The following is a 54,360-nucleotide window of genomic DNA, read 5'->3' as shown; positions in this document are numbered from 1 at the left end:
CATGGCGCCGACGATCGGCACATCGCCTTCGGCAAGCAGGATCGGCAGCGTGCCGGCCGGGTTGAGCGCCAGAAACTCCTTGCGCCGCGTCCAGGGCTTTTCCTCGATCAGCGCCAGCTCCTCGCCATACTCGCCGAAGGCGAGGCGCACGAACCGGCAGGTGGCGAACATCGGATGGTGGAAAAGCGTCAGCATGGTTCCGCGATGATAGGGCGCACTGGCGAATCGCCCCCTGCGCCGGTAAGTCTTGGCGGCCCGTCATGCGGCCGTCACGGTGTTGCGACCTATAGGGGGACTTCCGCGCCGTGACAAGCAAGCCGTTGTCTTCAGCTATCCCGAAATCTGAGGTTGCCATGGAAAGTCAGACCATCGTCGAAGCGCTGCTGCTTGGGCTGCTGGAGGGCCTGACCGAATTCATCCCCGTCTCCTCGACCGGCCATATCCTGCTCGCCGGCCATTTTCTCGGTTTCCATTCGACCGGCAAGGCGTTCGAAATCCTGATCCAGCTCGGCGCGATTCTTGCCATCCTCAGCGTTTATTTCAGCAAGCTCTGGCAGATGCTGATCAAACTGCCCAGCGACCCGCAGACCCGGCATTTCGTCATCGGCATCCTGATCGCCTTCCTGCCGGCGGCGGTCATCGGCGCGCTGGCGCACGACTTCATCAAGACCTTCCTGTTCGAATCGCCACGGCTGATCTGCATCATGCTGATCATCGGCGGCGTGGTGCTGCTTGCCGTCGACCGCATGAACCTAAAGCCTGTCCATCACGACGTCGAGCGTTTCCCGTTGAGCCTTTATCTCAAGATCGGCCTGTTCCAGTGCCTGTCGCTCATCCCCGGCACCTCGCGCTCGGGCTCGACGATCGTCGGCGCGCTGCTGATGGGCGTCGACAAGCGCGCGGCGGCAGAGTTCTCCTTCTTCCTCGCCATGCCGACGATGGTCGGGGCTTTCGCCTTCGACCTCTTCAAGAACCGCAACGTGCTGACCTCGGCCGACCTGCCGATCATCGCTATCGGCTTCGTCGCCGCCTTCGTCAGCGCCCTGATCGTGGTCCGCTTCCTGCTCGATTACGTCTCGCGCAAAGGCTACGCGCTGTTCGGCTGGTGGCGCCTGGTGGTCGGCGGGTTTGGGCTGGTGGCGCTGATGATCTGGGGGTGAGAGCGCAGACCTTCTACTGCTCAGTCGAGTTCCTTCGCTGTCCCGCCGACGCTTCGCAGGAAGCAGCCTGACAAAGCCACTCAATTCCTTCCATAAAACGCATTTTCGACATGTACCGGCCAGCGCCAGGGCAGCACCGCCACCATGTCGAAGCGCACCGAAAGCTGGCCGTAATCCGGCTGGCGCGACAGCCACAGGTCGGCGGCGCCCTCGATGCGCCGTTCCGACGCGTGGGCGATCGCCTCCATGGCTTCCATCAGCGTGCGTCGCGCCTTGACCTCGACGAACAGCACCAGGTCGCCGCGCCGGGCGATCAGGTCGATCTCGCCGAGCTTTGTGCGATGGCGGCGGGCGAGAATGCGATAGCCCTTCAGCATCAGCGCCAGCGCCGCCAGCCACTCGCCGCGATGGCCGCGCCGATAGGCCTTGCGGCGATGACCGACAGTGCGTTCAGCCATCTTTTGCTTGACCATGATCTTATCCAAAAACCGGCTTCCACTTTTTGGGATCATGGTCTGTCCTTCAGCTCGAGCAGCCGCCGGTAAAGCGCCTGCTTCTGCCCGCCGGTCATCTTCGCCGCTTCCGCCGCCGCCTTGGAGGCCGGCATTTCGGCAACCAGCGACAACAGCAGCCGGTCGATATCGGCTGGCTGGTCTTCCCCCGCCTCCGGCGGGCCGACGCAGATGACGATTTCGCCCTTCGGCGTGTCGGCCGCCGCATAGTGGTCGGCAAGCTCGCCGAGCGCGCCCGTCCGCATTTCCTCGAATGCCTTGGTCAGCTCGCGGCCGATCGCGCCTCGCCGCGTGCCGCCGAGCGCCTCGACCATCGCGCCAAGCGTCTCCGCCAGCCGCCGCGCCGACTCGTAGAAGATCAACGTTGCCGGCACCTGCCTGAGGCTTTCGAGCTTGGTCAGCCGCTGGCCTGCCTTGGTGGGCAGGAAACCGGCGAACAGGAAGGCATCGGACGGCAGGCCGGAGGCCGTCAGCGCGGCAAGCGCTGCCGACGGCCCCGGTACCGGGACGACGCGGATGCCGCGCTCCAGCGCCTCGCCGACCAGCCGGTAGCCGGGATCGGAGACCAGCGGCGTGCCGGCATCCGAGATCAGCGCCACGCTTTGCCCCGCGGTCAGTGCCTCGATCAGCTTCGGCCCGGCCTCGGCGGCATTGTGCTCGTGATAGGCCGTGGTGCGGCGGCGGATGCCGTAGCGTTCGAGCAGCACGCGCGAGACGCGGGTGTCCTCGCAGGCGACCATATCGGCGGCGGCCAGCGTCTCCAGCGCCCGCAGCGTGATGTCGGCGAGATTGCCGATCGGCGTGGCCACCAGATAGAGCGCCGGCGCCAGTGGCCGCGCCGGCATCTCGGTCTGCCCGATCAGGTAGCTGCGTTTGTCACCGGTCAAGGATCGCCCTCCATCCGAGCGTTTTCCGGAAAGCTGGGTAGCGGTTTTTTCGCCCGGAATTGCGCAAGAACAAGTCTGTTTGGCACGGCTCACGCGCGGTTGCAAAACGTGAAGTCGAGGAAAGGAAATCGCCATGCCTTCGCCACAGTGAGGAACGAAACCGGCAGCGGCCGATTTAATCCCTGATTCCCGGGAGGAGGCAGGACCGGACGATGCCCAATCGCTTCGACATTTTCATAAGCCGACTTGAAAGCAAAACCGCCCGCGAGGGCATCCCCCCACATCCGATCGCCGCCCAGCCCGGCGCCCGCCGCGACAAGACTGACACGAAGCCGGTCCGTTCAGACGAGGCGCATGCGGAAAAGACCCGCGGCAAGCACCGCCAGAAGCACGACGCGTGATTGGATAGTAGGACGCTCTCCCTCTGATGTAGCGTTCCTTCGCGCCCCCCTCTGTCCTGCCGGACATCTCCCCCACGAGGGGGGAGATTGGCAGCTCCGCCGCCCCGCTTGTCCTTCCGACGTTGGCGATTGGCGAAAGCCGATATGACATCTGATCTCCCCCCTTGTGGGGGAGATGGCCGGCAGGCCAGAGGGGGGCGCTGTCCCGCCGACGCCATGAGTGTCGTCCCTACAGCAAAAGCCTACCGCGCCAAGTCCGCCACCACCGCATCGAGCACGATCATGCCGGCGGTCGTGGCGCGCAGGCGTGCATTGCCGACCGGCGCAACCAGACCTTCTTCCTGCAGCACCGACAACCTGTCGCTCGACAGGCCGCGCCCGGCAAACGTCTCGTAGCGCTGCAGATCGATGCCTTCGGCAAGCCGCAGTCCCATCAGCAGGAACTCGTCGGCCTCTTCCGCGCGCGTCAGCACCTCGCCGCCGGTGACGCCGTGGCTCCTGGCCTCGACCAGATTGAGCCAGGTCTCCGGCATTCTTTCCGCGATCGTCACGGTGCGGCGGCCGTTCTCGACGAAACGGCCATGCGCGCCCGGTCCGACGCCGACATATTCGCCGTAGCGCCAGTAGGTCAGATTGTGGCGGCTCTCGGCGCCCGGCCGCGCGTGGTTGGAGATCTCATAGGCCGGCAGGCCATGCGCCGCGGTCACTTCCTGCGTCAGCGCATAAAGGTCGGCGGCATGGTCGTTGTCGGGCAGGACGAACTTGCGCGCCGCATGCAGCGCATGGAAGGGCGTGCCCTCCTCGATGGTCAGCTGGTAGAGCGAGAGGTGGTCGGCGGCGTGGCCGATCGCTTCCTCGAGCTCCGCCCGCCAGGCGTCGGGCGTCTGGCCCGGCCGCGCATAGATCAGGTCGAAGGAAAGCCGCGGAAAGATTTCCCGGGCGAGTCCAATCGCATGCAGCGCCTCCTCGACATTGTGCAGCCGGCCGAGGAAGCGCAGGTCCTTGTCGTTCAGCGCCTGCACGCCGAGCGACACGCGGTTGACCCCGGCCGCGCGATAGCCGCGGAAACGCTCGGCCTCGACCGAGGAAGGGTTGGCCTCCAGCGTCACCTCGATGCCGGCGGGCACCGTCCAGTTCTTCGCCACCGCCTCCAGCACCGCGCCGACCGTTTCCGGCTGCATCAGCGACGGCGTGCCGCCGCCAAGAAAGATGCTGGTCACCTCGCGCGCGCCGGTGCGCTCGCGCATCGTCGCCAACTCCGTCTCGAAGGCGCGGGCAAATCGCTCCTGGTCGACCGGCTGGTGGCGGACATGGCTGTTGAAGTCGCAGTAAGGGCACTTGGCCGCGCAAAACGGCCAATGGATATAGACCCCGAAGCCGGGGCTGCGATCGAGCGGCATGCTCTGGCCGGTTCCGATCATTCCGAACCTTGCCTTGTCAAATCCAATCGGGCCAAATCCAAGCGAGCTTGCGCGAATTTCTGGAAGGCGCGGGCGCGATGCGACAGCGCCGTCGCCTGGCCCGGCTTCCAGCCATGCTTTTGCTCGGCACTCATCTCGCCGAACGTCTTGTCGAAGCCGTTGGGCAGAAACACCGGATCGTAGCCGAAGCCGAGCGTGCCGCGCGGCGGCCACACCAGCGTGCCTTCGGCCTCGCCGCGGTAATATTCGGCGTCGCCATCCGGGAAGGCGAGGCAGATGACCGCGACGAAGCGGCCGCTGCGCTGCGCCGGCTCGGTCGCGCCGACCTCCTGCAATGCCGTTTCGGTCCTGCGCATGGCCATGCCGAAATCCCTGCTGCCGTCCGCAGTCTCGGCCCAGTTGGCGGTGTAGACGCCGGGCGCGCCGTCGAGCGCGTCCACGCATAGCCCTGAATCGTCCGACAGCGCCGGCAGGCCGGTTGCCTTGGCGGCCGCGTATGCCTTGATATAGGCGTTCTCCTCGAAGGTCGTCCCGGTCTCGTCCGGTTCCGGCAGGCCGTATTCCTTGGCCGATTTCGCCTCGAAGCCGAACGGCGCCATCAGGTCGGCGAATTCGCGCAGCTTGCCTTCATTGTGGCTGGCGACGACGATCTTTTGTCCGTTCAATGAATGCATCACAGGCCCCAGATCCTTGGCTCGGCGAACTCGATTGAATTGCCCGAAGGGTCGCGGATATAGATCGAGTGTCCGCCCTGCGGCCATTCGAAATCGCTTTCGATGGCGATGTTCTTCGCAGCCAGATGCTTGCGCCATTCCGCGATCTCTTCGGCGCTCGCGGTGAAGCAGAGATGGCCCTCGCCGACCGTGCCGTGCGGCGGCACCTTCAGCCTGGCATCCGGCGCCGGCGGGATCTTGGTCGCCTCGGCGTTGAAAAGAAGCAGCACGCCGTTGCCGCATCGGAAGAACACATGGCGGCCTTCGACCTTGCCCACCGGCTCGAGGCCGAGGATGTCGCGGTAAAAGGATTCGGCGGCATTGAGATCAGTAGCGTAGAGCGCGGATTCCAAAATCGCAGAGGGCTTCACGAGGCACCCCCCTCTGGCCCGCCGGCCATCTCCCCCACAAGGCGGGAGATTGGCAGCTCCGCCGGCGGCATCTCAACGTTGATGGTTGGCGAAACCCAAGGTGACATCCAATCTCCCCCCTTGCGGGGGAGATGGCCGGCAGGCCAGAGGGGGGTGTGAAGGATCGCCAACCTCATTCGTTCTTCTCTGCGGCGCCCTACGCCACCGCCATCTGCTGCAAACTCACCAGCCGCGAAATGCCCTTCTTGGCGAGCGCCATCAGCGCGGCAAACTGCTCCTCGGAAAAAGGCTCGCCTTCGGCGGTGCCCTGGATCTCGACGATGCCGCCCTTGCCGGTCATGACGAAATTGGCGTCGGTGCCGGCCGAGGAATCCTCGAGATAGTCGAGATCGATGACCGGCTGGCCGTCATGGATGCCGCAGGAGATCGCGGCGACATGGTCCTTCAAAACCTTGGAGACGCTCACCATCTGGCGCGCCTCCATCCAGCGCAGGCAATCGTAGAGCGCTACCCAGCCGCCGGTGATCGAGGCCGTGCGGGTGCCGCCGTCGGCCTGGATGACGTCGCAGTCGACGGTGATCTGCTGTTCGCCCAGCGCCTGCAGGTCGACCACCGCCCGCAGGCTCCGGCCGATCAGTCGCTGGATCTCCAGCGTGCGGCCGCCCTGCTTGCCGGCGGAGGCCTCGCGCCGCATGCGCTCGCCGGTCGAACGCGGCAGCATGCCGTATTCGGCCGTCACCCAGCCCTTGCCGGAATTGCGCATCCAGGCCGGCACTTTTTCCTCGAGGCTGGCCGTGCACAGCACATGCGTGTCGCCGAACTTCACCAGGCATGAGCCTTCGGCATGCTTGGAGACGCCGCGCTCGAAGGAGATGGCGCGCATTTCATCGGCTTGGCGTTTGGAGGGGCGCATAGAGGCTCTTTCCGTTCTTCTTTTGGATTCGTCGGCGGCTTGTAGACGCATGCGGCCTTACGCGCAAAGGAAAAGGGGGCGCAAAGGAAAACGGGGCCGGGTTGCCATCGAGACGGGAGTCTATATCTTTTAACAGGAGGTTCTGGCTGGAATGAACAAGGCAGTCGATCCGGCTTCGCAGCCGCCCGTGCTTCAGTCGCTCGACATGCGGTCGCGCGACATCTTCAGGCGCATTGTCGATTCCTATCTGCGCGACGGCGAGCCGGTCGGCTCGCGCAGCCTGTCGCGCATCCTGCCGTCGTCGCTGTCGCCGGCCACCATCCGCAACGTGATGAGCGACCTCGAGCATCTGGGCTTGATCTACGCACCGCACGTCTCGGCCGGCCGTCTGCCGACCCAGACCGGCCTGCGTTTCTTCGTCGACGCCTTCATGGAGCTCGGCGATCTGTCCGACGAGGAGCGCCGCGTCATCGAAGCGCAGGTGCGCGCCTCGGGCGCGGGCGCCACGCTGGAGCACATGCTGACCGAGGCCAGCCAGATGCTGTCCGGCATGTCGCGCGGCGCCGGCCTGGTGCTTGCCGCCAAGAACGAGGTGGCGCTCAAGCACATCGAGTTCATTCAGCTTGAACCCACCAAGGCGCTTGCCGTCCTGGTGTCGCAGAGCGGCGACGTCGAGAACCGCGTCGTCGACCTGCCCGCCGGCATCACCGTCTCGCAGCTGCACGAGGCCTCGAACTTCCTCAACGCGCATATCCGCGGCCGCACCTTGGCCGAAGCGCGCGTCGAGATCGCCCGCATCAAGGACGAGACGAGGGCGGCCCTCGACACGCTGTCGCAGGATCTGGTCGAGAAGGGCCTCGCGGTCTGGGCCGGCGCCGAGAGCGGCCTGCCGGCGCGCCTCATCGTGCGCGGCCGCGCCAATCTTCTGGAGAACGTCACCGCCCAGGCCGACCTCGAACTGCTGCGTCATCTGTTCGAGGATCTGGAAACGCAGGACGGCCTGCTGCAGCTTCTCGACCTTGCTGAGGAAGGTCCGGGCGTGCGCATCTTCATCGGCTCGGAGAACAAGCTGTTCTCGCTGTCCGGCTCGTCGCTCGTGGTCGCGCCCTATCGCGACAAGGACGCACGCGTCGTCGGCGCGCTTGGCGTCATTGGCCCGACCCGGCTCAACTACGCCCGCATCGTACCTATGGTCGACTATACTGCCCAATTGATTTCGCGCATGCTGAGGTAGGCGAGCGGGATCGCCGCAAGGAGGGTGGAATGGCGCTGGAATCGTTCAAGGCCCAGATCAGCCTGCTGCTCGAGGAAATGGTGAACCAGCCGCAGGACGAGCACGAGGTGCAGGAACAGCTGCGCGAGAAGCTCAGGGAAATGCGCGCCATGGGCCTGCCGCTGCCGGCCGATCTGGTCGCGCTGGAAAAGCGGCTCGACGAGGATCTGGACGTCGAAGAGAGCTGACCGGGCCTGGAACCGCTAAGAAATCGGGCCGCCCCTCTTTTCGGAATGCCTGTCGATCCTAGTTTCCTGGCACGGAAATTTGATGGGTCGGCTGGTGCTTGCGTTGCCAGCTTGCCTTGGAGATTGGCTGGGGCGCCTTTAGCTTCGTCATCCTGGGGCGGAGCAAGGAGCGAAGCGACGCAGCGCAGACCCCAGGATCCATGCCGTGACTGGGAAGTGTTGCGACGGTGCAGAATTCTGCTCCGCTGCACTCCTCGGCCGACGTCACGGCATGGATCCCAGGGTCTCCGCGACGGAGCTTCGCTCCTGCTTCGCCCTGGGATGACGACGTCGAGGCGGCCTCAGCCAATTGCGACACGCCGGCGCAAACCACGGAGAACAGCATGGTACGGGTCGCCGGCCTTGCAGGCATTGTCTGGCTCCTGGCGTCCGGAGCCCTCGCGCAGCAGGCCGACCAGCCGTTGCTCACAGGCGAAAAGGCTTTCGGCGACTGGAAAGCCGACCGGCCCGGCGTGCGCCGCCTGATCAGGCCGCGCGACCTGCCGTCTCCCCGCATCGGCAGGCTGGCATCGAATGCCCCCGGCCTGGCCGACCGCCCCGAAGGCGCGAAGCCGATAGTGCCGCCCGGCTTTTCCGCGGAACTGGTTGCCTCCGGCATAGACAATCCGCGTGTCGTGCGCGTCGCGCCGAACGGCGACCTCTTCGTCGCCGACAGCGAAGCCAACCAGATCCGCGTCTACCGCCTGGCCGCGGGCAGCGCGAAACCGGCGGAAAAATCCATCTTCGCCGAGGGCCTCAGCCAGCCCTACGGCATCGCCTTCTACCCGCCGGGCGACAAGCCGCAATGGGTCTATGTCGCCAATAGCGACGGCGTGGTTCGCTTTGCCTATCGCGACGGCGACCTCGAGGCTTCCGGCGAGCCGGAAACCATCGTCGAGAAGATTCCGGCCAGTCATCACTGGACCCGCGACATCGCCTTCTCGCCCGATGGCAAGACGCTCTATCTGTCGGTCGGCTCGGGCTCGAACGTCGGCGAGGACATGGGCGCCAAGCCGAAAGGCGGTCTTGAGGAATGGGCGAAATCGCAACCGCTCGGTGCCGCCTGGGGCTCGGAGGCGGGTCGCGCCGACGTGCTCGCCTTCGACCCCGACGGCAAGAACCGCAGGATGGTCGCCACCGGCCTGCGCAACTGCTCGGGCATGACCGTACAGCCGGCGACGGGCGCGCCCTGGTGCGTCGTCAACGAGCGCGACGAGCTCGGCGACAACGTGCCGTTCGAATACGCGACGTCCGTCAAGGACGGCGCCTTCTACGGCTGGCCCTGGTACTATATCGGCTCCAACGAGGATCCGCGCCACAAGGGCGCGCGCCCCGACCTCGCCGGCAAGGTCACGGTGCCCGATGTGCTAATGCAGGCGCATTCGGCACCCCTCAACATCGCCTTCTACGAAGGCGGCAACTTCCCGGCCGACTACAAGGGCGACGCCTTCGTCGCCCTGCACGGCTCGTGGAACCGCAACGTCCGCAGCGGCTACAAGGTGGTGCGACTGAAATTCAAGGACGGCAAGCCGACCGGCGAATATGAGGACTTCGCCACCGGCTTCGTCATTTCGGATGACGAGGTCTGGGGTCGGCCGGTCGGCGTGGCGGTGGCGAAGGACGGCGCGCTGATTCTCACCGAAGACGGCAACGGCACCATCTGGCGCGTCACTTATGGTGGCTAAAGCATATCTCCCGAAAGTGGGAACCGGTTTCGGGACAAAGACATGCGCAAAATCAAAAGCCTAAAGCGTACGGAGCGAATCCGAAGGATCGCGACGCGCTTTAGCTGTTCGACAGAAGGCTTTTAACAGGCTGCCGCTTGTCGATGGACAAGGCTTCCCATTCCCATGAAATCAGCGAAAACGCTGGAGATTGGGCGAAGCCTCCCCCAACCTCGTCAGGGCGGAGCGGGCGTCGCGGAGACCCTGGATCCTCGGGTCTGCGCGTCGCTCGCTCCTTGCTCCGCCCGTGGATGACGAGGTTGGGCCGTTTCGGCCTCCAACGCACCCCGCCGGCGCGACCGGCTAAAATGCCGATGTCCAGAACCAGCTCCTAGTCGAACTGGCGCAACGAATCCCGCCGTGAGGGAATTACCATCGACCCGTTATAATGATAGAAGCCCGGTTCTGCATCGGTCCCTACGGCCAGGTTCCAACCATGACACTCACCGGATTCCTCGCTTACAGCGCCGCCCTCGGCGTCGCCGCCGCCATTCCGGGCCCCGGCGTCACGGCGCTTGTCGCCCGCGCGCTCGGCGCCGGCTTCCGTTCCTCGCTGGCGATGTCGTTCGGCCTGATGCTCGGCGACATCACCTATCTCACCGCCGTCGTGCTCGGCCTCGCCTTCGTCGCGCAGACCTTCGGCATGGTCTTCCTCGCCATCAAATGGGCAGGTGTCGCCTATCTCGCTTTCCTCGCCTGGCGCTTTTGGACCAGCGGCATCTCGCCCGAGACTGTCGAGGCGCGCAAGGGCAAGGGCGGCTTCGTGGCGAGCTTCATTGCCGGGCTGACGGTCACGCTCGGCAATCCGAAGACGATGATCTTCTATCTCGCGATCACGCCGACCATCGTCGACCTGAAGACCATCACGCTGGCCGACTACGGCATCCTCGTCGCGCTCACCGTCGTCGTGCTCTTCGTCGTGTTGGTTCCCTATCTGGCGCTGGCCGCCAAGGCGCGCTGGTTCCTGAAGTCGCCGCGTGCGCTGAAAGTCCTGAACCGCACCGCCGCCGGCTTCATGATGGGGGCGGCAGCCGCAATCGCCGCCCGTCAATAGGCTGCAATCTCAACCGGCTTCCCTTTCGGGAAAAGCATTCCGAAAACGGGCACTCCGGAAAACGCTTTTCCGGAGTGGAGCGGTTTTCAGCAACCGCCCCACTCGGATATTTTCGCCGGCCGGCCTATCTTGCGCGGCTGAAAGCCTTATTCTGTTTGCCTATGCCTTTGCCTTGGGAGCGAAACCAATGAACAAGCCCGTCACCTCCGCGCGTGTCCCCGGCCGCGGCCGCATCTTCAACTCGATCACCGAGACGATTGGAGACACGCCGCTGGTTCGGCTGGATAAATTCGCCAAGGAGAAGGGCATCGTCGCCAATGTCCTCGCCAAGCTGGAATTCTTCAACCCGATCGCCTCGGTCAAGGACCGTATCGGCGTCGCCATGATCGAGGCGCTGGAGGAGGCCGGCAAGATCGCGCCCGGCAAGACCACGCTGATCGAGCCGACCTCCGGCAACACCGGCATCGCGCTGGCCTTCGCAGCGGCAGCCAAGGGCTACAAGCTGATCCTCACCATGCCGGAGACGATGTCGGTCGAGCGCCGCAAGATGCTGGCGCTGCTTGGCGCCGAGCTGGTGCTCACCGAAGGGCCGAAAGGCATGAAGGGCGCCATCGCCAAGGCCGACGAGCTCGCCGCGACGCTGCCCAACGCCATCATCCCGCAGCAGTTCGAGAACCCGGCCAATCCGGAGATCCACCGCCGCACCACGGCGGAGGAGATCTGGAACGACACCAACGGCGAGGTCGACATCTTCGTCGCCGGCATCGGCACCGGCGGCACCATCACCGGCGTCGGCCAGGTGCTGAAGAAGCGCAAGCCCTCGCTGCATGTCGTGGCGGTCGAGCCGGAAGCCTCGCCGGTACTGTCCGGCGGCCAGCCCGGCCCGCACAAGATCCAGGGCATCGGTGCCGGCTTCGCGCCCAAGATTCTCGACACCTCGATCTATGACGAGATCGTCAGGGTCTCGAACGAGGATTCGGTCGCCAATGCGCGCCTCGTCGCCCGCCTCGAAGGCGTCCCGGTCGGCATCTCGTCGGGCGCAGCACTGCAGGCGGCGATCGTCGTCGGCTCGCGGCCGGAAAACAAGGGCAAGAACCTCGTCGTCGTCATCCCGTCCTTCGCCGAGCGCTATCTGTCGACGATCCTGTTCGACGGTCTGGGGGCTTAGAGCAATTCCAGGAAAAGTGTGATCAGTTTTCCGCCCGGAATTGCGTAAAAACAAAGAGTTAGAGCGGTTCGGCGTTTCCGTGAAACGGTGAACTGCTCTAGGCTCGCCTCGTCTCAGTTTCGGACGAGCTTTGCCCGCTCCGCCTGCAGGAAGCGGCGCAAGGCCGGATCGCGCTCGAGGCCGATCGCCCGGTCATAGGCCTCCGCGGCTTCCGCTGTCTTGCCGAGCCTGGCCGACAGTCCGGCTCTTGCCGCCCAATAAGGCTGGTACTCGGCAAGGCGCCTGTCGTCCCCGATCGCATCGAGTGCGGCGAGACCTTCCGCCGCTCCCTCCGCTTCGGCGATCGCCACCGCGCGGTTGATCGCCACCACCGGCGAGCCGGCGATCGCCAGCAGCGCGTCGTAGAGCTGGCGGATCGCGGCCCAGTCTGTGCCGCCGCTCCGCCGCCGCGCCGCATGCGCCGATTGCACCGCGGCCTCCAATTGGTAGCGGCCGATGATCTTCTTGGCCGCGGCGCGCCTGAGCAGCGCTTCCGCCTCGTCGATCAGCGCGTCGTCCCAGAGGGCGACGTCCTGCTCGGCGAGTGGCACGAAGTCGCCTTCGGAGCTGCGCCGCGCCGCGCGCCGGGCTTCGGCGAAAAGCATCAGCGCCAGAAGTCCGAGCGTTTCCGGTTCGTCCGGGATCAGCGACGCGACCAGCCGGCCGAGCCAGATGCCTTCCGTGGCGAGGTTGCGCCGTCGCGTCTCGGTGCCGGCCGGGTCCGACCAGCCCTCGGCAAAAGTGGCGTAGATCGCTTCCAGTACCGTGTCGAGCCGCTCGCCGAGCTCGGCCCGTTCCGGCACGCGGAAGGGAATACCGGCCTCGCGGATGCGGCTCTTGGCGCGCACCAGGCGCTGGCCCATCGTCGTCGGCGAGACCAGAAAGGCCGAGGCTATCGTTGCAGCGTCGAAGCCCAACACGGTCTGCAGGATCAGCGGCGCGCGCACGCTCGCCTCGATCGCCGGATGGGCGCAGGCAAACATCAGCCTGAGCCGCTCGTCGGGCAGTTCCTCATTCGTCATCCGCGCCTCCGCCTCTTCGGCAATCAGCTGCAGGTGGTCGCGGGCCGCCTCGCCGGTCAGCCGCCGCCGCACGGCGTCGACATCGCGCCGCCGCGCCACGGCGAGCAGCCAGGCTTCCGGCTTTTCGGGCACGCCGCTTTTCGGCCAGCGCTCCAGCGCGGCGGCGAAGGCGTCGGCCAGCGCGTCCTCGGCGCCGGCGACGTCGCGCATGCGGGCCGCGAGATAGGCGACCAGCTTGCCGTAGCTCTGCCGGGCGGCCGCCTCGGCCGCCGCCCGCGCCATCGCCGAGCGAGGATCCATCACATGGACTTTTCTAGAGCAATTCCAGGAAAAGTGTATAACGGTTTTCCGCCCGGAATTGCGTAAAAACAAATAGTTAGGGCAGTTCAGCGTTTTCCGTGAAACGATGAACGGCTCTAGGACAGGTAGTCGGTCATTTCCCAGATCGGCCGCACCTCGACCGTGCCGGTGCTGGCCGCCGGGCAGCGCGCGCCCCATTCCATGGCCGTGTCGATGTCCGTCGCCTCGATCATGTAGAAGCCGGCAAGCTGCTCCTTGGTATCGGCATAGGGGCCGTCGAGCACGTTGGTCTTGCCGTCGGCCAGACGTATCGAGGTGGCCGCCTGGGTCGGGCGCAGCCTTTCGCCGGCCAGATACGCGCCGGATTTCTTCAAGGCCTCGGTATAGGCGCCGTAGGCCGCCAGGACTTGCTCGGTCTTGTCGCGCGGCGCGTTCGCCATTGCAGCTTCGTCATTATAGATCAAAAGCATGTATCGCATGGGTCTTCTCCCGTTCTTCTCGACGGCCGCGTCGTTGCGGACCGAGCTATGTCGTCTGGGGCTGGCCGATTTCGACAGGCGCCGAAAAATTTTCGCCGTTTGCGGCCAATCAGGCAAGGACGAGCTTAGCCAATCAGCCGTTGCCGCAGTTCGGCGGACGGGATCTCGCAGCTGTCCTTCCTGCCGAACAGCGCATAGCGGTTCTTGGCGACGCGATCGTAGAGCCAGTCGCGCAGCGGCCGCGGCAGGACAAGCAGCAGCCTTGCGGCGCGCCACGGCCATCCAAGTTCGGTCATGATGGCGACGAAGCTGTCGAGCTTGGTGAAGGCCTTGCCGTCTATGATGGCAAGGTTGGTTTCGTAGCTGTCGGTCGACAGGCCATGCTTGCAAAACAGCGCCTCGCCAAGTGGCGACTGCGCGGTGGCGAAGCGGAAGCGATTGTCGGTGTCGAGCCGGACGACCATCCGGGCGAAACCGCAGCAGAACACGCAGACGCCGTCGAAGACGATCAGCGGCTGATCGGCGCCGTGCGCTTGGCCTGGGAGAAGAGGACGATTCTGTTCGGGCAGGTCGGTCATGTCGGCCCCGGCTGCTTGTGTCCCTAGGCACTCGCTAAGGGAACACTGAGCCAGCCGGCGGCGTCAAAGTCGCGGCGTTGTCGCACGCCTGCCGTCGGCGACGGCGGGACGCTCGTCACGATAGGTCGTGGCGCGGTTGTCGGCGGCCGGCTTGCAGATCCGGCTGTTGTGGCGGCTGTCGGGCATGACGGTCAGTGCGTGCCGATGCCGAGCGAGTTGCCGCGGCGGGCGCAGGCCGGACCCGGGCCGCGCATGTAATAGCGCTCGGGCCGATAGGTCGGCGCGACGAATTCGCGAATGGCGGCGGCATAGCCGGCGATGTGGTTCCAGAAGTTCATTTTACCTGTCCCTGTCCCGTTTTCGGATGTCCCTTCCGAATTGTCCGGGAGCATAGCGTCGAGGCGTGAATAGTCGGTGAACGCGATGTTAATTTGTGGTCCGAAACTCGTTGCTTCGTGGCTGGAATGCGGCTGATTCGCGGTCTTTCGGTGCCTTTTGTCGCGTTTCCGGCTCGTGTGGCTTTTGCATCACATAGGTTTCGTCTCGATGTCGCTTGGACGCGCTTCTGTTTCACGTTCGATCCGGAAATTTCATTGCGCGTTACGCAAAAGGTCAGGAACCGGCCCGGAAGGGACACGTTGATTCCTTCGAGCCCGCGCGCCTCCGACGAAGGCGGCCGCGCCGCCGATTGAATCCCCAACCCGGAACAAGCAATGGAAGGCAACAGCCATGGGTTTCTTTTCGAAAGACATCAAGACGCTGGACGACCTCTTCATCCATATGCTGCGCGACATCTACTATGCCGAGAAAAAGATCGAGCGGTCGCTGCCGAAGATGATCGGCTTGGCGACCGATCCGCAGCTGAAGGCCGGCTTCGAAAAACACCTCGAGCAGACCAAGGGCCATATCGATCGCGTCGAGCAGGTGTTCGAGCTGCACGGCGTCAAGGCCAAGGCCGTCAGCTGCCCCGCCATCGACGGCATCCTCGAGGAAGCCGATGAGGTGAGCGCCGATATCGACGACCGGGAGGTTCTCGACGCCGCGCTGATCGCGTCCGCGCAGGCGGTCGAGCACTACGAGATGACGCGCTACGGCACGCTGATCGCCTGGGCCAAACAGCTCGGCCGCAGCGACTGCGCCAACGTGCTGGCCAAAAACCTCAAGGAAGAGCAGGCGACCGACCGCAAGCTCAGCGAAATGGCGGAAAACAGGATCAACCTACTTGCGGCCTGACGGACTATGCTGCGACGACGGGCACCGGCTTGCCGGAACCCAAGCGAGGCCTGCCCGTTGCCGTTGGGACCGCATCGCGCAGGCGTTCGCAGTAGGAGCAGGCAATGGCACCGCGCCCCGCCTGGAAGGGCTATCTGAAACTGTCGCTGGTCACTTGCGCCATCGAGCTGACCAACGTCGTCACCCATGCCGGGAAGGTTTCGTTCCGCATTCTCAACCGCAAGACCGGCAATACTGTCAGGCGCATCTATGTCGATGCAGGTACCGGCAAGCCATTGGAAGAGGGCGACGAGATCAAGGGCTACGAAGTGAGCGACGGTGAGTTCATCCATATCGAGGAAGACGAGATCGCGGCGGTTGAGATCGAGTCCTCGCATACGATGAACCTTGACGGCTTCGTCGAGAAATCCTCGATCGAGCAGATCTATCTCGACACGCCCTACTATGTTTCCCCGGCGGACGAGGTGTCGGAAGAGGCGTTCGCCGTCATCCGCGACGCGATGGCGGCAAAGAAGATGGCCGGCCTCGCGCGGGCCGTGCTCTACCAGCGCGAACGTCCTGTGGTGATCGAGCCGCTCGGCAAGGGCATGGTGCTGACGACGCTGCGCTATGACGACACGGTGCGCCAGCCCGAGACGGTCTTCGACGACATCGAGGCAACCAAGACCGATGGCGAGATGATCGATCTTGCCCAGCACATCATCGACCAGAAGAAGACGAAGTTCGACGCTTCGAAGTTCGACGACCGCTACGAGGACGCGCTGCTCGAGCTGATCCGCGCCAAGAAGGCCGGCAAGAAGGCGCCCAAAGCGAGGGCGCCGGCGAAGCCGTCCAATGTCGTCAACCTGTTCGATGCGCTGAAGAAGAGCCTCAACGCGGAAGGCGGTGGGAAAGCCGGCAAATCTTCATCGAAAGCGCGGTCGGCGCGGAGCAGGGCAAAGGCCCCCGCTGCCGCTCACAATCGGCATCGAAGCCACAAATCCGCATAGGAGCAGGACGTCATGGCCGGCCTCGAGCAATATCATGCCAAGCGCGACTTCCGCAAAACCGCCGAGCCGTCCGGCAAGGTGCCTCGGCACAAGAAAGGCGAGGCCGGCGGTATCTACGTCATCCAGAAGCACGCCGCCACTCGCCTCCACTACGATTTCCGGCTCGAGCATGACGGCGTGCTGTGGAGCTGGGCGGTGACGCGCGGCCCGAGCCTCGATCCGCACGAGAAGCGGCTGGCCGTGCATGTCGAGGACCATCCGATCGACTATGCCTCCTTCGAGGGCACCATTCCGAAGGGCGAGTATGGCGGCGGCTCGGTCATCGTCTGGGACGACGGTCGCTGGATCCCGGAAGGCGATCCCGCCGAAGGCATGAAGAAAGGCCATATCGGCTTCGAGCTCCAGGGCTACAAGCTGCATGGGCGCTGGCATCTGGTCCGCCTGAAACCCCGCCGCGGCGAAAAGCGCGACAACTGGCTGCTGATCAAGGCCGACGATGCCGCCGCCCGTCCCGGCGAGGATATTCTCGAGGACGAGCCGCAATCGGTGAAATCCGGTCTCACCGTCGAGGAGGTCGGCGAGGGCAAGGCAGCCAGGGGCGCGAAGCCGAAGGTCTGGCACTCCAACAAACCGGGCGCCGCCAAGGCAACGGCCGGGCGCGCCAAGCGCCTGGAGTTCATCGAGCCGCAGCTCGCCACGCTGGAAAAGGATGCGCCGTCCGGCGACGAATGGCTGCACGAGGTGAAATTCGACGGCTACCGCATCCAGGCGCAGATCGCCGGCAGCGACGTCAGGCTGCTGACGCGGGCCGGCCTCGACTGGACGAAGAAATTCGAAGGCCCGGTCACCGCGGCGCTTGCCGAACTGAAATGCCGCGACGCGGTGATCGACGGCGAGATCGTCGTGCTGGCCGACAACGGCATATCGTCCTTTCCGCTGCTGCAGGCGGGACTTTCGGCCGGCCGCGCCGACCGCTTCATCTACTATGTCTTCGACCTGATGCGGCTCGATGGCAAGGATTCGCGCCGTGAGCCGTTGGTCGAGCGCAAGCAGGCCCTGGCCGAACTGCTCGGCAACCAGCCGGAGAACTCGGCGCTGCGCTTCAGCGATCATTTTCACGAACCTGGCAAGGTCATGCTGCAGCATGTCTGCCGCATGGGTCTTGAAGGCGTGGTTTCGAAACGCGCCGACGCGCCTTACCGCAGCGGGCGTGGCCTCAGCTGGATCAAGTCGAAATGCACGCTGCGCCAGGAATTCGTCATCGGCGGCTACCTGCCCTCGGACAAGACCGGACGTGGATTGCGGTCGCTGCTCGTTGGGTACTATGAAGGCGGCAAGCTCAACTATGCCGGCCGCGTCGGCACCGGCTTTTCCGGCAAGGTGATGGCCGGTCTCAAGAAGAAGCTCGACGGCCTCGAGGCGAAGCAGTCGCCTTTCTCGACGGCCGTGCCGAAGGGCAAGGGGCTTACCTGGGTCAAGCCCGAGCTCGTCGGCGAAGTGGAGTTTCGCAGCTGGACGTCCGACCGTATAATCCGCCACGCCTCGTTCCAGGGGCTGCGCGAGGATAAGCCGGCGGAGGAAGTCGTGCAGGAAAAGCCGAAGCGAGCCGGCGGCAAGGCCGAGGCAAAATCGGGCGACGGCAGGACCGCGCCGAAGGCGTCGGCTGGAACGGCGATGACCTCGATAAAGCTCTCGCATCCCGACAAGCTGCTGTGGCCCGACGAAAAGGTCTCCAAGCAGGATCTGCTCGACCACTATGCGCTGGTCTGGCCGCGCATGCAGCAATTCGTCGTCAACCGGCCGCTGAGCCTGGTGCGGGCGCCCGACGGCATTCACGGCCAGCGCTTCTTCCAGAAACATGCCTCGCCCGGCATGAGCGACAAGATCGCCAGGATGAAGGATCCGACCGACGGCGAGGAGATCCTGTTCATCAGGGATTTCGACGGGCTTGCGGCGCTTGTCCAGTATGGCGTGGTCGAGGTCCATATCTGGGGCTCGACCATCGATGAGCTGGAAAAGCCCGACCAGATCATCTTCGACCTAGACCCCGACGAAGGCGTCGACGTGAAGGCGGTGCGCGCGGCGGCGCTCGACATCCATAAGCAGCTCGACGAATTGTCGCTGCCGAACCTGGTCAAGACCTCCGGCGGCAAGGGTTATCATGTGCTCGTGCCGCTGAAAGCGTCTGCGGACTGGGACGAGGTCAAGGACTTCGCCCATGATTTCGCCCGCGCCCTGGAGCAGGCAGCGCCTGATCGCTACACGGCGACGCTGTCGAAGAAGGCGCGCACGGGCAAGATCTTCGTCGACTATCTGCGTAACGGCAGAGGCTCGACCACGGTGGCGCCCTACTCCTCGCGCGCCAAGAAGGGCGCGACTGTGTCGATGCCGGTGACTTGGCCGGAGCTTGAAAACGGCCTGCCGCCCAATGCCTTCCCGCTCGGCGACGAGACGACGCTGAAGCAATTGAAGAAGGCCGACCCGTGGGCGGATTTCTTCAAGCTGGGGAAGGTGTTGAAGCGCGGCTAATTTTCAGCGCCGAGGGCCAGAGGGGAGGCCTCGCTCAGACGTTGCGGGCATATCGTTTGTGCGCAGCCCTAAGCCAGAAACACCCTCTCGAACTCCTGCTTGCCCTTTGGCGAGAACACCACGGCGCGGCTGTCCTTCTCGCGCCGCGCCCATTTCTCGGCGATAACCTTGTCGAGGATGGCGGCGCCCAGCGCGCCGGCCAGATGCGAGCGCCGCACACTCCAGTCAAGGCAGGCGCGGCAGACCGGCCGCCTGGCCTTGGTGTCGATCTCGATGCCGAGCGCGGCGAAATGCGAAATGGCTGACGGTGACAGCCTGATCTCGTTGTCGTCGCGCAGCAGCACTTTCCTGCTGACGAGGCGGTCGAGTATCGCCACGGCCTGCTCGCCGGCGAGATGGTCGTAGCACACACGCGCCACGCGCATCGCCGCATCTCGCGGTCCCGGCCGCACCCGCTTCGGGCCGACGGCTTCGGCAACGCCGATGATCGCCTCGATCATGCCTGCCACCTGCGGACCGGCGAGACCGTAGTAGCGATGGCGGCCCTGGCTGGCGAGCGTCAGCAGTCCGCCATCCATCAGCTTGGACAGATGCGAGGAAGCGGTGGGCAGCGACACGCCGCCCTCCAGCGCCAGTTCCGATGCGGTCAGCGCCGTACCGCCCATCAGCGCGGTCAGCATATTGGCGCGTGCCGGGTCGCCGACCAGGCTGGCTATGCGGGCGATATCGGGTCCTTCACGCATGGTTCGATCTTTATCGAAGCATCCCCGTGAGGGAAGCATTATTCTCGGGCGAGCTCAAGGAGCGCGGCGAACGCTCCTGACGGAAGAATGCCTAGCACACCGAGGGCAGTGATGTTTCGACCGTGGTCGAACTGTCGCCGCCACAAGCCAACCGACGAGGAGAGACCGACATGACCATCACGTGCTTCATCCGCTACGAGATCGATCCGTTCGGCAAGGCGGCCTTCGAGCAATATGCGCGCGCCTGGGGCCAGGCCATCCCGCGCTGCGGCGCCGACCTGATCGGCTATTTCGCGCCGCATGAGGGCTCTGCCACTATCGCTTATGCGGCCTACAACATCGAGAACCTCGCGGCCTACGAAGCCTATCGCGCCCGCCTTGCCGCCGACCCCGCCGGCAAGGCAAACTACGAGTTCGCGCGGCGCGAGAAATTCATCCTGAAGGAAGACCGTATCTTCCTGAAACTGGTGTCGGGCCCGCATGGGCCGAGCAAGGTTTTCGACACCAGCGTAACGGTGAAGGAAGGGATAGAGGCATGATCGCCGTCATCTTCGAGGTCGAGCCGGCCGAGGGAAAGCGCGATGCCTATCTCGGCATCGCCGCCGAGCTCAAACCTTTGCTCGAAAGTATCGACGGCTTCATCTCGGTCGAGCGCTTCCAGAGCCTGACCGATCCGAAACGTATCCTGTCGCTGTCCTTCTGGCGTGACGAGAAAGCGGTGAAGGCCTGGCGCAACACCGCGGAGCACCGGCAGGCGCAGAAGGCCGGTCGCGGCGGAATCTTTGCCGGCTATCGTCTCCGCATCGCCCATGTCGTGCGAGACTACGGGCTGAACGAGAGGGCCGAGGCGCCGCAGGATAGCCGAGCGGTGAACGGGTAAGGTTCCCCCTTCTCCCCCTGTGGGAGAAGGTGTCGCCGAAGGCGATGGATGAGGGGTGCTCCAGAGAACACCGACCTCTCACTCCGCTGGAACACCCCTCATCCGTCTCGGCGCTGACGCGCCGATCCACCTTCTCCCACAAGGGAGAAGGAGACGGCTCAAGCATTCCCGATCAGCACGCCTGCCCCGAACACCAGCGCGCCGCCCAGCACCACCTGGAAGGCGGCGCGCCAGAACGGTGTCTGCATGTAGCGGTTCTGGATGAAGGCGATCGCCCAGAGCTCGAAGAACACCACGATCGCGGCGACGATGGTTGCCGTCCAGAAATAGGGAATGAGGTAGGGCAGCGCGTGGCCGAGCCCGCCCAGCGTCGTCATGACGCCGACGGTGAGGCCGCGCTTGACGGGCGAGCCGCGCCCCGAAAGCTTGCCGTCGTCGGAGGCGACCTCCGTGAAGCCCATCGAGATGCCGGCGCCGATCGAGGCGGCGAGGCCGACGAGAAAGGTCTGAAAGGTCGCATGCGTGGCGAAGGCGGCGGCGAAGATAGGCGCCAGCGTCGACACCGACCCGTCCATCAGCCCGGCGAGCCCCGGCTGCACATAGGTGAGGATGAACTGCCGCTGCTCGGCGCTTGCCTCCTCCTCCTTCACCTCCCCCGGGACATGCGTCTGCTCGAGCTCATGCGCGGAATTCTCATGGCCGAGCTCGGCCGCGGCCAGGTCGTCGAGCAGTTTGCGCGTCGAGGCGTCGGTGGTGCGCTTGGCCGCCTCGACATAGAAGCGGTAGGCCTGCCGCTCCATGTCCTCGGCCTGGCGGCGTACATGCTCGATGCCGAGCGGCCGCACCAGCCAGTCCGGCTTGCGCTCGTAATAGCCTCTGACGTGCTCGCGGCGGATCAGCGGAATGCGCTCGCCGAAGCGCTTGCGGTGAAGCTCGATCAGGGAATCGCGATGGCCGTCCTCCTCCTCCGCCATCGCCTCGAACACCTTGGCCGATTGCGGAAAGTCTTCCGCCAGCCCGTCGGCATAGGCGCGGTAGATGCGCCCGTCATCCTCCTCGGAAGAGATCGCCAGCGCCAGGATCTCCTGCTCCGACAGCGAATCGAAGGAGCGGCGGCCGAAGCCGAAAACACGGGAAAGCATGAGAAAATTACCCCAGATTAGAATCATTCTAAACTAGGCACTCACAGGCCCAGGGTCAATCGCGGAGGTCGTGTGTGTGGCAGAATTCGCAGAACTGCGTTCCCGCCCTTCATTATTGCCGAATGTTCACCTATATGTCGTTCATCAGCCAAAATCGAAGGAACGAGGAATGACGGACAAGAAGCCCCCGCATGCATTCGACCCGAAGCCTGTTCTCGATCTCATCGCCAGCATCGAGGCCGACCTGCAGCGCCTCAAGGGTCTGGTCGAGCAGCAGGCCGAAAAATTCGACCCCGCCAATCCGCATAACAAGACGCCGGACGGCAAGCTGACCGACGAAGGCGTCGAGTGCTGCTACCGCATGTTCGACGAGGGCAAGTCGCGCTATACGGTCGCCCAGCAGATGAAGATCTCGTTTGCCGCCGCCACCCACCGCTTCAACAGCTGGCGCAAGCTGGGTGGCAAGAAGCGGACGCCGACATTGTTGGGGTGAGGAGGCCGCGCAACGGCCAGAGGGCGTCGGCGCTGAAGCCGGCCATCTCCCCCAAGGGGTCCGCAAGGGGGAAGATCAGCGCCTCGCCATCCGTCATCATCACCAACATTGTCTCCATCACATTTTTTCGTTGGCGCGTCGGCATAGTTTGCGTGCAGCATGGGCGGGTCCGATCCTCCGCGAGACCACACACGATGACCACCCTACCCGGCATTTCCGACATCCAGGCCGCCGCCGCGCGGCTTTCCGGCCTGGCCGTGGAAACACCGCTCATCGAATCGCCCGAGCTCAACGAGCGCTATGGCGGGCGCATCCTGTTCAAGCCGGAGACGCTGCAGCGCACCGGCTCCTTCAAGATCCGCGGCGCCTATAACAAATTGTCGTCGCTCACCGAGGAGGAGCGCAGTCGCGGCGTCGTCGCTTTCTCGTCGGGCAACCACGCGCAAGGGGTCGCGGCGTCCGCCGCGATGTTCGGCGTCAAGGCGGTCATCGCCATGCCGGCCGACGCTCCGGCGCTGAAAGTGGGCAATGTCCGCAAGATGGGCGCCGAGGTGGTGCCGTTCGACCGCTACAAGGACGACCGCATGACCATCGTCCGCCCCTATGTCGAGAAGGGCATGGTGCTGGTGCCGCCGTTCGACGATCCGGCCATCATTGCCGGCCAGGGCACGATCGGGCTGGAGTTGATGAAGCAGGCGAAGACGCTCGGCGTCAGCCTCGACGCGGTGGTCATCCCCTGCGGTGGCGGCGGGCTGTCGAGCGGCATCTCCGTCGCCGTCAAGGACGCCTCGCCGCGCACCGCCGTCTGGGCGGTCGAGCCCGAGAATTTCGACGACACGCGCCGTTCGCTGGCCAAAGGCGAAAGGGTCTCGAACCAACCCGGCCATACCTCGATCTGCGATGCGCTCCTCACCGCCGAGCCCGGGGCCATCACCTTCGAGATCAACCGCCGGAACCTCGCCGGCGCCATCGCCGTCTCCGACAAGGCCGCCGCGCAGGCGATGCGCGACGCCATGGCCTACCTGAAGCTGGTGGTCGAGCCTGGTGGCTGCGTCGCGCTCGCCGCGCTCTCATCCGGCGAAATCGACCTCGCCGGCAAATGCGTCGTCGTGGTGCTTTCCGGCGGCAATGTCGATTTCGGCACCTATGCGAAGATTATAGCGGCGGTGTAGGTTCTGCCGCGCGCGGGCCGGAAGCGCCGCTGTCCGCCAGCATAAAAAGGGCGTGCGCTGCAAAAACGCTTAATCCAGCGTCCTCCTGAACCGCGCCAATGCTACGCCTGCGAACACCGCCACGAACACCGCCAGCCAGCCGATCTCGGCGGCTACCGCGGTGAAGTCGGCGCCCTTCAGCATGACGGCGCGGGTGATGCGCAGGAAATGCGTCAGTGGGAAGATCTCGCCCAAAATCTGGGCCCAGCCCGGCATGCCGCGATAGGGGAACATGAAGCCGGAGAGCAGCAGCGACGGCAGGAAGAAGAAGAAGGTAAGCTGCATCGCCTGCATCTGCGAACGCGCCATGGTCGAGATCGTATAGCCGAGCAGCACCAGCGAAAGCACGAAGACCAGCACCGAGGAGAGCAGCAGCGTCAGGCTGCCGACGAACGGAACGCCGAACAGAAGCTTCGCCGCCACCAGCACAACCGTCATCTGCACGGCGCCGACGACGAGGAATGGCAGCACCTTGCCCAGCATGATCTCGGTCGGGCTGGACGGCATGGCGAGCAGGTTCTCCATGGTGCCGCGCTCGGTCTCCCGGGTCAGCGCCATCGCCGTCATCATTACCATCGTCATCTGCAGGATAACGCCGAGCAGGCCCGGAACGATGTTGTATTGCGAGATACCTTCGGGGTTGTAGCGTCGGTGCACCACCACCTGCAGCTGCTGCTTGGCCGACTCGGCGGCCGCTGCCTGCATGCCCTGGGCGCGCAGCAGCGCCTGGCTCGCCACCGTGCCCAGCGTCGAAATGGCCCCGCTAGCCGCCGCCGGATCCGTCGCGTCGGCCTCGATCAGGATCTGCGGACTGTCGCCGCGCTCGACGCGCCTGGCAAAGTCGGCCGGGATGGTGACGACAAAGGAGACGGCGCCCTTGGCTATCAGCATCTCGGCCTCGGCCGCGCTCTCGGTTACATGGTCGAAACGGTAGTAGCGGGTCATCTGCAGGGCGGAGACCATGGCACGCGTGTACTGATCATTGCTCATCGCCACCAGCGCCGTCGGCAGGCTCTTTGGATCATTGTTGATGGCGAAGCCGAACAGCACGAGCTGTAGCAAAGGCACGCCCAGCATCATGGCGAAGGTGATGCGGTCGCGCCGCATCTGGATGAATTCCTTGATCAAGAGCGCCCCGAGCCTCGCGAAGGAAAAGACCGCTCTCAAGCCATCTTTCATGCCATATTGTCCTTCGAGCCGGCCATGAACTGGATGAACACGTCTTCCAGGCTGGTCTCGCCCGGCGCCACCGTCACGCCCTTGTATTCCTTCTCGACGTCGGCAAGCGCCTTTTCGAGCGCCGCCTTGTCGGAACCGACGACATGCAGCGTGGCGCCGAACGGCGCCACCTGGTCGACGCCCGGCCGGCCCTCGAGCGCTTCGGCCACTCGGCCGAGCCGCGGTCCCTGCACGACGAAGGTTGTCAGGCCGGCATTCCTCACCACCTCGTCCACCGTGCCGCTGGCGAGCAGCTTGCCGTAGGAGATGTAGCTGATGCGGTGGCAGCGCTCGGCCTCGTCCATGTAGTGGGTGGAGACCAGCACCGTCAGCCCGCCGCTCGCCAGCCTGTGGATCTCGTCCCAGAACTCGCGCCGCGCCTTCGGGTCGACGCCCGCCGTCGGCTCGTCGAGCAGAAGCAGCTTCGGCTTGTGCATGATGCAGGCGGCCAGAGCCAGCCGCTGCTTCCAGCCGCCGGAAAGCGTTCCGGCCAGCTGATTGCGGCGCGTGCTCAAGCCAAGCTCCTGCAGCGTCCGCGATACATATTCCTCGACCGGCTTCAGCTGGTAGAGCCGCGCCACGAATTCCAGATTTTCGCCGATTGTCAGATCCTCGTAGTACGAGAATTTCTGCGTCATGTAGCCGACTTCGCGCTTGATCTTGAGCGAGTCGGCGAGGATGTCGAAGCCCAGTACCGTGCCCTCGCCCTCGTCGGGCGTCAGAAGCCCGCACATGATGCGGATGGTCGTCGTCTTGCCGGAGCCGTTCGGCCCGAGGAAGCCGACGATCTCGCCCTCGGCCACCGCCATCGTCACATGGTCGACGACGGTCTTGTTGCCGAAGCGCTTGACCAGTCCGCGGACGTCGATGACGTTCATTTGCCCAAATCCGCTAGGTCGACGTCGACGATCTGGCCGGGCTGCAGCGGCCCGGTATCGCCCTCCGGCCGCGCCTCGACGAGATAGACCAGCTTCTGCCGGTTCTCCAGCGAGTAGATCACCGGCGGGGTGAATTCCGGATCGGGCGACACATAGCTGACGCGCGCCTTGAGGTCCGGCCCGCAGCCGTCGCAGCGCACGCTGAGCCGCGTGCCGACCCTCACCGAGGAGAAGGCCGTCTCCGGCACATAGACGCTGAGTTTTACGGCGCCGTCGGGCAGCATCGAAAGCACCGGCGCGGTCGGTCCGGCCGTGTCGCCGGGATTGCGGATCACGTCGTCGATGCGGCCGGACGACGGCGCCGCCAGCACGCGCTTGGACAGGCGCCACTTGGCCTGCCCCAATTCCGACTGCGCCTGCTTGACCTGGTTTTCGGCCGCCTTGATCGTCTCGGCGCGCCCCGGCAGGCCGCCGACGGCGAGGTTGGCTTCGGCCTGGCCGACCTGCGCATTAGCGGTTTCCAGCGAAGCCGAAGCGGTGTCGTAATCGGCCTGCGTGCCGGTGCCGCGTTTGTAGAGGTCGCTGGCGCGGTCATATTTGCGTTTGGCGTCGGCGGCCTGCGCCTTCGCCATGTCGACCTGCGCCTTGAGCACGGCGATCTCTTCCGGCCGCTTGCCCACCTGCAGGTCGGCGAGCTGCGCCTCGGCCTGCGCAAGCGCGGCCTCAGCCTGCGCTACGGCGATCTTGGCGTCGGCATCCTCCAGCGTCGCCACCGGCATGCCTGGCGTCACCCGGTCTCCGCGCTTGACGCCGACCGTCGCCACCTGGGCCACCTCGATCGGTGCCATCAACACATATTCGCCTTCGACATAGCCGACGGCGAGCGGTGCGGCCGGCGCGCAGGCGCCGAACAGCTGGGCCGCGAGCGGCAGCGAACAGAGAAAACTCATGATTTGCCCTTCTTGCCGGCAGCCGCGTCGCGTGCCGCCAGCATTGCCCTGAGGTTGTCGGTCGCGACCGCCACCACTTTGGCGGCCTCCTTGTTGCCGATCTCACGCCAGCCCATCCTGCGCAGCACCGCCTCGCCGCCGATGCGGAAATAGATGACTTGCCCGATCATGGTGAACACGGTGAGCTTAGTGGCCTCGCTCTCGGCCGGTTCGCCGGTGGCCTGCTCCCAGATCCCACAAAGGCGGCGGTGCGTCGGTTCGAACACGCCGGCATAGATGCGGTCGAGCGCAGCCGTCGGGTGCGAGAGCTCGCGCAGTACGAATTGTACGATCTCGCCGGCCTGGGGGCTTGCCACGATAAAGCCGACCATCCGCTCCAGCGCGGCGAAGAGCTGCGCCCGCGCCGCTTCCGGGTTTGTAGGGGCGGCCGCCTGGGCCCCGAGCGCCTGGCCGGCGATCCCCTGGATGGTCTCGACGATGAAGTCGGCAGCGGCGGCGCGCAGGCCCTCCTTGCCGCCGAAATGATAGGCGATGGAGCCGATATTGGCCTTCGCCTCGGCTGCGATCTCGCGCGTCGAGGTGCCGTCGAAGCCTTGTCGCCCGAACAGTTTGAGCGCCGCGCGCACGAGCGCCGCGCGCGTTTGATCGGCGGCAGAGGTCTCGCGTGGCGGCCGCTTGGCGTCCGGTTGCTTGTTCATGCCGATCGTTTTAATCAATCGATTGATTAAAGTCAAATTGTTTCCCGACTCGGCCTTGCCATGTCGGCGCCCACACGCTTTAGTGCGCGGCCATGGGCAAGGAAGTCGAGCGCAAGTTCCTGGTCTCTGATCCCGCCTGGCGCAGCCTGGTCGAGGCGGATATCCGCATTCGCCAATTCTACGTCGCCGCGCAGCCCGGCCGTACGGTGCGCATCCGCATCAGCGACGGACGCTCCGCCGAGCTGACGCTGAAGTTCGGCGACAGGGCGCGCGAGCGCGACGAGTTCGAATATGCGATCCCTCTCCACGAGGCCGAGGAGATGATGGCGTTCGCTATCGGGCGTGTCATCGAGAAGACACGCCACCATGTTAGACACCGCGGCTATCTCTATGAAGTCGATGTATTCGGCGGAGTGCTCTCGGGGCTGGTGGTCGCGGAGTTGGAGACGCCGGAGGACGTACCTGACGAAATGCTGCCCGACTGGCTCGGCCGCGAGGTCACCGGCGAGTCGCGGTTTTACAACGCATCGCTGGCCCTCGGGGGGATTCCGGAGATCGCCGCATGAGCTTTCGCATCGATCCGCGCTTGCCGCTGACCGGCGAGGTCAGGCGCATATTGGCCGACGAGATCGGCAAGGCGCTCGGCCATCTCGAGACGGCGCGCGACAAGCCGGAGCAGGGGCTGCACAAGTGCCGCAAGCGGCTGAAGAGCGTGCGGGCCTTGTTGCGCCTGGTTCGTTCCGGAGACGAATCGTTCTCCCAGACTGAAAACGAATGTTATAAGCAAGTATCGGCGCTGCTTGCCGGTCCGCGCGAGGCGACCGCCCTGATCGAGACGATCGACCGCCTGGCCTCAGCCTTTCCGGAGCAGACCGCCGGCGGCGGCCTCGACGCTGTACGCGAGCGGCTGGTGTTGCGTCAGCATGAGCTCCATGCCGGCCCTGGTCTCGACGCCGCCATAAACGCGGCGGTCGCTGCTTGCCGCGAGGGGCTGGAGCGCATCGACAGGCTGTCCCTGCCAGACCAGCCGGAGCAGGCGGCCGACATACTGGCCGAGGGCGCCCGCGCCACCTTGCGGCGCGCGAAAAAGGCGCTGGACAAGGCCGGCGCGCGCGGCGAGGCCGATGATTTTCACGATCTGCGCAAAGCGGCCAAGACGCACTCGATGCATCTGTCGCTGCTGGGGCGCCTGTGGCCGACGCCGATCAAGGCGCGCCGCAAGGCGGTCGACAAGCTCGGCGAATTGCTCGGCGAACTGCATGACGTCTTCGTCATGCGCGCGCTGCTTGCCGCCGAGGGCGAGCCGCTCGGCCCGGCCGAAGACACCAAGCTTCTGCGCAAGCTCCTGAAGCGCTCGGAAAAGAGCCTCGGCAAGGCCTGCCTTGCCGATGCCGCCGATCTGTTCGGCGACAGCCCCAAGCGCTCGGCCAAGAAGCTCGCGCGCAAGGCGCGCGACGATCTCGCGCCGCCGCATGAAGAGGCAAAAGCGGCTTAGGCGCGGCGCCTCTCCTTCTCCCCTTGTGGGAGAAGGTGTCGCCGAAGGCGACGGATGAGGGGTGTTCCAGGGAATGAGGCGTTGGCGATTGCGGCTTTGGACGAGCGCTTCGGCCAAGCTGGAACACCCCTCATCCGTCTCGGCGCTGCGCGCCGATCCACCTTCTCCCACAAGGGGAGAAGGGGAGCTACGCCGGCAGCGCCCGTTTCTCCTTCGCCGCCTTTGCCCCCGCATCGCGTGGATGCGGCCCGATCGGCATGATCGCCGGAAACGGCGTCGCGCCGAAGGCAAAGGTCCATTTGTAGCCGACGAGCTGATCTTCCGGCGTGGTGTGCTGGTCATGGTGGGCAAGCAGCCTTGCGCGCTCGGCCAGGTCCTCCGCCTCTCGCCGCACCATCTCGGCCGTTTCCGGCCGCACGCGCCGCGAGAAACTGACGAAGGTCGCCTGCCGTTCCATATGGCCGATCGCCCAGCCGATGAAGTTCTTGTTGGTCGTCTCGAAATGCGGCTTCAGCGGCCCCTCGAAATCCCACTGGATCGGCGTCTCGACCAGCAATCTTGCAGAGAGGCCGCGCCCGAGCGCCACCAGCCCGAGCTCTTCCAGATCGCGCAGATAGAGGAACATCGAGGCTTCGCTGAGGCCCTGCGAGCGCATGATGCCTTCGGGCGTGAATTTCTCGGTGAGCATGATGAAGACGAAGAGCAGCGCCGGCCGCGCGGCCAGCCTGCGCTCGATCTCCGGCGCGACGCGGTTGGCGGGTCCCGGCCCGCGGTTCATCGACCCCAGCACGTTCTCCAGCTCCACCTCCGCCGCGGCGCAGATCTCCATCAGCCGGTCGAGCTTGCAGTTCCGCTCATGGAAGATGCGCTTCACCGTCGGCTCGGAAACACCCATGCGTTCGGCCAGCGTCCGGTAGGTCAGGCCCTTGGCCTTCAGCGTTCGTTTCAGAGCCTCAAAGATCGGACCGTTCATGGAATGCACCTCGTTTGCGTGAATTCGTATCGATCTTCGATACTAGGCTCGAACCGCCTTTCGGAAAAGTATCGAAAAACCTAGCTCTCCGTCATCACAACGGGAGAGCAATCATGAAGACACTCATCGCTTCGTTCTTTCTTGCCGTCGCCGGCATCGCAACGGCTCCCGCCGCCCAGGCCGGCGAGATCTGGCGCGCCGGCGGCTTCGAGCAGCCGGAATCGGCGCTGGTCGATGCCGCCAACGAGCGGATCGTCGTGTCCAACATCGTCGGCGATCCAGGCAAAGCGGACGGCAACGGCTATTTGTCGCTGCTGTCGATGGACGGCAAGGTCATCGCCGGGCACTGGGTGGGCGGCATGGACGCGCCCAAGGGCATGGCGATCGCGGGCGGCAAGCTTTACGCCGCCGACATCACCAAGGTCCGCATCGTCGATCTCGCCAGCGGCAAGCTGGTCTCGACCATCGATGTGCCAGGGGCGGTTTTCCTCAACGACATGACGGCCGATGCCTCGGGCAAGGTCTATGTCACGGACATGCTGGCTGACACGATCTACCGCATCGATGGCGACAAGCCGGAGCTGTTCGTCAAGGATGCGCTGCTCGCCGCGCCGAACGGCGTGTTCGCCGATGGCGAGAGATTGATCGTCGCGTCCTGGGGCAAGGGCATCAAGCCCGACTTCAGCACCGTGGAGCCCGGCGGCCTGCTGGCGGTTGATTTGTCGAGCAGGAAAGTGACGGCTTTGCCCGGCGCGCAGAATTTCGCCGACCTCGACGGAGTCGTCGCCATCCGAGACACTATCTACGCCACCGCCTACATGACCGGCACGCTCTACAGCTACAAGGCCGACGGCGGTAGCGCAGTTCAAGCCGGGCAGCGCCGACATTGGCACGGACGGCAAGCACATCTTCGTGCCGCTGATGGGCGAAGGCGAGGTTGCAGCGCTGTCGCTGGATTGAGCCAGGCGCGCTACTGCCAGGGCCAGGGCATGAGCAGAGACCTTGGGTGCGACGATCAAGAAGGTACTGGAGCGCCGCGTTCCTTCGCGCCCCCCTCTGTCCTGCCGGACATCTCCCCCACAAGGGGGGAGATTGGCAGCTTCGGCGCCTCGCTCGTCCTGCAACGTTGGAGATTGGCGAAACCCGGCGAGACGGGGGCATGCCTGATCGTCCCCGGCTGCCTGATCGTTGCGCGCGCAAACCCGAAACTTGCCGAGCCGATCGAAGCGGCTGTTTGATGATCCGTGGTTGGCTCGATGGCGGCCGCGGCTCAGCCTTGCTGGGTCTGCGCCACGGTGGACTTGAGGCGAACGCCCCGGCCGCCGCGCTCGCTCGCCCGGTTCTCGCCGATCAACTCGACACCGATGTCGTCGAGCGCCTGGATGAACTTCATCAGCGAGTCGACGACGCCCCTGACGACGCCATCGCTCGCTTCCATGCGCTGTATTGTCGGAAGCGAAACCCCGGCGCGCTCGGCGCGCGTTCGCTGGTCGATACCGGCCAATGCCCTCGCAGCGCGCATCTGTGCGGCAGTCATCATCGACCTGCATCCATGTCAAAACATGCAATGTCGATGTACAGTATAAACATTCCAATGTCTAAGGCATCATTCCAAGGATCGACGGGGGATCACTCGCTGTCCGCCACCACATTGCGCCGCTGCAGCACCCGGGCCGCAAGCCAGCACAGCATGGCCCAAGCGAAGCCGGCGCACCAGCCGGCGAGCACGTCCGACGGCCAATGCACGCCGAGATAGACGCGGCTGGTGCCGACCAGCACCGTGGTGAGCACGGCGAGGCCGAGCACGAAGATCTTCGTCCTGCGGTTCGGCAGGAACCGCGCGGCGAGCGAGCCCAGTGTGAGATAGGTGACCGCAGACAGCATCGCGTGGCCGCTGGGAAAGGATAGCGAGGTCTCGTTGACCAGGTGCGAGACGAGATCGGGCCGCGGCCGGTCGACCTCATGCTTGAGCAGACTGGATACCGCCTGCCCGCCGGCCACCGAAACGAACACGAAGAGTGCCGTCCCCGGTCGGCGGATGAGCAGGAAGTAGCCGATCGCCGCGGTCGTGATCAGCACCAGCACGGTGGTGCTGCCGAGCGCGGTGATGTCTCGCATCGCGCCTTGCAGCCAGGGCGGACCGATCGGACTGTCCGGTTGGCCGGCATGGCGGACGGCGAGCAGGATTTCCGTGTCGAAGGCGTGCGGGCTGGTGGAGCGCGCCACCTCCATGAGTTCCACCAGGCCCCATAGCCCGCCAGCGATCACCAGCCCGGCCAGAAGCATCGGGAATTCTATCCGGTTGAGCAGCGCGTTGGCGGTCGATTTCATCGGGGGCCTTAGAGCAATTCCAGGAAAAGTGTGTAACGGTTTTCCGTCCGGAATTGCGTCAAAACAAAGAGATAGAGCGGTTCGCCGTTTCCGTGAAACGGTGAAACGCTCTAGGTCCGGCTACAGCCGCTGCATATAGGGCCCGAGCGTGATCAGAGCGACGGCCGCGATCGCCAGCACGACGCCAGTGGCTTGCAATGCATTCAATCGTTCGCCGAAGAAGACCAGCGCCACGACATTCACCGACACCAACTGGATCACCGCCGACAGGCTGAACGACACCGACATGCCGAATTCGCGGATCAGCCGCAGCATGATCAGATTGCCGGCCGAATAGAGCGCGAGCGTCAAAATGATCTTGGCCAGGCTCGGCGCCAGCCCCCATTGCTTGGCCGCGGTTGCCGCCAGCAGGAAGATCACGGTCGAAACGCCAAGCTGCGCCAATCCCCAGAAACTCACGGTTTTCATTCCCTCTCGAAGCGGCCTGCGTGCGCCCGCTGCCGTTGTTGTTTCCGAAGCACGAGAAGCCGTCAAGCTGAACGCGTCCGGCAGACGCTCTCCTACGGGATCGAAGCCGAATGCGCTCCGCTGTCGCCGTCGGCGCCCGCGCGGCGACTCTTCGGCGAATCGTAACCAAAATGTCCTTGGTCGCGATCGACATGCAATGTCGGCCGAGCGAGTTGAGAAATCATCAGCCGGCAAATCAGTCTTGTTTAATCACGCCGATGTCACGAAAATGTGATCGGGCACCTTTAGGGATCGACAGGTCGCAGTTCCAGCCACCCTCAAGAAGCCAGAGGACAGCCATGACCCAATCCCCTGAAACCCGCTTCCGCACCAGCCAGCTCGAGGAGAATGACGGCCCGCCCGTCAATCCCAGCGACAACCGCACCATGGGCGAGATCATTGCCGCTCGCTTCTCGCGCCGCGGTTTCCTGAAGGGTTCGCTGGCCGTCTCGGCGATCGCCGCCGCCGTCAGCCCGCTGGCGCTGGTCGCGGCCGACGAGGCGCGCGCCGCCGGGGCCTCGGCCTTCAAGTTCGACGAGCTCGAGGCCGGTATCGACGACAAGCACCATGTCGCGCCGGGCTATGACGCCGACGTGTTGTTGCGCTGGGGCGATCCGCTGTTCGCCGATTCGCCGGACTTCGACCCGCTGAAGCAGTCGGCCGGGGCCCAGGCCAGGCAGTTCGGCTACAACAACGATTACATCGGCTATATCCCGATCGACGGCTCGGCCGAGCATGGCCTTCTGGTCGTCAACCACGAATACACCAACCCGCATCTGATGTTCCCGGGCATCGTCAAGATCGTCGAGAAGGACGGCAAGAAGGCTGCGGAGGTCGCGGCGCTCTCGAAGGAGCAGGTCGATGTCGAGATGGCCGCCCATGGCGGCACCATCGTCGAGATCCGCAAGGAAGGCGGCAAATGGCAGGTGGTGCGCGACGGCAAGCTCAACCGCCGCATCACCTCCAACACGCAGATGCTGCTTTCCGGCCCGGTCGCTGGCCATGACCGCGTCAAGACCAATGCCGACCCGTCCGGCACCAAGGTCATCGGCACCGTCAACAACTGCGCCGGCGGCGTCACGCCCTGGGGCACCTATGTGATGGCCGAGGAGAACATCCACGGCTATTTCTCGGGCGAGCTGCCGGAAGGCCACAAGGAAGCCGCCAACTACAAGCGGCTCGGCATCCCGGAAGGCGCTTACGAATGGGGCGCGCATTACGACCGCTTCAACCTCGCCAAGGAGCCGAACGAGCCCAACCGTTTCGGCTGGATCGTCGAGGTCGACGTCAACGATCCGAATTCGGTGCCGAGGAAGCGCACCGCCATGGGCCGCTTCAAGCATGAGGGCGCCGAATCGATCGTCGCCAAGGACGGCCGCGTCGTCTTCTACCTCGGCGACGACGAGCGCTTCGACTATGTCTACAAATTCGTCACCACTGGTAAGTTCAATCCCGATGACCTCGCGGCAAACATGAACCTGCTCGACGACGGCACGCTCCATGTCGCCAAATTCGCCGAGGACGGCTCGGTCGAATGGATGCCGATCGTGTTCGGGAAGGCGCCGCTGACGGCGGAGAACGGCTTTGCCTCCCAGGCCGACGTTCTCATCGAGACGCGGCGCGCCGCCGATCTGCTCGGCGCCACCAAGATGGACCGGCCGGAGGACATCCAGCCCAATGCCGGCAACGGCAAGGTCTATGTCATGCTGACCAACAATTCCAAGCGCAAGGCCGATCAGGTCGACGCCGCCAACCCACGCGCCGAGAACGCCTTCGGTCACATCATCGAGATCGTCGAGGACGGCGGCGATTTCGCCGCCGCCAATGGCAGGTGGGAAGTGCTGCTGAAATGCGGCGATCCTTCCGTTGCCGATGTCGGCGCCACCTTTTCGACTGCGACCACAGCCCATGGCTGGTTCGGCATGCCGGACAACTGTGCCGTCGACTCGGCCGGCCGGCTCTGGGTCGCCACCGACGGCCAGGGCCCGAAGGCCACCGGCCGCACCGACGGCCTGTGGGCGGTCGATACGGAAGGTGCCGCGCGGGCGACCTCAAAACTGTTCTTCCGCGTGCCGATCGGCGCCGAAATGTGTGGCCCGCTCTTCGCGCCGGACGACCAGACTGCCTTCGTCTCGGTGCAGCATCCGGGCGACGGCGGCGAGGACTGGGAAGGCTTCGGCCGCCCATCCTACTACGAGGACCCGTCGACGCGCTGGCCGGACTTCAAGCGGGACATGCCGGTGCGCCCGGCGGTCGTCGCCATCACCAGGCAGGGCGGCGGCAAGATCGGCGTCTGATTGGTGCGATCTGGAACGCGGCATCGTCGCAGACGTTGGGGATTGGCTGAGGCCTCCCCGACGTCGACGAGGGGCATCCGCAACCCCAGCTACCCAGCGCGTCGAACCACGGCCATGTTCACGGTGGTTCTCAAGCGGAAGCCGATGGACTCATAGAGGCCGACGGCCAGTGCGTTGCTGTCATAGGCGTGGAGATAGGGAACCTCGCCCCGCGCCATGATCCGGCTTGCCACGAACAGCGACAGCAGTCTGGCAAGGCCACCGCCACGGAAATCGGGATGCGTGCACACGCCGCTGAGCTCGCAATGGCCGGGCTGCTTCATGCGCTCGCCGGCCATTGCCGCAAGCCTGCCGTCGATCTTCACGCCCCAGAACTCGCCGAGGCTCAGAGCCTCCAGCGTGAACGGGCCGGGTTTGGTGAGCGAGGCCAGAGCGAGCATCTCGGCCGCATCGTCGGGTGTCAGTGGTTGCACCCGTTCGTCGGACACGGCCTGCGTCGGCCGCTCGGCGGTCATCTGCACCAGGGTCGCTGTCGAGACCGCGGAAACTTCCGCAGGCAGGGCGATCGGATCGGTCTGAACCACGATCGAGCTTTGAAGCGGCGGCAGCAGCCTGGCCAGAGCCCGCAGGCTTTCTTCGTCGTCCGTCGCGGTGGCAGCGAAAGGAACGATCGACGGCCGGTACCGCCGGGCGAGGCCGTCGCCTTCCGCGAAGGCCTGGTGGCGCGTCGCAAGCGCGCTCCAGATGGGACGGTCGAGAACGTGTTTCATCGCGCAGACTCCGGCTTTTTCGCGCGGCGGTCGAGCGAGGTCGCGGCCAGCCGATCCTCGATGGCGGCGAGCTGGCCAAGCAGCGGCCCGGAGAGGTCCGCGCACAATTCCGCGACCGCACCCTCGATGCGCGGCCAGACATCGCGCTTCGCGGTATCGACCAGCCGCCGGCCGCTTGCCGAGAGGGAGACGATCCTGCGCCGCTGGTCGTCGTTCGATTGCGTGACCTCGACCAGGCCTAGCTCGGTGAGCAGCGACGCGGCACGCGTGACACCCGGTTGTGCGACGCCGAGCGATTGCGCCAGCTCGCCGACCGGCAGTGGCCCCAGTCTGTCGAGCGCCGCGAGCAGGGGGTACTGGCTCGACTGGATCCGCACATCCAGTTGATCCAGCACGCGCTGCGTATCGGCCTGCAATTGCTCGCCGATGCGCTTCAGCCTGCTGCCCAGGCACAGAAAGCCGAGGGATCGCAATATGTCTTCCATGGCCGAGCTCATTCGAAATAAACGATAACTAGTTATATAACAACGCATGGAAAGTCAAGCTGCTCGGCACCGTGCAGCCTTCGGACATTTCCTCTTCATTCGCCGCCCATAGCATCCTATATGGCGCTGGCGCGACATGACCGACAGTCGGTCGCGCCAAGGCGACTGATTCGAGGCCCGTGGGCTGCGGGTCTCTGTTCATCGGCACGCGGAAGCTCATGCCCTCCCTGCGCATCCATATCGACAGGTTTCTCGAAGGCGCGGCGCCCAAGGTGCCGAAGCGGGAGCTGACGCATCTCGAGCGGCTGGCGCTGGTGCGGCGGCATGGCGACTTCTCGCTCGCCTATTCCACCGCCGTGCAGCAGAAACTGTCCTATTTCAGTGACGGCGACGGCTACATCGCCTTCGGCACCAAGATGAAGCACCATTTCGCGCTTGGCGATCCGGTGGTCGACCCGGCGGAACGGCCCGGCTACATCAAGCGTTTCGTCGAGGCCGCCGGCGGCCCCTGGTTCGTGCAGATAAGCGCCGCCACGGCAAAGGTGCTGGCCGGGCTCGGCTATCAGGTCAATCGGCTGGGCGTCGACACCAGGCTGCAGCTGCCGGCGCATGATTTTTCCGGCAAGCGCAACGAGACCGTGCGCTATTCGGAGCGCTGGCTGGCGAAGAAGGGCTTCACCTTCGCCGAGGACAGGAAAAACATGCTCCTCGACGAGGTGTCGCGGCTTTCCGAGAACTGGCGCGGCGAGCGCATCGTCAAGCGCTGGGAGATGGGCTTCCTCAACCGGCCCTTCGCCGATCATCTCGGCGCCGACATGCGCCGCTTCGTCCTGCATGGTCCCGGAGGCGAGCTCGTCGCCATCCTGGATTTCGATCCGCTGTTCAGCGACGGCAAGGTCATCGGCTACACCACCGCCTTCAAGCGCAAGCAGGTCGACGCCACGCCGCATGCCGAGATCGGCCTGACCAAATTCGCCGTCGACCGCTTTCGCGAGGAGGGCATCTCGGTCGTCACGCTCGGCCTCTCGCCGCTGCTCGACGTCGAGCCGAGCGGCTTTGCCGAATCGAGCTTCTGGCGCGGCGCCTTCCAGCGCGCCTACGAGTCGCCCTGGGTCAACCGCTCGCGCTTCAACCTGCAGGGCCAGGCCGCCTTCAAGCGCCGCTTCCACGGGCAGGAGGAGCCGACCTACATCGCCTTCCGCAAGGGCACGCTGATGGAGATGCTGGGGCTTTTGCGCCTGATCAAGGCGATTTAGCGGGGCGATTAAAAAAGATAGCCGGCGCCGTGATCCGTCACACCCACCTCTGGCCTGCCGGCCATCTCCCCCGCAAGGGGGGAGATTGGCAGTTCTGGTGCTCCGCCATTCCTCCAACGTTGGAGATTGGCGAAACCGGCTGAGCGTTCAATCTCCCCCTTGCGGGGAGATGCCCGGCAGGGCAAAGGGGGGTGCTGTCCCGCCAGCGTTTCGGATTTTCTGAAACCACAGTGACGATGAACGTCGGGCCCGTCAATTCCTCAACCGGTACCCCGTCCTGAAGATCCACGCGACGATCGCGATGCAGACCGCCAGGAACACCAGCGTCATGCCGAGGCTGACGCCGACCGAGACGTCCGCCTTGCCGTAAAAACTCCAGCGGAACCCGCTGATCAGGTAGACGACCGGGTTGAACAGCGTGATCGTCTTCCAGATGCCGGGCAGCATATGGATCGAGTAGAAGCTGCCGCCGAGGAAGGTGAGCGGCGTGACGATCAGAAGCGGCACCAGCTGCAGCTGCTCGAAGGTCTTCGCCCAGATGCCGATGATGAAACCGAACAGGCTGAAGGTCACCGCCGTCAGCACCAGGAAAGCGATCATCCACAACGGATGCTCGATCCTCAGCGGCACGAACAGCGCCGCGGTGCCCAGGATGATCAGCCCGAGCATGATCGATTTGGTGGCGGCGCCCCCGACATAGGCGATGATGATCTCGAGATAGGACACCGGCGCCGACAGCAGCTCGTAGATCGAGCCGACGAATTTCGGGAAGTAGATGGCGAAGGACGCGTTCGAGATCGACTGCGTCAGAAGCGACAGCATCATCAGGCCCGGCACGATGAAGGCGCCGTAGCTGATGCCGTCTATCTCGTTGATGCGCGAGCCGATCGCCGAGCCGAAGACGACGAAATAAAGCGACGTCGAGATCACCGGCGAGATGATGCTCTGCAGCACCGTGCGGAACGCACGCGCCATCTCCACCCGGTAGATCGCCCACACCGCACGAAAATTCATGGCTGAGCGCGGGTTCATGGCTCTTGCCTCAGAAGATTGACGAAGATCTCTTCGAGCGAGCTGTTCTTGGTATCGAGGTCGCGGAACTGGAGGCCAGCGGCCTCGAGGTCGCGGATCAGCGAGGCGACGCCCGGCCGGTCGCTCTGGTTGTCATAGGTATAGGTGATCTCGTTGCCGTCCGCGGACAGCTCCAGCGCATAGCGCGACAGGCCGTCGGGGATGGCCTTGAGCGGCGCGCGCAGCTCGAGCGTCATCTGCTTGCGGCCGAGCTTGCGCATCAGCTCGGCCTTGCCTTCGACCAGGATGATCTCGCCGCGATTGATGACGCCGACGCGGTCGGCCATCGCCTCGGCCTCTTCTATGTAGTGCGTTGTCAGGATGATGGTGACGCCGTCCTCGCGCAGCCGCCGCACCATCGCCCACATGTCCTGGCGCAGCTCGACGTCGACGCCCGCCGTGGGCTCGTCGAGGAACAGCACCCGTGGCTCATGCGACAGCGCCTTGGCGATCATCAGCCGGCGCTTCATGCCGCCGGACAGCGTGATCGCCTTGGCGTCCTTCTTCTCCCATAGCGACAGGTCGCGCAGCACCTTCTCGACGAAATTTGTGTTGGGCGCCTTGCCGAACAGGCCGCGGCTGTAATTGACCGTCGCCCACACCGTCTCGAAGGCGTCGATCGTCAGCTCCTGCGGCACCAACCCGATCAGACTGCGCGCCGCGCGGTAGTCCCTGCCGATGTCGTGGCCGTCGACGGTGACGGTGCCCGACGAGCGGTTGACGATGCCGCAGACGATCGAGATCAGCGTCGTCTTGCCGGCGCCGTTCGGCCCGAGCAGCGCGAAGATCTCGCCGCGCTCGATGTCGAGATTGATTTCCTTCAGCGCCTTGAAGCCGGTGGCATAGGTTTTCGTGACACCGGAAATCGAGATGATGGATGACATGCTGAAATATGGCCGGCTGGAAAACGTGACCTCATATAGGTCGGATGCCGGTTTATTCAAACCGGCAATTTACAGCCTTCCTGACAGCTCTGGACAGTCACGCTCGCCGGCTGGCGGCACAGCAGTGTCGCGCGGCGTCCCGCGGCGTCGGCAAGCTGTCACGCGGCAAGATTATTCATGCCGGCGCGGCGTCGCGTCTGGCACTGCGACAACGCGCCTCGCGTGACGCCGCGCCGCTTTGACCGATGCGTGTTTGAAGCCTATCCTTCAAGCATAAATTGCAGCCGGAGCCGAGCATGGACCCGCTCATTCTGTCGCGTATCCAGTTCGGCGCGAATATTTCGTTCCATATCCTGTTTCCGGCGATCACCATTGCACTTGGCTGGGTGCTTCTCTTCTTCAAGCTCCGCTACAACGCATCAGGCGACTCCGCCTGGATGCGCGCTTATTTCACCTGGGTGAAGGTTTTCGCGCTCTCCTTCGCCATGGGCGTCGTCTCAGGCGTCACCATGAGCTTCCAGTTCGGCACCAACTGGCCGGGCTATATGGAGACGGTCGGCAACATCGCCGGCCCGCTGCTTGCCTATGAGGTGCTCACCGCCTTTTTCCTCGAGGCGGCCTTCCTCGGCATCATGCTCTTCGGCTTCCGCCGCGTCTCCAACCGCATCCACACGCTGGCGACCGTGCTGGTGGCGGGCGGCACGACGGTCTCGGCCTTCTGGATCATCGCGCTGAACTCCTGGATGCAGACGCCGGCCGGCTTCGAGATGATCGACGGCAAGGCGCATGCGCTCGACTGGTGGGCGATCGTCTTCAACCCGTCCATGCCTTACCGTCTGGTGCATATGCTGCTTGCCTCCGGCCTGACGGTCTCCTTCCTGATCGCCGGCCTGTCGGCGATGCGCTATCTTTACGGCGACCGTTCCGAATCGATGTGGAAGGCGCTGCGCACCGGCGTCTTCACCGCCGCCATCCTGATCCCGATCCAGATCTTTGCCGGCGACCAGCACGGCTTGAACACGCTCGCGCACCAGCCGCAGAAGATCGCCGCCATGGAGGCGAACTGGAACACCGGTCCCAACGTGCCGCTGGTGCTGTTCGCCCTGCCTGACGAGGCGGCCAAGGAAAACAGATTCGAGCTCGCCGTTCCCGACGGCGCCAGCCTGGTGCTGCGCCACTCGACGAGCGGCGTCGTGCCCGGCCTAAACGACTATCCGGGCAACCATCCGCCGGTCTTCCCGGTGTTCTGGGGCTTCCGCGTCATGGTCGGCACCGGCATCTTGATGCTGATCGTCTCCTGGTCGGCCGCCTGGTTCCTCAAGCGTCGCCACAGCCTGCCGAAGCCGCTGGCGCTCATCATGGTGCCGATGGCGCTGTCCGGCTGGCTGGCGACACTGGCCGGCTGGTACACGACCGAGATCGGCCGCCAGCCCTGGCTGGTCACCGGCGTGCTGAAGACGGCGGACGCCGTCGGCCCCGTCGCCGGCAGCCATGTAGCGCTGACCCTGGCCGTCTATCTTATCCTCTATGTGCTGCTCTTGATCGCCTATCTCGGCGTGCTGGTGCATCTGGCGCTGAAGGCGGCAAAGGACGGCGACACCTCGCCCCTGCCGGGCGTCATGAACGCGGCGCTGTCGCAGCCGGCTGCCGGGGAGTGATGACGATGAGCTTCGACTGGCCGACCGCGCTGCCGCTGATCTTCGCCGGCCTGATGGGTCTCGCCATCCTGATCTATGTCGTGCTCGACGGGTTCGACCTCGGCATCGGCATCCTGTTCAGCGCCGCCGAGGACGCCGAGCAGGACATCATGATCGCGGCGATCGGCCCGTTCTGGGATGCCAACGAGACCTGGCTGGTGCTGGCGGTGGGTCTCTTGCTGGTCGCCTTTCCGATGGCGCACGGCACCATCCTGACCGCGCTCTATTTGCCGGTCTTCGTGCTGCTGGTCGGCTTGATCCTGCGCGGCGTCGCCTTCGATTTCCGCGCCAAGGTGCCGGCCGGCAAGAAGCAGCGCTGGAACCGCATCTTCTTTCTGGGCTCGGCGACCGCCTCGCTGGCGCAGGGCTATATGCTGGGCGTCTATGTGCTTGGCCTCGATGTCGGCTTCGGCGGCATGGCCTTCGGCGCGCTGGTCGCGCTCTGCCTGTCGGCGGCTTACGCCGCGATGGGCTCGGCCTGGCTGATCTACAAGACCGAGGGCGATTTGCAGGTGAAGGCCGTGCGCTGGCTGCGCACCACGCTGGTGCTGACGGCGCTCGGCATGGTCGCGGTGTCCTTGGCCACCCCTTTCGCCAGCCCGCGCATCTTCGACAAATGGTTCCTGTGGCCGGAGATCCTCTATCTCTCGCCGCTGCCGATCGCGTCGGCGCTGCTGTTCCTGTGGTTGTGGCGGCAGACCTTCCATCTGCCCAAGCCGAACGACCAGCACGCGCTCCGCCCGTTCCTCACCCTTGCCGCCATCTTCGCGCTCGGCTTCGCCGGTCTCGCCTGGTCGTTCTACCCTTACGTCGTGCCCGACAGGCTGACGATCTGGCAGGCGGCTTCAGCGCCGGAAAGCCTGGCGGTGATCCTGGTCGGCGTCGTCGTCGTGCTGCCGATCATCATCTTCTATTCGTTCTACGCGTATCGCGTGTTCGGCGGAAAGGCGACTGATCTGACGTATGATTGAGGGCATAATGGGGAGGCGTCGGCGTTCCTTCACACCCCCCTCTGCCCTGCCGGGCAGAGGGGGGTGCTGTCCCGCCGACATCTCTCCAGGCGAGCACCCCCAACAATCCTCAGCTCTTGCTCGATGCCAGCACCAGCACCGGCTTCTCGCTGTAGAGCTTGGGAAACAGCGCCTTCAGGTTCTCGATCTTCGGCAGGTCGTTGTAGACGATATAGGGGTAGGTCGGGTTCAGGGTCAGGAAGTCCTGATGGTAGTCCTCGGCCGGATAGAAGGTCTTGCCGGTCTCGAGCGTCGTCACGATTGGCTTCGCAAACACCTTGGCCTTGTCGAGCTGGGCGATATAGTTCTCGGCCACCTTCTTCTGCTCGTCGTTCTCGGCGAAGATCGTCGAACGGTACTGCGTGCCCTGGTCCGGCCCCTGGTAGTTGAGCTGCGTCGGATTGTGCGCGACCGAGAAATAGACCTGCAGGAGCTGGCCATAGGTCACCTTCGACGGATCGTAGGTGATCTCGACCGATTCCGCATGGCCGGTGCGGCCGGTGCCGACGACCTCGTAGACGGCGTTCTCGGCGCTGCCGCCGGTGTAGCCGGAAACGGCTTTACTGACGCCCTTGACGTGCTGGAACACCCCTTGCACGCCCCAGAAGCAGCCGCCCGCGAAGACGGCCTTCTCGGTGCCGCTCGCCGCCTTCTCGTCCACGGCCGGCGGCGGGATCACCACCGCGTCCTCGGCCGAGCGGGCCGGCGTCTGCCAGAATGCGGCGGCCGCCGCCGTCAGCACCAGCGCCGCAAGCGCGCCGCGCGCAAAGAATGGCGATCGCCGCGCGGCCTTTGTCTTGATGCCGTTCATGTCTGATCTCCTTGTTCGTTGTTTCCACTATATACGAAGGAAGGCACTGCAGGTTTCTCACTTTGCCGTGCGGCGGCTTCTATTCGCGGCGGCGCTCCCCCTCTCCGTCTCAGCTTCGCCGAGCCACCTCTCCCCCGCTTCCGCGGGGGCGAGGAAACCAAGCTTGCGAAGGCCGCGACCTCGACGGTTGGCATTTCCTCGCCCCCATGAAATGGGGAGAGGTGGATCGGCGCGCAGCGCCGAGACGGAGCGGGGGAGCGCCGTTTGCCATTATTCGCTGAGGCCGGAACCGTAGGACTTACTGCGCCGGAGCCGTCGTATCGGCCGGCTTCATCGCATCCGTTACCGGCTTCATCGCGTCCGTCGCCGGCTTCATGGCATCGGTCGCGGGCTTCATCGCCTCGGTGCTCATCGCATCGGGCTTCATGGCATCGGCCGGTTTCATCGCGTCCGTTGCGGGCTTCATCGCATCCGTCGCTGGCTTCATCGCTTCGGTGGCCATTGCGTTGGCGGGCTTCATGGCGTTGGTCGCGTCGTCGGCGCGGGCGCCGGCGGCGAAGGTTGCGAGCGCAAGCGCCAGCGCCGTCAGGAATTTGGTCATGGATAGTCTCCTTGGGTTGTGGCGCGCGGATGCGGGCCCGATGGTGCGCTGCCGCTTGCTGCGGCGCCGCGCGAAAAAGGATGATCAGTTTGCAGCAGCAGCCAGGATCGGTCCGCCGCCGGGGCTCTGCACCAGCACCGCGGTGCTCAAGCCCCCGCCTGCCGCCGGCAGCGGCAGCGTCGTCGCCTGGCCGTTCCAGCGGCCGAGCCTTTGCAGCGAATGCACGACATTGGCATGCGGCAGCGTGCGTCCGGTATTCTCGCCGCGCGCCACCGGCACCTCGACGACGCCCTTCGTGTAGCCCACCAGCCAGACATCGGCCGCGCCGCCGGGCGCCTTGCCGGCGCCGATGCTGACCTTGCCGCCGGCAAGCGCGACGTCCGGACCCTTTGTGCGGCCACCCTTATTGATCAGACTCTGGGCGATCAAATTCTGGATCTCTCCGGGCTTGGCGCCGACGACGTCTGCGCTGCCGTTCACCACCACCTGCGGCGTGAACGGCCCGTCATGGCCGAGCGGCGGCTCGTAATCGACCTGGCGCTGGGTGAATTCCTGCCGGCCGAACGTGTCCTTCCAGCCGAGATAGTCCCAGTAGGTGACGTTGAAGGACAGCGCCAGCACGCCCGGCTGGTCCTTGACCTTGATCAGATTGGCATTGGCCGGCGGGCAGGACGAGCAGCCCTGGCTGGTGAACAGCTCCACCACGGTGAGCGGCTGTGCGGAAGCAGCACCGGCAGTGGCGGCAAGCGCGGCAAATGCCGCGCCGGCGAACGACAGTTTGCCGAGCGTTGTCTTTGGTCCGGTCATGAGAAGCAGTCTCCGTTGCGGCGATGCTCCCATTTCGCCGTGGCAGGAGGTATCGTTACAGCTTCACCGGTTTGTGATTGGCCTCGTTTTTTCCTTCTCCCCTTGTGGGAGAAGGTGGCTTGGCGCGCAGCGCCGAGACGGATGAGGGGTGCTCCAGCTTGGCGATGCGGTCAACTCAACCTACCGCCAGGGCTGCAGCAAGGCATCCTTTACATAGGCGATGATCGTGTCGCAGACGCCGTCCAAATCTTTCAGGACGTCGTCGTTCCAAAAGCGCAAGACGCGAAAGCCTCTAGCCTTCAACTCTGCTCCGCGAATCTCGTCAGACGCCGAATCCGCGTGCTGGCTGCCATCGATCTCGACGATCAAGCGTGCCTCAAGGCAGACAAAGTCGGCGACATACTTTCCGATAGGAGTCTGGCGTCGAAACTTGATCCCGTCGAGCCTGCGGTCGCGCAACTCCTGCCACAGCTTGTGCTCAGACTCCGTCATTTCACGGCGAAGCGTCCGGGCGAAACTGCGCTTGGCTTTGGTGATCGGCTGATGTGGCATGGTGTGAGATTAGCCAGCCGCCGCGATCCGTCCAACACCCCTCATCCGTCTCGGCGCTGCGCGCCGATCCACCTTCTCCCACAAGGGGAGAAGGGGGAAGGCGGCGGCCCCTACTGCGTCAGCATCGTCTCCGACGGCCGCTGGTTGAAGGCGCATTTGCCGGTGGTAGTGTAGAAGAAGTCGGCATTGCTGACATCGGCCGGCACCGGGTTGCCGCCGTCCTCCCAGGCTTGGTAGCCGGTCTGGCCGCAAGGCACGGCGGTGAAGATGTCGACCGTCTGGCCGGTCGCGACTTCGGGCATGTTCGTCTGGCTGCCGCCGATATAGAGACGGTTCGAGGTGCTCGGATCATTCGATTTCAGCACCTTCGGAGAACCAGAGGGCACATCCATTTCGAGATAAAGCTTGTCCATCTGGCTGACGTCGATCACCGCGCCGGCGCTGTTGGCGGGATAGAACGTGTCGGCGCAGGTCGTCACATATTTCTTGCTGCCGCTGGTCTGCGTGATCGCTCCGGTCGGCAGGTTGTTGAAATTGTTCACCGTGCTGGTCGTGCACACCTGTTTCTGGACCACCGTCGTCGTCGATCCGTTGACGGTGCTCACCGTGGTTGTGCCATAGCCCTTCGGGTCGCCATAGCCGTTATAGGTGTAGCTGATCGTCATCAGCGGCTTGGCCACCGTATCGCCGAACTTGGTGCCGTACAGATACATGGTCTTGTTCCAGTATCCTGAGACCTTGGTCACCTTGAAGGTGGACTGCGTCAGCGCCGGCGTCTTGCGCACCGAGGAGCCGACGCCGACGGTCACCGTCTTGATCCTGGCGATCTGCATGAAATCGGTCGGCATCGGATAGCTCGCCTTGGCGCTGAAGGTCGCCGTGCCGTCGGCGGCGATGTTGACGCTGGTGAGCGTCGCCGTGCCCTGTCCGCTATTGGCCAGATAGGCCTGCTGCAGCGCCGTCTGGCGGTCGGCATTCGACGTCATGGTCGGCAGGGTGGTGATCGACAGCACCGCCGCGTCCAGCGCGTTCTGCATGTCGCTCCTGGTGGTCACCGCCGAGGTGTAGTCGACGGAAAACCCGACCGCGAGCAGGAGCGGGATCGTGATCATAATCATGACCGGCATCATCGAGCCGCTTTCCGAGCGGACGAAATCTCTTGGCGACGAAAACATTGTCTGACCCCAAAGCCATCGGCGGCAAAGCCCGCCATCCCCAACGGGTTGAATGATGCCTTAAAGGGATGGATGAAAGTTTAAGCGGAGCGCGGCCCTCTCCTTCTCCCCTTGTGGGAGAAGGTGGATCGGCGCGCAGCGCCGAGACGGATGAGGGGTGTTCCAGGGATCGCCGACGTCTCATTTCTTCCAGCACCCCTCATCCGTCGCCTTCGGCGACACCTTCTCCCACAAGGGGAGAAGGAGAAGAGCTGCGCTTGCCCCCTATCCCCGCCCCTGCTAAAGCGCGCCGCATGACGACGCCGCTCGACCACATCCGCAATTTCTCCATCGTCGCCCATATCGACCATGGCAAATCCACGCTTGCCGACCGGCTGATCCAGCTCACCGGCGCGCTGGAGGAGCGCGACATGAAGGAGCAGGTGCTGGACTCGATGGACATCGAGCGCGAGCGCGGCATCACCATCAAGGCCCAGACCGTCCGGCTCAACTACCGCGCCAAGAACGGCGAGGATTACGTCCTGAACCTCATCGACACCCCCGGCCATGTCGACTTCGCCTATGAGGTGTCGCGCTCTTTGGCCGCCTGCGAGGGCTCGCTGCTGGTGGTCGACGCCTCTCAAGGCGTCGAGGCGCAGACGCTCGCCAATGTCTACCAGGCCATCGACAACAACCATGAGATCGTCGTGGTGCTGAACAAGGTCGACCTGCCGGCGGCCGAGCCCGAGCGCATCCGCGAGCAGGTCGAGGAGGTGATCGGCCTCGATGCCTCCAACGCGGTGCTGATCTCGGCCAAGACCGGCTTAGGTGTGCCGGACGTGCTGGAGGCGATCGTCCACCAGCTGCCGCCGCCGCGCGAGGGCGACATCAACGCCCCGCTCAAGGCGATGCTGGTCGACTCCTGGTACGATGCCTATCTCGGCGTCATCGTTCTGGTGCGCATCATCGACGGCGTGATGAAGAAGGGCCAGACCATCCGCATGATGGGCACCGGCGCGAAATATCTCGTCGAGCGCACCGGCGTCTTCAAGCCGGCCCGCGTCAATGTCGACGAGCTCGGCCCCGGCGAGTTCGGCTTCTTCACCGGCTCGATCAAGGAAGTGGCCGACACCCGCGTCGGCGACACCATCACCGAGGACCGCCGCCCGACGGCAAAGGCCCTGCCCGGCTTCAAGCCGGCGCAGCCGGTGGTGTTCTGCGGCCTGTTCCCGGTCGACGCCGCCGATTTCGAGGACCTGCGCGCCGCCGTCGGCAAGCTGCGCCTCAACGACGCCTCCTTCTCCTTTGAAATGGAGACCTCCGCCGCGCTCGGCTTCGGCTTCCGCTGCGGCTTCCTCGGGCTTCTGCACCTGGAAATCATCCAGGAGCGGCTGGAGCGCGAGTTCAACCTCGACCTCATCGCCACGGCGCCTTCCGTCGTCTACCGCATGAACCTCATCGACGGCACGACCAAGGAACTGCACAACCCGGCCGACATGCCCGACGTGGTCAAGATCGCCTCGATCGAGGAGCCGTGGATCCGCGCCACCATCCTCACACCCGACGACTATCTCGGCGGGATTCTAAAACTCTGCCAGGACAGGCGCGGCATCCAGGCCGATCTCTCCTATGTCGGAAAACGCGCCATGCTGACCTACGACCTGCCGCTCAACGAGGTGGTGTTCGATTTCTACGACCGGCTGAAGTCGATCTCCAAGGGCTACGCCTCGTTCGACTATCACCTCACCAACTATCGCGAGGGCGACCTGGTGAAGATGTCGATCCTGGTCAATGACGAGCCGGTCGACGCGCTGTCCATGCTGGTGCATCGGTCAGCGGCGGAAAAGCGCGGCCGCGCCATGTGCGAGAAGCTGAAGGAGCTGATCCCGCAGCACCTGTTCAAGATACCGATCCAGGCGGCCATCGGCGGCCGCATCATCGCCCGCGAGACCGTCTCGGCGCTCCGCAAGGACGTCACCGCCAAATGCTACGGCGGCGACGTGACCCGCAAGCGCAAGCTGCTCGACAAGCAGAAAGAGGGCAAGAAGCGAATGCGGCAGTTTGGCAAGGTGGATATCCCGCAGGAGGCGTTTATCCAGGCGCTGAAGATGGGGGATTGAGAAGCCGGTTGGCGCGCGGAGCGCGCCAAGCCATCGATCCAGTAAATCGATGGCAGGCTTCGAAAGCGGGGAAGCCTGCTGGCAGGCAGTTGGCCCCAGTGCGGCGCTGGAACTGCGCGGTGAAGATTGGCAGCGCGAGTCCTACTTGTCCCCTTGCCAGGCCTTTGAACAGATATTTCAATGATCTTATATTCGGTAGGTGGCCGGTTCGCTCTGCACGGTTTCCCAACCACTGACGAACCGGGGGTCCGGTTGATATCAGGCGCACATGGGGCGAATGCGGTTCCTCTGGGGTGTTTTGTGGCGCGATCTCGGCGTCACACCCCGCGTCTATCAAGCCATTGGTCTGATTGCGCCGCTTATTTTGACTTGGCTGGCCGCCGAATTCGGAATTCAGATCAGCTACCCAGCTTACACTATCGTCGGGGTGACGGCCGGTATCTTCATCGTAATCGTGTTTCTGCGATTGTTCCATCGCGCCTACGAATTGGAGGCCGCACTGAAACCCAGGATCGAAATCAGCGATCCGGTGGAGTCGACTATGCCGAAAATCCGCGGCAACAACCTCGCTCTACGGTTTTACTCGGTTACGCTCACCAATCTTTCGGACGGGGACTTAAAGAACTGCCGAGTCAAAATGGCGGAATTCATCAATCGCCGCGGTGAGGCGGCTACCGAAATAGGCATGCTGTTCCGCCTCAGCCGGGAAAGGCACTCTCAAACAGGACAGCATACGTTCGCCCAAACTTTCGAGCTAAACGGCAAAGATGACAAGGCCAGTATTGATATCGTCGCACTCGATGAGGTGGGCAGCAATTTTGTCAAAATGCAATACGCAACGGCGGCCTCCGAGAAAGTCTTTCATGAGCTGCACAAGAGTCTTTTCCCGCACTGGCTGACGATAAGGGTTACAGCGGACGCTATGGCCTCGGTTACGAAGTCATTTTGCGTCTACGTCTCCGAAGACGGCTTTTTGCGAATGGAGACGATTAGTACGATGCCCGCAGCTGGACACGCCCCATCTCTACCAGCTGGGATGAAATCGACCAGACCGCAATTTTTGGAAACGATTGAGTGGCGTACTGGTGAAATGGACCAGTAGGCGGCTCTATCCAGTTTGGGGGCCTCAAGCCGCCTCGGCGCTCAAGAAGGACGTCACCGTCAAATGCCACGGCGGCGTGACCCGAGAGCGCAAGCTGCTCGACAAACTGAAAGAGGGCAAGAAGCGGATGAGGCAGTTCGGTAAGGTGGATATCCCGCAGTAAGCATTTATCTGGGCACTGAGGATGGGGATTGAGGGTGACCCGGCTCACGGTCGACCCCAAACTGCGTCCCGTTAAGGATTTGCGGTTTCGAACAGCTCTCGGTCGAGAAGTCCCCTTTTCGGAAGAACTATGTCCGTGTATTAGCTAACCAAGGGGGGCGAGCTATGGAATTTACACTTGAGTTCGACGGTAACGAGGCTGATCGTAACCTACTGGATTTCTACGATGCGGCCCAAGCCTTTGGCGGCTTCCAGCGCTCCCTGGCGCTAACTACCCATCTCGTAGTAAACGGGGAAATAATCACCCAGGCACCAGCGTTGAAGAATGCTGTAATACTGGTGCGTCCGCCAGAAAACGGTAGTTGGAAGACCATTGCAGTTGTAGCAGGTACAGTACTGCTGAGCGGAGGAGTTGCGTCGAAGGATTCAGTGCTTGGCCACCTATTAACCTCCGCATACGATTACGTTATCTCCGAAAGCCTGGGGTTCCACGTAGATTTCGACAAGTCTCTTGGCCAGCAAATTGAGGAGCATCGAGCTGTTTCAGATGAGGTTCCGCGAGAGTTGGATCAGGGCAAATTCGAAGCGCTCATTGAAAAGGTGGAGCCTGCAATCCGAGAATTGCATAGGCCGATAAGTCACTCCGGAACTGCCGCTACCGCTATCTTGGGCGAGAGCCAATCTGGAATAATTATAAGAAAGACCGGGCCGACACTAGATAGGAATACGTTTGAGTACATCGATGTTACAAACCTGAGTAGCGATCAGAAAACCTACACGGGGAAGGTGTCAAGCTATAATTCAAACACATACAAGGGACGTATCTATATCGAAGATGAGGGCCGGCCTGTACCTTTTACACTCGCAGAGGTCAGTCGGGATGCAAGGGCCGTGTCAAAGATAGTAGGAAGCCTGTCCGCCAATGCATTAGACAGATTTGACCAGAACGCGGAGATCCGCTTTTCCGCATTGCGATATGAAAGTAAGAACGGAAGGTTGAAGGGATTCTTGATATTGCGAGTGTTTTAATTGGGGCCTTTTCGATTCAGGAAGCTGACCAACACCCCCTACCAACCACTATTTTGTGAAAAAGCACCGAAAATCCGCACGTTTTTCGGTATTTCGGTTTAAATCAGCGTTGACGGTCGGAAACGACTCGCCGCAAATTCCTCACGGGTCGGCATTCCGCTGATCCCGATACGACAAAGCCGGGGTTGCAGCCCCGGCTCCGTGTCGGTAACCGCAAAGCCTTTGGTCAGGTTGCGGCTAGTCGAAGACACAAATTGAGGATACTCGCAATCGATTCGCTGTCAACCTGATCAAAGGTTTCCACATAAGGAAATCTTTATATGAGTGTATTTGTGGTTTCATTCCGTATTGCGGATGAACAAAGTATCTATGGTACCTACTCCGAACGCTGGTCGTCTGTGAACGACGCCGTCCAAAATAGGGCTGTGGGGCGCAATTACTGGAAACAAACGACGTCGTTTTTTGCGCTGCAGGCAACCGAAACGTCCGCCTCCGCACTTGCCAGCGCCATAAACGTCAACTCGAAGTTCGATCCAGATAAGGACTTGCTTTTGGTCGTAAATTTGAGTTCCAAAGACTTCAAGGTTATAGGCGTAAACAAGGATGCCGATATAGACGCCATTATGGCTCTCCGCTGAACGTTCAAGCGTGAGCGTCAGGTGTGTGCGAGAAACGGGAAAATTGCTGCCATAAGATCGCTCAAATCTGAATTTGAGCAGGATTATTGGCACTGCCGTAACTCAGCGGCTTCGAGAGTTGGCGATGTGGTCGCCAACTCCGGGCTGTTTGATTGCCTGCCTTCACCGGCACCCCACCTCGTTGTATCCTCTCCCAGGCTTGTGGAGACATCGCATGCGCTCCACCTTAGACACCGTCGCCGCAATCGGCCTCGCCATCGGCGGCGCTTTTGGCTTGGCGGGCACTTTCGTTGCGAGCGATGCGCTGCGCGAGACGGTCTGGACCATCGACGGCGTGGCAATCGTCGTCGCCACGGCGCTGCTGACAATGAAATACCAGCGGCTCGGCAATGACCTTGTCGCGGCCGGCTTCCTGACTTTCCTTGCCGGCGAGAGTCTGCTTCTGGCCGGCAATGCGGCGGGGCTGCAGGCGAGCGTGCCTTCCTATGCCGGCGGCATTGCGCTCTGGGCGGCGGGGCTCGTCATGGTCAGCGCGCAAGCCACCTTCGCGCTGTGGATGCGGCTCACCGCTTTCGTGTCGGCCGTGCTCTTCACCGTCTCGTCTCTGATGATCCTCTGGGGTGCGCCGCTGCTCCCCACCTCCGCGCCGCTGCCGGCGATCGGCTATCCGTTCCTGGTCCTCACCTTCATCGGCTGGATCTGGACGCTGTTGAAATCGGAACAGTGAGCGGGCGGACATGGCCGCGCCGCTCGAAATCCGCAACAGCGCCACCGGCAAGATCTTTCCGGCCTTCGGGCCATTCCTGATCGGCGCCGTCTTCGGCTTCGGCGCGCTGCAGGGCTTGGCTGCCGGGGCGAGTGGCGGGCATGTGCTGTGGATCGCGCTGCTCTCGGTCGCCTGCCTGGCGCTCGGCTTTTTCATCGCCCGCGGCGCCTTCGACACTTCGGTCAAGGTGACCTTGGACAGCCAAGGCTTCCGCGATGCGCGCGCCGGCGATGTGCTGGTGCCGTGGGCGAAGGTCAGGAGCGTGCGCCTCGCCTCCGGCGGCAAGGGCGCGGCGATGCTCAATTTCGAGCTCACTGAGGAGCCGCCCGACGCGATCAAATATTCGGCCGCCAACGCCTTCGGGATAATGCCCTTCGGCAAGACCACCGTGCACATGGAAATCTCCTCGCTCGATATGCGCGGCGAGGCGATGGTGGATGCGGTGAAAAAATTCGCGCCGCATGTGGTGGTGAGAAGGTAGAGCTTCCCCTTCTCCCCTTGTGGGAGAAGGTGGCCGCGAAGCGGCCGGATGAGGGGTGTTGGAAGGATCGCGACGCAGCAGAATTAAGCGCCAGGATCCTTCAATCTTGGAGGCCGCACTCCGCTGGAGCACCCCTCATCCGTCTCGGCGCTGCGCGCCGAGCCACCTTCCCCCACAAGGGGGGAAGGGGAGGTCGCGCCTTCCCCTCACCCGTGCTCTACTGGCCCCGGGAACCTCACCATGATTCGCATCTTCCTCGCCGCTCTTCTCCTCACCACGCCGGCCGTCGCCGCCGACATGTCGGTCTTCGTCCGCAACCAGCGGTCCGACGGCGTGGCGGTGGAGCTGTTCAGCCGCGACAGCGAAAAAGTCTGGCCGGGCAACGACAAAGTTTTTCTCATCCGGCCGGGGGCGAAGAAATCCGTGCCGATCTCCTGCGACAACGGCGAGCATATCTGCTGGGGCGCCTGGGTGGTCGGCAACGATTCCGTCACCGCCGGCGTCGGCCCCGACAACGACCAGCCCTGCGACACCTGCTGCTTCATCTGCGTGGAGCATTCGACCGAGACGGTGGACCTGGCGGAGTGAGCGCCTTCCCCTTCTCCCTTGTGGGGTGAGAAGCGGTCCGCCCCAGCGGACGAAAAGCCAATTGCTTGGCTTTTCGAGCTTCGAACGCCCTGAGCCTGCGAAGGGCCGGGCGGTGGCCGCGAAGCGGCCGGATGAGGGGTGCTGGACGGAGTGCAACGCTGAGATTGGACGAAGCGTGGAGGTTGGTTGTCTTCCGCCATGCCGCACCAACCCGTAACTCCAGCCAAACGCAGTTTCGCACGTTCGATGCGCCGCGAGCCAACAGAGGCAGAAGATCGCTTGTGGCAGGAACTGCGCGGCCGCCGTCTCGACAAGATCAAGTTCAAGCGGCAGGTGCCGATTGGCAGATTCGTGGCGGATTTTCTCTGCGCGGAAGCCAGGCTCATTGTCGAAATCGATGGCAGCCAGCACGCGGATTCTCGTCGAGATGGCGAACGCGATACCGAATTGAAGGCTAGAGGCTTCCGGGTGTTGCGTTTCTGGAACGACGATGTCCTGAAGGACCTTGAAGCGGTCTGCGACACCATCATTGCTTATGTGCGCGATGAAAATCTGCAGCCTTGGCGGTGATGCCGGGCGCCCTTGCCAAGCTGGAACACCCCTCATCCGTCTCGGCGCTGCGCGCCGATCCACCTTCTCCCACAAGGGGAGAAGGGGGAGTCCATCCTTGACGCCCTTCGCACCGCCGCCCTAGCCTCTACCCACCCAACAGGAGACCCACCCAGATGGCAGGCACGGTCGAAGGCGAGAAGGTCGACGTTTCCTTCAGCGGCAGGCGCTGCATCCATTCGCGCAATTGCGTGCTCGGCAATCCGCATGTCTTCGTGCCTAATGCGCCGGGCGAGTGGATCCATCCCGATGCGGCAAGCGTCGAGAAGGTGGTGGCGCTGGCCGAGAATTGCCCGTCGGGCGCCATCACCTACCGGCGCAAGGACGGGGGGCCGCAGGAGAAGCCGCCGGTGGTCAACACGGTGCGCCTGCGCGAGAACGGCCCGCTGGCGGTCCATGCCGAGATCGTGCTCGACGGCGAGACCTTTTATCGCGCCACGCTCTGCCGCTGCGGCGCCTCGCAGAACAAGCCCTTCTGCGACAACAGCCACATCAAGGCCGGCTTCACCGCCACCGGCGAGCCGCCGCTGAAGGAGGCGCAGGTGCTGGAGGTGCGGGACGGCCCGCTCAGCGTGACGCCGACCGTCAACGGCCCGCTCAAGCTCGAAGGCAATGCCGAGATCGTCACCGGCACCGGCCATACCGTCGCCCGAACCACGAAAGTGTTCCTGTGCCGTTGCGGGCACTCGGCCAACAAGCCGTTCTGCGATGGGAGCCACAAGAGGGTGGGATTTGTGGGGTAATCACGAAGGCTGGCGCGAGGCACCCCCCTCTGGCCTACCGGCCATCTCCCCCGCAAGGGGGGAGATTGGCAGTTCGCGCGCCGGCGCCTTTCCTGCCACCTCGGCGATAGGCGAAGGCCGGCGTGACATCTGATCTCCTCTCCCCCCCTTGCGGGCATATGCGCTAAGATAGGTGTTGCGGCGCGGAATCGGTTGTGATTCTACGCTGAGGATGA

61 protein-coding genes (1 of these 61 only partly in view) are annotated in these 54,360 nt (G+C 64.0%); 31 read left to right on the top strand and 30 right to left on the bottom strand.

All coding sequences use genetic code 11. The features are described 5' to 3' along the window. Positions 1-195 carry the beginning of a glutathione S-transferase family protein gene (locus P9236_RS23955; protein WP_278077066.1) on the bottom strand. Its footprint begins 498 nt before the window's first position, so only the first 195 of its 693 coding nucleotides appear in the window; its start codon is at positions 193-195; the stop codon falls past the left edge of the window. A gap of 158 nt (positions 196-353) precedes the next feature. Here P9236_RS23955 and P9236_RS23950 point away from each other — a divergent pair, with 158 nt between their 5' ends. Beyond that, positions 354-1,160, top strand: a complete 807-nt coding sequence (locus P9236_RS23950; protein WP_278077065.1) for an undecaprenyl-diphosphate phosphatase — start codon at positions 354-356, stop codon at positions 1,158-1,160. An 80-nt stretch (positions 1,161-1,240) separates the two neighbouring features. Here P9236_RS23950 and P9236_RS23945 read toward each other — a convergent pair whose 3' ends face one another. Both P9236_RS23945 and rsmI read right to left on the bottom strand, forming a co-directional pair. Further along, positions 1,241-1,618, bottom strand: a complete 378-nt coding sequence (locus tag P9236_RS23945) for a YraN family protein (RefSeq protein ID WP_278077123.1) — start codon at positions 1,616-1,618, stop codon at positions 1,241-1,243. 50 nt (positions 1,619-1,668) lie between these two features. Then, the gene (gene rsmI, locus P9236_RS23940; protein ID WP_278077063.1) at positions 1,669-2,559 is read right to left on the bottom strand and encodes a 16S rRNA (cytidine(1402)-2'-O)-methyltransferase; all 891 of its coding nucleotides are present in this window, start codon (positions 2,557-2,559) and stop codon (positions 1,669-1,671) included. Positions 2,560-2,771: 212 nt separating this feature from the next. Between rsmI and P9236_RS23935 the strand changes: the two genes are divergently transcribed. Beyond that, positions 2,772-2,960 carry a hypothetical protein gene (locus P9236_RS23935; protein WP_278077062.1) on the top strand — a complete coding sequence of 63 codons (189 nt, stop codon included), beginning with the start codon at positions 2,772-2,774 and terminating at the stop codon, positions 2,958-2,960. Positions 2,961-3,202: 242 nt separating this feature from the next. Here the strand turns inward: P9236_RS23935 and hemW are convergent, their stop codons facing one another. The 4 genes from hemW to rph form a co-directional block, all read right to left on the bottom strand. Beyond that, a complete protein-coding gene (gene hemW, locus P9236_RS23930; protein ID WP_278077061.1) occupies positions 3,203-4,381 on the bottom strand; it encodes a radical SAM family heme chaperone HemW in 1,179 nt (392 codons plus the stop codon). Further along, positions 4,378-5,055, bottom strand: coding sequence for an RdgB/HAM1 family non-canonical purine NTP pyrophosphatase (gene rdgB, locus P9236_RS23925; protein ID WP_278077060.1), 678 nt, complete (start codon positions 5,053-5,055; stop codon positions 4,378-4,380). Before rdgB ends, hemW begins: the two co-directional genes overlap by 4 nt. Continuing rightward, a complete protein-coding gene (locus P9236_RS23920) occupies positions 5,055-5,465 on the bottom strand; it encodes a VOC family protein (protein WP_278077058.1) in 411 nt (136 codons plus the stop codon). The genes rdgB and P9236_RS23920 overlap by 1 nt, the downstream gene beginning before the upstream one ends. Positions 5,466-5,661: 196 nt before the next feature. After that, entirely contained in the window at positions 5,662-6,378 is a 717-nt protein-coding gene (rph, locus tag P9236_RS23915; RefSeq protein WP_128257831.1) for a ribonuclease PH, read from the bottom strand. A gap of 151 nt (positions 6,379-6,529) precedes the next feature. On the opposite strand from rph, the gene hrcA reads away from it, so the two are divergent. The 5 genes from hrcA to cysK all read left to right on the top strand — a co-directional run bounded on the left by hrcA (position 6,530) and on the right by cysK (position 11,824). After that, positions 6,530-7,612 (top strand): heat-inducible transcriptional repressor HrcA, encoded by a 1,083-nt coding sequence (gene hrcA / locus P9236_RS23910; RefSeq protein WP_278077057.1) that lies wholly within the window; start codon positions 6,530-6,532, stop codon positions 7,610-7,612. 29 nt (positions 7,613-7,641) lie between these two features. Further along, positions 7,642-7,839, top strand: a complete 198-nt coding sequence (locus P9236_RS23905) for a hypothetical protein (protein WP_278077056.1) — start codon at positions 7,642-7,644, stop codon at positions 7,837-7,839. A gap of 383 nt (positions 7,840-8,222) precedes the next feature. After that, complete coding sequence (locus tag P9236_RS23900) at positions 8,223-9,563, top strand: sorbosone dehydrogenase family protein (RefSeq protein ID WP_278077055.1); 1,341 nt, start codon at positions 8,223-8,225, stop codon at positions 9,561-9,563. Between the two features lie 475 nt (positions 9,564-10,038). Next, positions 10,039-10,656 carry a LysE family translocator gene (locus tag P9236_RS23895; RefSeq protein WP_278077054.1) on the top strand — a complete coding sequence of 206 codons (618 nt, stop codon included), beginning with the start codon at positions 10,039-10,041 and terminating at the stop codon, positions 10,654-10,656. A 187-nt stretch (positions 10,657-10,843) separates the two neighbouring features. Continuing rightward, on the top strand, positions 10,844-11,824 hold the full coding sequence (cysK, locus tag P9236_RS23890) for a cysteine synthase A (protein ID WP_278077053.1): 981 nt from the start codon (positions 10,844-10,846) through the stop codon (positions 11,822-11,824). 113 nt (positions 11,825-11,937) lie between these two features. Here the strand turns inward: cysK and P9236_RS23885 are convergent, their stop codons facing one another. From P9236_RS23885 to P9236_RS23870, 4 genes are all read right to left on the bottom strand, one after another. Further along, entirely contained in the window at positions 11,938-13,185 is a 1,248-nt protein-coding gene (locus P9236_RS23885; RefSeq protein ID WP_278077122.1) for a DUF6596 domain-containing protein, read from the bottom strand. Positions 13,186-13,301: 116 nt separating this feature from the next. Beyond that, positions 13,302-13,664: a YciI family protein gene (locus P9236_RS23880; protein WP_125003769.1), complete on the bottom strand. Its 363-nt coding sequence runs from the start codon at positions 13,662-13,664 to the stop codon at positions 13,302-13,304. A gap of 125 nt (positions 13,665-13,789) precedes the next feature. Next, the gene (locus P9236_RS23875) at positions 13,790-14,242 is read right to left on the bottom strand and encodes a DCC1-like thiol-disulfide oxidoreductase family protein (RefSeq protein WP_278077052.1); all 453 of its coding nucleotides are present in this window, start codon (positions 14,240-14,242) and stop codon (positions 13,790-13,792) included. Positions 14,243-14,433: 191 nt separating this feature from the next. Next, on the bottom strand, positions 14,434-14,580 hold the full coding sequence (locus tag P9236_RS23870) for a hypothetical protein (protein ID WP_082980733.1): 147 nt from the start codon (positions 14,578-14,580) through the stop codon (positions 14,434-14,436). 391 nt (positions 14,581-14,971) lie between these two features. On the opposite strand from P9236_RS23870, the gene P9236_RS23865 reads away from it, so the two are divergent. From P9236_RS23865 to ligD, 3 genes are all read left to right on the top strand, one after another. Continuing rightward, positions 14,972-15,475 carry a ferritin-like domain-containing protein gene (locus P9236_RS23865; protein WP_278077050.1) on the top strand — a complete coding sequence of 168 codons (504 nt, stop codon included), beginning with the start codon at positions 14,972-14,974 and terminating at the stop codon, positions 15,473-15,475. A gap of 104 nt (positions 15,476-15,579) precedes the next feature. Further along, a complete protein-coding gene (locus P9236_RS23860) occupies positions 15,580-16,464 on the top strand; it encodes a Ku protein (RefSeq protein ID WP_278077049.1) in 885 nt (294 codons plus the stop codon). A gap of 12 nt (positions 16,465-16,476) precedes the next feature. Then, complete coding sequence (gene ligD / locus P9236_RS23855) at positions 16,477-18,993, top strand: DNA ligase D (protein ID WP_278077048.1); 2,517 nt, start codon at positions 16,477-16,479, stop codon at positions 18,991-18,993. Between the two features lie 68 nt (positions 18,994-19,061). Here ligD and P9236_RS23850 read toward each other — a convergent pair whose 3' ends face one another. Next, a complete protein-coding gene (locus tag P9236_RS23850; protein WP_278077047.1) occupies positions 19,062-19,736 on the bottom strand; it encodes a winged helix-turn-helix domain-containing protein in 675 nt (224 codons plus the stop codon). A gap of 170 nt (positions 19,737-19,906) precedes the next feature. Here P9236_RS23850 and P9236_RS23845 point away from each other — a divergent pair, with 170 nt between their 5' ends. Next, positions 19,907-20,275, top strand: coding sequence for an NIPSNAP family protein (locus P9236_RS23845; protein WP_278077046.1), 369 nt, complete (start codon positions 19,907-19,909; stop codon positions 20,273-20,275). Continuing rightward, positions 20,272-20,616: an antibiotic biosynthesis monooxygenase gene (locus P9236_RS23840; protein ID WP_278077045.1), complete on the top strand. Its 345-nt coding sequence runs from the start codon at positions 20,272-20,274 to the stop codon at positions 20,614-20,616. Before P9236_RS23845 ends, P9236_RS23840 begins: the two co-directional genes overlap by 4 nt. 158 nt (positions 20,617-20,774) lie before the next feature. Here P9236_RS23840 and mbfA read toward each other — a convergent pair whose 3' ends face one another. After that, positions 20,775-21,758, bottom strand: coding sequence for an iron exporter MbfA (gene mbfA / locus P9236_RS23835; protein WP_278077044.1), 984 nt, complete (start codon positions 21,756-21,758; stop codon positions 20,775-20,777). Between the two features lie 169 nt (positions 21,759-21,927). Here mbfA and P9236_RS23830 point away from each other — a divergent pair, with 169 nt between their 5' ends. Together P9236_RS23830 and P9236_RS23825 are read left to right on the top strand one after the other, a co-directional pair. After that, positions 21,928-22,251 (top strand): hypothetical protein, encoded by a 324-nt coding sequence (locus tag P9236_RS23830; RefSeq protein ID WP_278077043.1) that lies wholly within the window; start codon positions 21,928-21,930, stop codon positions 22,249-22,251. Positions 22,252-22,445: 194 nt separating this feature from the next. Continuing rightward, entirely contained in the window at positions 22,446-23,423 is a 978-nt protein-coding gene (locus P9236_RS23825) for a threonine/serine dehydratase (protein ID WP_278077042.1), read from the top strand. A 69-nt stretch (positions 23,424-23,492) separates the two neighbouring features. Here P9236_RS23825 and P9236_RS23820 read toward each other — a convergent pair whose 3' ends face one another. The 4 genes from P9236_RS23820 to P9236_RS23805 are packed head-to-tail and all read right to left on the bottom strand — an operon-like array spanning position 23,493 to position 27,206. Then, complete coding sequence (locus P9236_RS23820) at positions 23,493-24,641, bottom strand: ABC transporter permease (RefSeq protein ID WP_347405204.1); 1,149 nt, start codon at positions 24,639-24,641, stop codon at positions 23,493-23,495. Beyond that, positions 24,638-25,558, bottom strand: a complete 921-nt coding sequence (locus tag P9236_RS23815) for an ABC transporter ATP-binding protein (protein WP_278077041.1) — start codon at positions 25,556-25,558, stop codon at positions 24,638-24,640. Before P9236_RS23815 ends, P9236_RS23820 begins: the two co-directional genes overlap by 4 nt. Next, positions 25,555-26,508, bottom strand: a complete 954-nt coding sequence (locus tag P9236_RS23810) for an HlyD family efflux transporter periplasmic adaptor subunit (RefSeq protein WP_278077040.1) — start codon at positions 26,506-26,508, stop codon at positions 25,555-25,557. Before P9236_RS23810 ends, P9236_RS23815 begins: the two co-directional genes overlap by 4 nt. After that, on the bottom strand, positions 26,505-27,206 hold the full coding sequence (locus P9236_RS23805) for a CerR family C-terminal domain-containing protein (RefSeq protein WP_278077039.1): 702 nt from the start codon (positions 27,204-27,206) through the stop codon (positions 26,505-26,507). The genes P9236_RS23810 and P9236_RS23805 overlap by 4 nt, the downstream gene beginning before the upstream one ends. Before the next feature lie 92 nt (positions 27,207-27,298). Here P9236_RS23805 and P9236_RS23800 point away from each other — a divergent pair, with 92 nt between their 5' ends. Together P9236_RS23800 and P9236_RS23795 are read left to right on the top strand one after the other, a co-directional pair. Next, entirely contained in the window at positions 27,299-27,772 is a 474-nt protein-coding gene (locus P9236_RS23800) for a CYTH domain-containing protein (protein ID WP_278077038.1), read from the top strand. Then, positions 27,769-28,701, top strand: coding sequence for a CHAD domain-containing protein (locus P9236_RS23795; RefSeq protein WP_278077037.1), 933 nt, complete (start codon positions 27,769-27,771; stop codon positions 28,699-28,701). The genes P9236_RS23800 and P9236_RS23795 overlap by 4 nt, the downstream gene beginning before the upstream one ends. 187 nt (positions 28,702-28,888) lie before the next feature. Here the strand turns inward: P9236_RS23795 and P9236_RS23790 are convergent, their stop codons facing one another. Then, entirely contained in the window at positions 28,889-29,674 is a 786-nt protein-coding gene (locus P9236_RS23790) for a helix-turn-helix transcriptional regulator (RefSeq protein WP_278077036.1), read from the bottom strand. Between the two features lie 113 nt (positions 29,675-29,787). On the opposite strand from P9236_RS23790, the gene P9236_RS23785 reads away from it, so the two are divergent. Further along, complete coding sequence (locus P9236_RS23785; RefSeq protein WP_278077035.1) at positions 29,788-30,912, top strand: hypothetical protein; 1,125 nt, start codon at positions 29,788-29,790, stop codon at positions 30,910-30,912. A 32-nt stretch (positions 30,913-30,944) separates the two neighbouring features. Here P9236_RS23785 and P9236_RS23780 read toward each other — a convergent pair whose 3' ends face one another. The 3 genes from P9236_RS23780 to P9236_RS23770 all read right to left on the bottom strand — a co-directional run bounded on the left by P9236_RS23780 (position 30,945) and on the right by P9236_RS23770 (position 32,464). Then, positions 30,945-31,214, bottom strand: a complete 270-nt coding sequence (locus tag P9236_RS23780) for a helix-turn-helix domain-containing protein (protein WP_278077034.1) — start codon at positions 31,212-31,214, stop codon at positions 30,945-30,947. Positions 31,215-31,303: 89 nt separating this feature from the next. Then, complete coding sequence (locus P9236_RS23775) at positions 31,304-32,005, bottom strand: phosphatase PAP2 family protein (RefSeq protein WP_278077033.1); 702 nt, start codon at positions 32,003-32,005, stop codon at positions 31,304-31,306. Between the two features lie 120 nt (positions 32,006-32,125). Then, complete coding sequence (locus P9236_RS23770; protein ID WP_278077120.1) at positions 32,126-32,464, bottom strand: hypothetical protein; 339 nt, start codon at positions 32,462-32,464, stop codon at positions 32,126-32,128. 347 nt (positions 32,465-32,811) lie between these two features. Between P9236_RS23770 and P9236_RS23765 the strand changes: the two genes are divergently transcribed. After that, complete coding sequence (locus P9236_RS23765) at positions 32,812-34,809, top strand: PhoX family phosphatase (RefSeq protein WP_278077032.1); 1,998 nt, start codon at positions 32,812-32,814, stop codon at positions 34,807-34,809. A gap of 89 nt (positions 34,810-34,898) precedes the next feature. Here the strand turns inward: P9236_RS23765 and P9236_RS23760 are convergent, their stop codons facing one another. Beyond that, positions 34,899-35,579 carry a GNAT family N-acetyltransferase gene (locus tag P9236_RS23760; protein ID WP_278077031.1) on the bottom strand — a complete coding sequence of 227 codons (681 nt, stop codon included), beginning with the start codon at positions 35,577-35,579 and terminating at the stop codon, positions 34,899-34,901. After that, on the bottom strand, positions 35,576-36,064 hold the full coding sequence (locus tag P9236_RS23755) for a MarR family transcriptional regulator (RefSeq protein ID WP_278077030.1): 489 nt from the start codon (positions 36,062-36,064) through the stop codon (positions 35,576-35,578). The genes P9236_RS23760 and P9236_RS23755 overlap by 4 nt, the downstream gene beginning before the upstream one ends. Before the next feature lie 218 nt (positions 36,065-36,282). On the opposite strand from P9236_RS23755, the gene P9236_RS23750 reads away from it, so the two are divergent. Continuing rightward, on the top strand, positions 36,283-37,320 hold the full coding sequence (locus P9236_RS23750) for a phosphatidylglycerol lysyltransferase domain-containing protein (protein ID WP_278077029.1): 1,038 nt from the start codon (positions 36,283-36,285) through the stop codon (positions 37,318-37,320). A gap of 252 nt (positions 37,321-37,572) precedes the next feature. Here P9236_RS23750 and P9236_RS23745 read toward each other — a convergent pair whose 3' ends face one another. Together P9236_RS23745 and P9236_RS23740 are read right to left on the bottom strand one after the other, a co-directional pair. Further along, positions 37,573-38,334, bottom strand: a complete 762-nt coding sequence (locus P9236_RS23745) for an ABC transporter permease (protein WP_278077119.1) — start codon at positions 38,332-38,334, stop codon at positions 37,573-37,575. 14 nt (positions 38,335-38,348) lie between these two features. Next, complete coding sequence (locus tag P9236_RS23740) at positions 38,349-39,275, bottom strand: ABC transporter ATP-binding protein (protein WP_278077028.1); 927 nt, start codon at positions 39,273-39,275, stop codon at positions 38,349-38,351. A 296-nt stretch (positions 39,276-39,571) separates the two neighbouring features. Between P9236_RS23740 and P9236_RS23735 the strand changes: the two genes are divergently transcribed. Both P9236_RS23735 and P9236_RS23730 read left to right on the top strand, forming a co-directional pair. After that, positions 39,572-40,933: a cytochrome ubiquinol oxidase subunit I gene (locus P9236_RS23735; protein ID WP_278077027.1), complete on the top strand. Its 1,362-nt coding sequence runs from the start codon at positions 39,572-39,574 to the stop codon at positions 40,931-40,933. A gap of 5 nt (positions 40,934-40,938) precedes the next feature. Next, entirely contained in the window at positions 40,939-41,943 is a 1,005-nt protein-coding gene (locus P9236_RS23730; RefSeq protein ID WP_278077025.1) for a cytochrome d ubiquinol oxidase subunit II, read from the top strand. Between the two features lie 109 nt (positions 41,944-42,052). Here the strand turns inward: P9236_RS23730 and msrA are convergent, their stop codons facing one another. From msrA to P9236_RS23705, 5 genes are all read right to left on the bottom strand, one after another. Then, on the bottom strand, positions 42,053-42,793 hold the full coding sequence (gene msrA, locus P9236_RS23725) for a peptide-methionine (S)-S-oxide reductase MsrA (protein ID WP_278077024.1): 741 nt from the start codon (positions 42,791-42,793) through the stop codon (positions 42,053-42,055). Between the two features lie 298 nt (positions 42,794-43,091). After that, positions 43,092-43,394, bottom strand: a complete 303-nt coding sequence (locus tag P9236_RS23720; protein WP_278077023.1) for a hypothetical protein — start codon at positions 43,392-43,394, stop codon at positions 43,092-43,094. Positions 43,395-43,478: 84 nt separating this feature from the next. Next, complete coding sequence (locus P9236_RS23715) at positions 43,479-44,201, bottom strand: DUF1223 domain-containing protein (protein WP_278077022.1); 723 nt, start codon at positions 44,199-44,201, stop codon at positions 43,479-43,481. 180 nt (positions 44,202-44,381) lie between these two features. Continuing rightward, complete coding sequence (locus P9236_RS23710) at positions 44,382-44,753, bottom strand: endonuclease domain-containing protein (RefSeq protein ID WP_278077020.1); 372 nt, start codon at positions 44,751-44,753, stop codon at positions 44,382-44,384. A gap of 110 nt (positions 44,754-44,863) precedes the next feature. Next, positions 44,864-45,883, bottom strand: a complete 1,020-nt coding sequence (locus P9236_RS23705; protein WP_347405203.1) for a TadE/TadG family type IV pilus assembly protein — start codon at positions 45,881-45,883, stop codon at positions 44,864-44,866. A gap of 338 nt (positions 45,884-46,221) precedes the next feature. Here P9236_RS23705 and lepA point away from each other — a divergent pair, with 338 nt between their 5' ends. The 10 genes from lepA to P9236_RS23655 all read left to right on the top strand — a co-directional run bounded on the left by lepA (position 46,222) and on the right by P9236_RS23655 (position 54,145). After that, the gene (gene lepA, locus P9236_RS23700) at positions 46,222-48,027 is read left to right on the top strand and encodes a translation elongation factor 4 (RefSeq protein WP_278077017.1); all 1,806 of its coding nucleotides are present in this window, start codon (positions 46,222-46,224) and stop codon (positions 48,025-48,027) included. Positions 48,028-48,304: 277 nt separating this feature from the next. Next, positions 48,305-49,129, top strand: coding sequence for a hypothetical protein (locus P9236_RS23695; protein ID WP_278077016.1), 825 nt, complete (start codon positions 48,305-48,307; stop codon positions 49,127-49,129). Then, on the top strand, positions 49,113-49,292 hold the full coding sequence (locus tag P9236_RS23690; protein ID WP_278077015.1) for a hypothetical protein: 180 nt from the start codon (positions 49,113-49,115) through the stop codon (positions 49,290-49,292). Before P9236_RS23695 ends, P9236_RS23690 begins: the two co-directional genes overlap by 17 nt. 164 nt (positions 49,293-49,456) lie before the next feature. Further along, positions 49,457-50,320 (top strand): hypothetical protein, encoded by an 864-nt coding sequence (locus P9236_RS23685; protein WP_278077014.1) that lies wholly within the window; start codon positions 49,457-49,459, stop codon positions 50,318-50,320. A 320-nt stretch (positions 50,321-50,640) separates the two neighbouring features. Beyond that, positions 50,641-50,958 carry a hypothetical protein gene (locus P9236_RS23680; RefSeq protein WP_278077013.1) on the top strand — a complete coding sequence of 106 codons (318 nt, stop codon included), beginning with the start codon at positions 50,641-50,643 and terminating at the stop codon, positions 50,956-50,958. Between the two features lie 214 nt (positions 50,959-51,172). Then, positions 51,173-51,685 carry a hypothetical protein gene (locus tag P9236_RS23675; RefSeq protein WP_278077012.1) on the top strand — a complete coding sequence of 171 codons (513 nt, stop codon included), beginning with the start codon at positions 51,173-51,175 and terminating at the stop codon, positions 51,683-51,685. Positions 51,686-51,695: 10 nt separating this feature from the next. Further along, positions 51,696-52,205 carry a hypothetical protein gene (locus tag P9236_RS23670; protein ID WP_278077011.1) on the top strand — a complete coding sequence of 170 codons (510 nt, stop codon included), beginning with the start codon at positions 51,696-51,698 and terminating at the stop codon, positions 52,203-52,205. 240 nt (positions 52,206-52,445) lie between these two features. Beyond that, positions 52,446-52,793 carry a hypothetical protein gene (locus P9236_RS23665; protein ID WP_278077009.1) on the top strand — a complete coding sequence of 116 codons (348 nt, stop codon included), beginning with the start codon at positions 52,446-52,448 and terminating at the stop codon, positions 52,791-52,793. Positions 52,794-52,991: 198 nt separating this feature from the next. Further along, entirely contained in the window at positions 52,992-53,363 is a 372-nt protein-coding gene (locus P9236_RS23660; protein WP_278077118.1) for an endonuclease domain-containing protein, read from the top strand. A 155-nt stretch (positions 53,364-53,518) separates the two neighbouring features. Continuing rightward, positions 53,519-54,145 (top strand): CDGSH iron-sulfur domain-containing protein, encoded by a 627-nt coding sequence (locus P9236_RS23655; RefSeq protein ID WP_278077007.1) that lies wholly within the window; start codon positions 53,519-53,521, stop codon positions 54,143-54,145. The last annotated feature ends 215 nt before the right edge of the window (positions 54,146-54,360 follow it).

Source organism: Mesorhizobium sp. WSM4884 (assembly GCF_029625675.1).
In the GTDB taxonomy this organism is placed as follows: Bacteria; Pseudomonadota; Alphaproteobacteria; order Rhizobiales; family Rhizobiaceae; genus Mesorhizobium.
Note: the sequence above shows the minus strand (reverse complement) of the source record. Positions and strands in the feature narration are given on the sequence as shown.

Bases quoted from the DNA above. Each gene is read 5' to 3' on its own strand.
- P9236_RS23885 (WP_278077122.1), bottom strand. From the start codon at position 13,185: ATGGATCCTCGCTCGGCGATGGCGCGGGCGGCGGCCGAGGCGGCCGCC.
- P9236_RS23900 (WP_278077055.1), top strand. From the start codon at position 8,223: ATGGTACGGGTCGCCGGCCTTGCAGGCATTGTCTGGCTCCTGGCGTCC.
- P9236_RS23665 (WP_278077009.1), top strand. From the start codon at position 52,446: ATGATTCGCATCTTCCTCGCCGCTCTTCTCCTCACCACGCCGGCCGTC.
- P9236_RS23680 (WP_278077013.1), top strand. From the start codon at position 50,641: ATGAGTGTATTTGTGGTTTCATTCCGTATTGCGGATGAACAAAGTATC.
- P9236_RS23825 (WP_278077042.1), top strand. From the start codon at position 22,446: ATGACCACCCTACCCGGCATTTCCGACATCCAGGCCGCCGCCGCGCGG.
- P9236_RS23935 (WP_278077062.1), top strand. From the start codon at position 2,772: ATGCCCAATCGCTTCGACATTTTCATAAGCCGACTTGAAAGCAAAACC.
- hemW (WP_278077061.1), bottom strand. From the start codon at position 4,381: ATGATCGGAACCGGCCAGAGCATGCCGCTCGATCGCAGCCCCGGCTTC.
- P9236_RS23865 (WP_278077050.1), top strand. From the start codon at position 14,972: ATGGGTTTCTTTTCGAAAGACATCAAGACGCTGGACGACCTCTTCATC.
- P9236_RS23860 (WP_278077049.1), top strand. From the start codon at position 15,580: ATGGCACCGCGCCCCGCCTGGAAGGGCTATCTGAAACTGTCGCTGGTC.
- P9236_RS23730 (WP_278077025.1), top strand. From the start codon at position 40,939: ATGAGCTTCGACTGGCCGACCGCGCTGCCGCTGATCTTCGCCGGCCTG.
- P9236_RS23945 (WP_278077123.1), bottom strand. From the start codon at position 1,618: ATGGCTGAACGCACTGTCGGTCATCGCCGCAAGGCCTATCGGCGCGGC.
- lepA (WP_278077017.1), top strand. From the start codon at position 46,222: ATGACGACGCCGCTCGACCACATCCGCAATTTCTCCATCGTCGCCCAT.
- P9236_RS23880 (WP_125003769.1), bottom strand. From the start codon at position 13,664: ATGCGATACATGCTTTTGATCTATAATGACGAAGCTGCAATGGCGAAC.
- P9236_RS23950 (WP_278077065.1), top strand. From the start codon at position 354: ATGGAAAGTCAGACCATCGTCGAAGCGCTGCTGCTTGGGCTGCTGGAG.
- P9236_RS23715 (WP_278077022.1), bottom strand. From the start codon at position 44,201: ATGACCGGACCAAAGACAACGCTCGGCAAACTGTCGTTCGCCGGCGCG.
- P9236_RS23785 (WP_278077035.1), top strand. From the start codon at position 29,788: ATGAAGACACTCATCGCTTCGTTCTTTCTTGCCGTCGCCGGCATCGCA.
- rph (WP_128257831.1), bottom strand. From the start codon at position 6,378: ATGCGCCCCTCCAAACGCCAAGCCGATGAAATGCGCGCCATCTCCTTC.
- P9236_RS23740 (WP_278077028.1), bottom strand. From the start codon at position 39,275: ATGTCATCCATCATCTCGATTTCCGGTGTCACGAAAACCTATGCCACC.
- P9236_RS23660 (WP_278077118.1), top strand. From the start codon at position 52,992: ATGCCGCACCAACCCGTAACTCCAGCCAAACGCAGTTTCGCACGTTCG.
- P9236_RS23905 (WP_278077056.1), top strand. From the start codon at position 7,642: ATGGCGCTGGAATCGTTCAAGGCCCAGATCAGCCTGCTGCTCGAGGAA.
- P9236_RS23830 (WP_278077043.1), top strand. From the start codon at position 21,928: ATGACGGACAAGAAGCCCCCGCATGCATTCGACCCGAAGCCTGTTCTC.
- P9236_RS23815 (WP_278077041.1), bottom strand. From the start codon at position 25,558: ATGAACGTCATCGACGTCCGCGGACTGGTCAAGCGCTTCGGCAACAAG.
- P9236_RS23840 (WP_278077045.1), top strand. From the start codon at position 20,272: ATGATCGCCGTCATCTTCGAGGTCGAGCCGGCCGAGGGAAAGCGCGAT.
- P9236_RS23820 (WP_347405204.1), bottom strand. From the start codon at position 24,641: ATGAAAGATGGCTTGAGAGCGGTCTTTTCCTTCGCGAGGCTCGGGGCG.
- mbfA (WP_278077044.1), bottom strand. From the start codon at position 21,758: ATGCTTTCCCGTGTTTTCGGCTTCGGCCGCCGCTCCTTCGATTCGCTG.
- P9236_RS23675 (WP_278077012.1), top strand. From the start codon at position 51,173: ATGCGCTCCACCTTAGACACCGTCGCCGCAATCGGCCTCGCCATCGGC.
- P9236_RS23745 (WP_278077119.1), bottom strand. From the start codon at position 38,334: ATGAATTTTCGTGCGGTGTGGGCGATCTACCGGGTGGAGATGGCGCGT.
- P9236_RS23735 (WP_278077027.1), top strand. From the start codon at position 39,572: ATGGACCCGCTCATTCTGTCGCGTATCCAGTTCGGCGCGAATATTTCG.
- P9236_RS23705 (WP_347405203.1), bottom strand. From the start codon at position 45,883: ATGATGCCGGTCATGATTATGATCACGATCCCGCTCCTGCTCGCGGTC.
- P9236_RS23695 (WP_278077016.1), top strand. From the start codon at position 48,305: ATGCGGTTCCTCTGGGGTGTTTTGTGGCGCGATCTCGGCGTCACACCC.
- P9236_RS23755 (WP_278077030.1), bottom strand. From the start codon at position 36,064: ATGGAAGACATATTGCGATCCCTCGGCTTTCTGTGCCTGGGCAGCAGG.
- P9236_RS23805 (WP_278077039.1), bottom strand. From the start codon at position 27,206: ATGAACAAGCAACCGGACGCCAAGCGGCCGCCACGCGAGACCTCTGCC.
- P9236_RS23850 (WP_278077047.1), bottom strand. From the start codon at position 19,736: ATGCGTGAAGGACCCGATATCGCCCGCATAGCCAGCCTGGTCGGCGAC.
- P9236_RS23870 (WP_082980733.1), bottom strand. From the start codon at position 14,580: ATGAACTTCTGGAACCACATCGCCGGCTATGCCGCCGCCATTCGCGAA.
- hrcA (WP_278077057.1), top strand. From the start codon at position 6,530: ATGAACAAGGCAGTCGATCCGGCTTCGCAGCCGCCCGTGCTTCAGTCG.
- P9236_RS23810 (WP_278077040.1), bottom strand. From the start codon at position 26,508: ATGAGTTTTCTCTGTTCGCTGCCGCTCGCGGCCCAGCTGTTCGGCGCC.
- P9236_RS23800 (WP_278077038.1), top strand. From the start codon at position 27,299: ATGGGCAAGGAAGTCGAGCGCAAGTTCCTGGTCTCTGATCCCGCCTGG.
- P9236_RS23790 (WP_278077036.1), bottom strand. From the start codon at position 29,674: ATGAACGGTCCGATCTTTGAGGCTCTGAAACGAACGCTGAAGGCCAAG.
- P9236_RS23750 (WP_278077029.1), top strand. From the start codon at position 36,283: ATGCCCTCCCTGCGCATCCATATCGACAGGTTTCTCGAAGGCGCGGCG.
- P9236_RS23655 (WP_278077007.1), top strand. From the start codon at position 53,519: ATGGCAGGCACGGTCGAAGGCGAGAAGGTCGACGTTTCCTTCAGCGGC.
- P9236_RS23895 (WP_278077054.1), top strand. From the start codon at position 10,039: ATGACACTCACCGGATTCCTCGCTTACAGCGCCGCCCTCGGCGTCGCC.
- rdgB (WP_278077060.1), bottom strand. From the start codon at position 5,055: ATGCATTCATTGAACGGACAAAAGATCGTCGTCGCCAGCCACAATGAA.
- cysK (WP_278077053.1), top strand. From the start codon at position 10,844: ATGAACAAGCCCGTCACCTCCGCGCGTGTCCCCGGCCGCGGCCGCATC.
- P9236_RS23720 (WP_278077023.1), bottom strand. From the start codon at position 43,394: ATGACCAAATTCCTGACGGCGCTGGCGCTTGCGCTCGCAACCTTCGCC.
- P9236_RS23780 (WP_278077034.1), bottom strand. From the start codon at position 31,214: ATGATGACTGCCGCACAGATGCGCGCTGCGAGGGCATTGGCCGGTATC.
- P9236_RS23845 (WP_278077046.1), top strand. From the start codon at position 19,907: ATGACCATCACGTGCTTCATCCGCTACGAGATCGATCCGTTCGGCAAG.
- P9236_RS23795 (WP_278077037.1), top strand. From the start codon at position 27,769: ATGAGCTTTCGCATCGATCCGCGCTTGCCGCTGACCGGCGAGGTCAGG.
- msrA (WP_278077024.1), bottom strand. From the start codon at position 42,793: ATGAACGGCATCAAGACAAAGGCCGCGCGGCGATCGCCATTCTTTGCG.
- P9236_RS23765 (WP_278077032.1), top strand. From the start codon at position 32,812: ATGACCCAATCCCCTGAAACCCGCTTCCGCACCAGCCAGCTCGAGGAG.
- ligD (WP_278077048.1), top strand. From the start codon at position 16,477: ATGGCCGGCCTCGAGCAATATCATGCCAAGCGCGACTTCCGCAAAACC.
- P9236_RS23775 (WP_278077033.1), bottom strand. From the start codon at position 32,005: ATGAAATCGACCGCCAACGCGCTGCTCAACCGGATAGAATTCCCGATG.
- P9236_RS23875 (WP_278077052.1), bottom strand. From the start codon at position 14,242: ATGACCGACCTGCCCGAACAGAATCGTCCTCTTCTCCCAGGCCAAGCG.
- P9236_RS23710 (WP_278077020.1), bottom strand. From the start codon at position 44,753: ATGCCACATCAGCCGATCACCAAAGCCAAGCGCAGTTTCGCCCGGACG.
- P9236_RS23760 (WP_278077031.1), bottom strand. From the start codon at position 35,579: ATGAAACACGTTCTCGACCGTCCCATCTGGAGCGCGCTTGCGACGCGC.
- P9236_RS23685 (WP_278077014.1), top strand. From the start codon at position 49,457: ATGGAATTTACACTTGAGTTCGACGGTAACGAGGCTGATCGTAACCTA.
- P9236_RS23670 (WP_278077011.1), top strand. From the start codon at position 51,696: ATGGCCGCGCCGCTCGAAATCCGCAACAGCGCCACCGGCAAGATCTTT.